Below are 55,910 nucleotides of genomic sequence, written 5' to 3' on the forward strand. Positions count from 1 at the left end.
GCTGCCTCTACGTGCAGTATTTCCTCTACGTCGATGCGGGCGTCGCCTACGGCACCTGGATCTCCGTCGAGGCGCTGCTCGCCCCGATCGTCGGGGGCATCGGCACCGCCTTCGGGCCGCTCATCGGCGCCCTCGCCCTCCAGGGTCTCGGCGAGGCGACCAAGGGGATCGCGGGTGGCGTGCCGGGCGTCGATCTCGTGGCCTTCGGGGCCTGCCTCGTCGCGGTCATCGCCTTCGCGCCGCAGGGGCTGATCGGGCTGGCGCGGCGGCGCCCCGCCCGGAAGCGGGCGACGAAGCCGGCGGGAGCCTGACGATGCTCGCGGTCGAGGCCGTCACCAAGCGCTTCTCCGGGCTCGTCGCCGTGCGCGAGGCCTCCCTGTCCGTCCCCGCCGGGACGATCACCGGGCTGATCGGCCCCAACGGTGCCGGCAAGACGACGCTCTTCGCGATGATCTCCGGCTTCCAGGCGCCGAGCGCCGGCCGGATCCTGTTCGAGGGCACCGACATCACGGGCGAGGCGCCGGACCGGCGGGCGCGCCGCGGCATCGCGCGCACCTTCCAGATCGTGCAGCCCTTCGCGGGCCTCACCGTCTGCGAGAACATCGCGGTCGGCGCCTATCTGCGGCATCCGCGCCGCGCCGAGGCCCTCGCCCGGGCGCGGGCGGTCGGGACCCGGGTCGGCCTCGGCGACTGGCTCGACGCGCCGGCCGCGACCCTCACGGTGGCCGGGCGCAAGCGCCTGGAGGTCGCCCGCGCGCTCGCCACCGAGCCGCGGCTCCTCCTGCTCGACGAGGTGCTGGCCGGCCTCAACCCGTCGGAGATCCGCGACATCCTGCCGGTGATCCGCGCCATCCGCGACGAGGGCGTCACCATCCTGATGATCGAGCACATCATGCAGGCGGTGATGAGCCTGTGCGAGACCGTGCACGTCCTCGCCGAGGGCCGCATCGTCGCGGCCGGGGCGCCCCAGGCGGTCTGCCGCGACCCGCGCGTGATCGAGGCCTATCTCGGCAAGGGCGCGGCGGCCCGGATGCAGGAGGCCGCCGATGCTTGAGGTGCGCGGCCTTCGCGCCGGCTACGGGGGCACCGAGGTGCTGCGCGGCGTCGACCTCGACGTCGGCCCCGGCGAGATCGTGGCGGTGCTCGGCGCCAACGGCGTCGGCAAGACCACCCTCAACAAGGCCCTGTCGGGGATCGTCCCCCCGGCGGCGGGCGAGATCCGCTTCGAGGGCCGGCCGATCACCGCGGCCGCACCCGACGCCATCGTGGCGGCCGGCCTGATCCACGTGCCGGAGGGCCGCAAGATCTTCCCGAACCTCAGCGTGCACGAGAACCTCGTGCTCGGCAGCTACCGGCGCGGCCGGGCGCGGCGGGCGGCGAACCTGGAGCGGGTCTTCTCCACCTTCCCGCGCCTCAGGGAGCGCCGCGCGCAGGGGGCGGGCACGCTCTCGGGCGGCGAGCAGCAGATGCTCGCCATCGGCCGCGGGCTGATGGCGGAGCCGCGCCTCCTCATCCTCGACGAGCCCTCGCTCGGCCTCTCGCCGCTCCTCGTCGAGGAGATGTTCGGCCTCATCCAGCGCCTCAACCGGGAGGGACTGCCGATCATGCTGGTGGAGCAGAACGTGGTGCAGTCGCTCGACCTCGCGACCCGCGCCTACATCCTGGAGAACGGCAGCGTCGCCCTCTCGGGCGAGGCCCGCCGCCTCGCCGCCGACCCGGCCCTGCGCCGGGCCTATCTGGGGCTGTGAGGATGTCCTCTCCCGCGAAGGAGCCCCCCGCTTTTCGCCGGCCGGCCCCGACGAGGCCGGGCCCGATTCAGACAGGTTTCGCGTCATGTCCCTGAAAACCCGCCTCGCCGAGGACCGCGTCCTCGTCGCCCCGGGCGTCTTCGACGCCCTCACGGCCTCGATCGCGACCGATGCGGGCTTCGAGGCCCTGTATCTGTCGGGGGCCGCCATCGCCTATACGCGGCTCGGCCGGCCCGATATCGGCCTCGTCTCGATGAGCGAGGTCGCCGAGACGATCGCGCTGGTGCGCGACCGGGTGGCGACACCCCTCGTGGTCGATGCCGACAACGGCTACGGCAACGCCCTCAACGTCCAGCGCACCGTGCGGCTGTTCGAGCGGGCGGGCGCCGCGGCGATCCAGCTCGAGGACCAGAGCTACCCGAAGCGCTGCGGCCACCTGCAGGACAAGGCGCTGATCGGCGCGCAGGCGATGGCGGGCAAGATCCGCGCCGCCCTCGACGCGCGCCGCAGCCCCGACACGCTGATCATCGCCCGCACCGACGCGGTCGCCGTGGAGGGGTTCGAGCGGGCCCTCGACCGGGCGCGGCTCTACGCCGAGGCCGGGGCCGACCTGCTGTTCGTCGAGGCGCCGCGCTCCCGCGACCAGCTCGCCGCCGTCACCCGGGCGCTCGGGGCCACGCGCCCCCTGATGGCCAACATGGTCGAGGGCGGCGACACCCCGCTCGCCGAGGCGGACGATCTCGGCCGCCTCGGCTTCCGGCTCGTCATCTTCCCGGGCGGCATCGTGCGGGCCCTCGCGCGCACCGCGCAGGCCTACTACGCCTCGCTGCGCGCGGCCGGCACCACGGCGCCCTTCCGCGACCGGATGTTCGACTTCACCGAACTCAACGCCCTCATCGGAACGCCCGAGATGCTGGCACGCGGCCAAGCCTACGCCGCCGACGGGGAGGATGCCGCGTGAGCCCGATCGACCCCGTCACCCTCGCGGTCCTCAAGGGCCGCCTGGAGCAGATCGCGGACGAGATGGACGCGACGCTCTACCGCTCGGCCTTCAACCCGATCATCGCGGAGGCGCGGGACGCCTGCCACGGCCTCTACCACGCCGAGACCGGCGACACCCTGGTGCAGGGCACCAAGGGCCTGCCGATCTTCGTCGGCGCCATGGCCTTCGCGGTGAAGGCCGTGATCGCCAAGGTCGCGCGGGAGGGCGGCCTCGATCCGGGCGACGTGTTCCTGTTCAACGACCCCTATGACGGCGGCACGCATCTCAACGATTTCCGGCTGGTGCGCCCGGTCTTCCGCCAGGGGCGCCTGTTCTGCTGGCTCGCCTCGGTGGGCCACTGGCTCGACATCGGCGGCAACGTGCCGGGGGGCTACAACCCCAAGGCCACGGAGAGCTTCCAGGAGGGCGTGCGGATCCCGCCCGTGAAGCTCGTCGTGGCGGGCCGCCTCAACCAGGACCTGATCGACATCCTCTCCGCCAATTCGCGGGTGCCGGCCTCGAACTGGGGCGACCTCAACGGGCAGCTCAACGCCCTCGATCTCGGCCAGCGCCGCTTCGAGGCGCTGCTCGACGAGGTCGGCGAGGCGACCGTGGCGGCGGCCTTCGAGGCCTTCTCGGACCGGGCCGAGGCGCTGATGCGCGCCGCCATCCGCGCCCTGCCGGACGGGCGCTACGCCTTCGCGGACGTGCTCGACAACGACGGCATCGTCGACGAGCCGCTGACCATCGCCCTCGATCTCACGATCGAGGGCGACCGCATGAGCCTCGACTTCTCGCGCTCCTCGGCCCCGGCGCGCGGGCCGGTCAACATCGCGCGGGCGACCACGGTCGCGGCCTGCTACGTGGCGCTCAAGCACGTCTTCACCGACGTGCCGGCCAATGCGGGCTGCCTGCGGCCGATCGCCTTCACCATCCCCGACACCACGCTGCTGGGCGCCACGGCGCCCAAGCCCGTGGCGGGCTACACCGAGACCATCCTGCGCCTGATCGGCGTGGTGTTCGCCGCCCTGGCCGAGGCCGATCCGGACCGCGCCACCGCGGGGCCCTTCGGCACCATCAACGCCCTCTCGCTCGCCGGCCACCGGCCGGACGGCAGCCGCTTCGTGATGTTCTCCTTCTTCGGCGGCGGCCTTGGCGGCAGCCCGGCCTCGGACGGCCTGAGCCACGCCAACAACCCGATCTCCACCGCGACGATCCCGCCGGTGGAGATCCTGGAGGCGGCCTATCCGGTCCTGTTCACCCAATGGGCCCTGCGCCCCGACAGCGCCGGGGCCGGGCGGCACCGGGGCGGGCTCGGGGCGGTCTACGAGATCGAGGCGCTGACGGAGACGGACGTGTTCCTGCTCGGCGAGCGCGGCAAGGCCGCGCCCTTCGGCGTCGCGGGCGGAGGCCCCGCCGCCCTCAACCGCTTCGCATGGCAGACGGAAACCGGCTGGGAGAGCCCGCCCATGGTCTCGAAGGTCACCGACGTCCGGCTGAGGCCCGGCCAGAGGCTGCGCCTGGAGACGCCCGGCGGGGGTGGCTGGGGCCCCCCGGCCGAGCGCGATCCCGAGGCGCTGCGGCGGGACCTGCGCCTCGGCTACGTCACGGAGGCGGGATGGCGCGACGGCGTCGCACGGCAGACGGAGCCGCGCGATGCCGTCATCGCGCCGGAGGCCTCCCGATGAGCGGGCATCCCCGCGCCGTCGTCGGCGTCGATGTCGGCGGCACCTTCACGGACCTGTTCCTGTACGACGAGGCGGCGCGCCGCTTCCGCACCGCCAAGGTGCCGTCGAACCGGGGCGACGAGGCGGTGGGCTTCCTCGCCGGCCTGCGGGGCTTCGGCCCGGTGGCGGATCTCGCCTCGGTGGTGCACGGCACCACGGTCGGCACCAACGCGCTCCTGGAGCGGAAGGGGGCCCGCGTCGGCCTCATCACCACGAGGGGCTTCCGCGACGTGCTGGAGATGCGCCGCCGCGACCGGCGCCACACCTGGGGCCTGTGGGGCGATTTCGTGCCCGTGGTCGAGCGCGACCTGCGCGCCGAGGTGGACGAGCGCACCCTCGCGGACGGGAGCATCCGCACGCCCGTCGATCCGGACGAGGTGGCGGCGGTCGCCCGCGCCCTCCTGGACCAGGGCGCCGAGGCCCTCGCGATCTGCTTCGTCAACGCCTACGCCAACCCGCGGAACGAGCGCGCCGCCCTGGCCGCCGCCGCCGCGATCTGGCCGAACGGGGACCTCGCCTGCTCGTCGGGCATCCTGCCGGAGATCCGCGAGTTCGAGCGCACCTCCACCACGGTGCTCAACGCCTACCTGCAACCCGTGGTCGGCCGCTATCTGGAGAAGCTCGACGCGGCCCTCGCCGCGGACGGCTTTGCCGGCCGCTTCCACATCGTGCAGTCGAACGGCGGGGTGATGTCCACCGACACCGCCCGCCGCCTGCCGGTGCGCACCGCCCTGTCGGGACCGGCGGCGGGCGTGATCGCCGCCGCGGCCATCGCCGGGGCGGCGGGCTTCCCGAACGTGATCACGGGCGATCTCGGCGGCACCTCCTTCGACGTCTCCCTCGTGGTCGCGGGCGAGACCGCGCTCGCGGCCCAGACCACGATCGATTTCGGCCTCGTGATCCGCACGCCGATGATCGAGATCTCGACCATCGGGGCGGGGGGCGGCTCGATCGCCGCGGTCGATGCGGGCGGCCTGCTGCAGGTGGGACCCGAGAGTGCGGGCTCGCGGCCCGGCCCGGTCTGCTACGGCCAGGGCAACACCCGCCCGACCCTCACCGACGCCAACGTCGTGCTCGGCCGCATCAACGCGCGGCAGCCGATCGGCGGCGCGCTCAAGGCCCTCGACGTGGAGGCGGCCCGGGCGGCGATCCGGCGCCACGTGGGCGAGCCCCTCGGCCTCGACGTGATGGCGGCGGCCGAGGCGATCGTGCGGGTCGCGGACGCAAGGATGGCGGGCGCCATCCGCCTCGTCTCGATCGAGCGCGGGCACGACCCCTCGCACTTCGCCGCGGTGCCGTTCGGCGGCGGCGGGGCCCTGCATGTGGGCGCGCTCATCAAGGATGTCGGGCTCAAGGGCGCCCTGGTGCCGCGCTTCCCCGGCGTGACCTCGGCCCTCGGCTGCGTCATCGCCGATATCCGGCACGATCAGGTGCAGACGCTCAACCTCGCCCTCGACGGGCTCGACGCCGAGGCCCTCGACCGGCGCATGGTGGCGGAGGCGGAGGCCGCCCGCGCGGTGGTCGAGGAGGCCGGCCTCACGGTGGAGCGCATCGACGTGCTGTTCGAACTCGACATGCACTATGTCGGCCAGACCCACACGGTGGCGGTGCCGCTCTCCGTGGCGGTGCGCGACGGGGGCACCGGCGTCACGGCGGCGCTCATCGCCGAGGCCTTCGAGGCCGCCTACCGCACCTCCTTCAGCCGGCTGCTACCGGGGGTGCCGGCCCGGATCGTCAACCTGCGCACCGCCGCGATCGGGCGCCGGCCGCCTTTCGACCTCGCCGCCCTCGCGCCCGGCCCCGAGGCCTCCCTGGAGGCGGCCCGGCTCGGCACGCGCCCGGTCTGGTTCGCCGGAGGCTGGCACGAGGCCGCGATCCATGCCCGCCTGCTCCTGCCGGTCGGGGCCGAGATCCCGGGCCCGGCGGTGCTGGAGCAGCCGGACGCCACCACCGTGATCGACCCCGACCTCGTCGCGCGGGTCGACCGCCTCGGCAACGTGATCGTGCAGCGGAGGGACGCGGCATGACGGCTTCCATCCCGGTCGCGCGCACCGCGCTGCTGATCTGCGACCTGCAGAACGACTTCCTGCACCCGGACGGCGCCTATGGCCGCGCCGGCCGGGCCGCCCCGGAGATCGCGGCGATCCCCGAACGGGTGAAGCCCCTCGCCGACCTGCTGCGGGCCAAGGGCGGCTGGATCGTCTCGACCCACTTCACCCTGGTGCCGGGCAAGGGCGGCGAGCCGATCATCGCGCCGCATCTGCGGGAATTGCGGCCCTTCCTCGCCCGCGGGGACTTCCTGCCGGGGACCTGGGGCCACGCCCTGGTGGACGCGTTGCAGCCCGCCGACCTCTCGGTCGAGAAGGTCGCCTACTCGGCCTTCTACATGACCCGGCTCGAATGGGTGCTGCGCAAGGCCGGGATCGAGCGGCTCCTCGTCGCCGGCATCGTGACGAATGGCGGCGTCGCCTCGACGGTGCGCGACGCCCATGTGCGCGAGTTCTCCGTGACGCTGATCGAGGATGCCTGCGCGGCCTTCTCTCCCGAGGTCCACGCCACCGCCGTCGCGGCGCTCCGGCCGGTCTGCCGGGTGGTCCGGGTGGCGGATCTGCTGACCGAGCTCGGCCGGTGAGGATCGCCCCGCCCGAGGCGGCGCGCTTCGGCGCCGCGGTGCCGGTGGCGGTGATCGGCGCGGGCGCGGCGGGCCTCGTCGCCGCCCTCTCCGCGCAGGAGGCGGGCGCCGAGGTGCTGGTGATCGAGCGCGACCCCGTCCCGCGCGGCTCGACGGCCCTGTCGGCGGGGCTGATCCCGGCGCCTGGCACCTGCTGGCAGCGCGAGGCCGGCATCGCCGACACGCCCGGGGCCTTCGCGGCCGACATCCTCGCCAAGGCCGGGGGCGAGCCGGATCCCGACCTCGTGCGCCTCCTTGCCGGCTGCATCGGCCCGACGCTGGCGTGGCTCGCCGAGGCGCACGGCCTGCCCTTCTCGCTCGTCACCGATTTCCGCTATCCGGGCCATTCGGCGAACCGGATGCACGGCCTGCCCTCCCGCTCCGGCGAGGAACTGATCGACCGCCTGCGCGGGGCCGCCGAGGGCGCCGGCATCCCGATCCTGTGCGAGGCCCGGGCCGACACGTTGTTCGCGGAGGCGGACGGGACCGTGCGCGGCCTCGGCTTGACCCGGCCGGACGGCAGCCGCGAGGAGGTCGCCTGCGATGCCCTCGTGCTCGCCTGCAACGGCTATGGCGGCAACCGGGCGCTCGTCGCCGCGCACGTGCCGGACCTCGCCGGGGCCTTGTATTTCGGGCATCCGGGCAATCAGGGCGACGCGCTCCTCTGGGGCGAGGCGCTCGGGGCCGCGACGCGCCATCTCGGCGGCCACCAGGGGCACGGCTCGGTGGCCCATCCGCACGGGATCCTGATCACCTGGGCCACCATCACGGAGGGCGGGTTCCAGGTGAGCCTCGAGGGCCGGCGCTTCTCCGACGAGAGCCGCGGCTATTCCGAGCAGGCCGCCGCGGTGCTGCGCCAGCCGGACGGGGTGGCCTGGACGGTGTTCGACGCCCGCATCGCCGGCATCGCCCGCCAGTTCGAGGATTTCCGGCGGGCCGAGGCGGCCGGCGCGATCGTGGCGGCCGAGAGCGTGGCGGATCTCGCCGGGCGCCTGCGCGTGCCGGAGGCGGCGCTCGCCGCGACGCTCGCCGAGGTCGAGGCGCTGAAGCGGCTGGGCGGCACCGACGCCGTGGGGCGCTCGTTCTCGGGCGTCGCGCCCCTGACCGCGCCCTACCGGGCGGTGCGGGTCACGGGCGCGCTGTTCCACACCCAGGGCGGCCTCGTCGTCGACGGCGAGGGCCGGGTCCGGCGGCGCGGCGGCGGCGCCTTCCCGAACCTGTTCGCGGCGGGGGGCGCGGCCTGCGGCGTGTCGGGATCGGGGGCGGCGGGCTATCTTTCCGGCAACGGCCTCCTCGCCGCCTTCGGCCTCGGGCGCATCGCCGGCATTGCGGCGGGCGCGCAGGCCGCCGGCTGAGCGAACCCCATCTCCACGAGGATAGGCCCGAGGACGGATCCATGACGCCATCCCCCCGTACCCTCTTCGACAAGGTCTGGGACGCGCACGTCATGGCGACCCGGTCGGACGGGCAGGCCCTGCTCGCCATCGACCGGCACCTCCTGCACGAGGGCTCGTTCCACGCCTTCGGGATGATCGACCATGCGGGGCGCCGCGTGCGCCGGCCCGACCTCACCGTCGCGATCGCCGACCATTACGTGCCCTCGCGCGGGCGCGACCGGCCGATCCCCGACCCGGAGATCGCCGCGATGGTCTCCGGCCTCGCCGAGAACGCGCGCCGCCACGGCATCCGGCATTTCGGCCTCGACGACCCGGGCCAGGGCATCGTCCACGTCCTCGCCCCCGAGCAGGGGCTGACGCTGCCGGGCCTCACCGTCGTGTGCGGCGATTCCCACACCTCGACGCACGGCGCCTTCGGAGCGCTCGGCTTCGGCATCGGCGCGACCGAGGTCGCCCACGTGCTCGCCACCCAGGCCCTCTGGCAGCGCCGCCCGAAGACGCTGCGGGTGGGCATCGACGGGCGGCTCGGCCCCCACGTCGCCGCCAAGGACGTGATCCTCGCCATCATCGGGCGGATCGGGGCGGGGGGCGCGGTCGGCCACGTGCTCGAATATGCCGGCAGCGCGATCCGCGGCCTCTCGATGGAGGGCCGGCTGACGATCTGCAACATGTCGATCGAGGCGGGCGCCCGCGCCGGCATGATCGCGCCCGACGAGACCACCTTCGCCTTCCTCGAAGGCCGCCCCTTCGCGCCGAAGGGCGATCTTTTCGCCCGCGCCGTCGCCGCCTGGCGGACCCTGCCGAGCGATCCGGGCGCGCGCTTCGACCGCGAGGAGATCCTCGACGCGCAGGCCATCGCCCCGGCCGTGACCTGGGGCACCAGCCCCGAGACGGCGGTGCCGGTCACCGCCCGGGTGCCCGATCCCGCCGGGGAGCCCGAGGCGGGCCGCGCCGCGCAGATGCGCGCGATGCTCGACTACATGGGGCTCTCCCCCGGCACGCCCCTCGAGGCGGTGGCGATCGACCGGGTGTTCATCGGCTCCTGCACCAATTCGCGCATCGAGGATCTGCGGGCGGCGGCCGGCGTGCTGCGGGGCCGGCGCGCCGCCGTGCCGGGCCTCGTGGTGCCGGGATCCGGCCCGGTGCGCCGCCAGGCCGAGGCCGAGGGGCTCGACGCGGTGTTCCGGGCGGCGGGCCTCGAATGGGGCGAGCCGGGCTGCTCGATGTGCGTCGGCATCAACGGCGACCTCGTGCCGCCGGGCGAGCGCTGCGCCTCGACCACCAACCGCAACTTCCCGGGCCGCCAGGGGCCCAATGCCCGCACCCATCTGATGAGCCCGGCCATGGTGGCGGCCGCCGCCGTCGCCGGCCGCCTGACCGACGTGCGCCGCTTCGGGGAGCCCTGAGATGCAGCCCTTCACCACGGTGACCGCCGTCGCGGTGCCCCTGTCCGCCGCCAATATCGACACCGACCAGATCCTGCCCGCGCGCTTCCTCAAGAAGCCGCGCAGCGCCGGCTATGGCGGCTTCCTGTTCCACGACGAGCGCCGCCGGAGCGCCGCCTTCCCGCTCGACGCGCCGGCCTCCCGGGGGGCCGGGATCCTGGTGGCCGACCGCAATTTCGGCTGCGGCTCCTCGCGGGAAGGGGCGGTCTACGCCCTGGTCGATGGCGGGATCCGCTGCGTGATCGCTCCGAGCTTCGGCGACATCTTCGCGTCGAACGCGGCCAAGAACGGGCTCCTCACGGTCACGCTGCCGGAGGCGATCGTGGCGGCGCTGCGGGCCAGCCTCGCCGCCGCGCCGGGGACCGCCCTCACGGTCGATCTGCCGGCCGAGACCGTGACCGGCCCGGATGGCGGCGTCATCCGCTTCGCCATCGATCCGTTCCGCAAGCGCTGCCTCGTCGAGGGCCTGGACGACATCGACCTCACCCTCGAACACGCGGAGGCGATCGCCGCCTACGAGGCGAGGGCCGAGCGCGAGACGCCCTGGCGGCAGCCGGCGGCGTGACGCCCCGCCGCGGCCGCGGCCGTTCCTCGCGGCTCGCTACGCACCAGCCGCCGCCGTAATCCCCTCAGGGACGATCGGCCGCGCTTCGCCGGGCGGGGTTCGGGCGTTGATGCCCGCCGGGGCGGCCGGAAGCGGCCGCGTCAGCCGGCAGCGATCGGACGAAGGCTCATGATGGGTGCGAACGGGAACCTGGACCGGGATGCGCGCAAGGCGGTGCTGGAGCGGCAGCGGACCCTCAAGATGGCGAAATCGGCCCACGCCTATGTCCGCGGCAACACCCTGAAGTTCTACGAGTGGCTGGACGGCCTCGCGCGCGGCTCCCTGCCCGAGGGGCCGCCGGTCTGGATCTGCGGCGACTGTCATCTCGGCAATCTCGGCCCCCTCGCCGATGCGGACGGGCGGGTCGACATCCAGATCCGGGATCTCGACCAGACGGTCGTGGGCAACCCGACGCACGACCTCGTTCGCCTCGGGCTCTCCCTCGCGAGTGCCGCGCGCGGCTCAAACCTGCCCGGCGTCGTCACCGCCCGGATGCTGGAGGAGATGCTGCGCGGCTACGCTCTCGGCCTCGGCGTGCCGGAGGCGAACGAGCCCCCGCCGGAGCCGGACGTGGTCCGCACCATCCGCCGCCGGGCCCTCGGCCGGCATTGGAAGCACCTCGCCCGCGAGCGCCTGAACGACATCGAGCCGTCGATCCCCCTCGGCCGCCGGTTCTGGGCGCTCGACGACGAGGAGCGCGCCGCTATCGGCCGCCTGTTCGAGGAGGAGGGCGTGCGCAGCCTCGTGCTGGCGCTCAACGGCCGCGGCGAGCGGGCCGCGGCGCGTCTCGTCGATGCCGCCTACTGGATGAAGGGGTGCAGTTCGCTGGGCTTCCTGCGCTACGCGGCGCTCCTGCGCATTACCGAGCCCGACCGCAAGGGCCGCTTGGCGCTCGTCGACCTCAAGGAGGCGGTGGCGGCCGCGGCCCCCGCCGCGCCGGGCGCGGCGATGCCCGCGGACCCGGCCGAGCGGGTCGTCGCCGGCGCCCGGGCCCTCTCGCCGAATCTCGGCGAGCGCATGCTGCCGGTGCGCCTCCTCGGCAAGCCGGTGGTCATGCGCGAGCTGCTCCCGCAGGACCTCAAGCTCGACGTCGACCAGTTCAGCCGCCAGGAGGCGGTCCAGGCGGCGCATTACCTCGCCTTCGTGGTCGGCCAGGCGCATGGGCGGCAGATGGACGAGCCGTCGCGCGCGGCGTGGCGGCGCGAGGTCACGCGGCGGGACCGGCACGGCGCCGAGGGCGCTCCCTCCTGGCTCTGGTCGAGCGTCGTCCACCTCGCCGGCTGGCACGAGGTCGGCTACCTGGAGCATTGCCGCCTCTACGCGGATACCGAGGCCGCCTGACCGGCCCTCATACGGTTTCCGGAAGATCACTTTCGGAAACCGTATCACGAGCCCGCGCGGCGCCTGAGCGAGGCCGGTTTCCGCATCGCGAAGCGATCATCCGGAAACCGTATCAGAGGTGCCGGAGCCCGAAATCCTCGAGGAGCGGCAGCAGGGCGTCGCGGGCGCGGATGCGATGCTGGCGCGCGTGATGGTGCGCGCCCGCCGGATCGGCGTCGCGGATCGCCGCGATGATGCTCTTGTGCTCCGCCACCGAGGCGTCGAGCTCCCGCCTGAGCTTGAGGGTCAGCATCCGGGCCCGGTGCGACTGGTCGTTGATGGTCTGCATGATCCGGATCATGCGGCGGTTGCCGGCCTGCTCCACGAGGATGCGGTGGAAGACCTCGTCCGCCCTGCCCCAGGCCGGGAGATCGCCGCGCTCCTGCGCCTGGGCCATCGCGTCGGTCTCCGCCGCGAGGAGCGCCGCGACGCGCCCCCGCTCGGCCTCCGGCAGCGCGGCCAGGATCTCGGCCGCGCGGCCCTCGATCGCGACGATCACGTCGTAGATCTCGCGCAGGTCCCCGGGCGCGATGGCGCAGATCAGGATGCCGCGCCGGGGCAGCACCCGCACGAGGCCGTCCTCCTGCAGGCGGATGGCCGCCTCGTGCACGGGGGTGCGGCTCATGCCGAGCCGCAGGGCGATCTCCTGCTCCGACGCCTGGTAGCCCGGGGCGAATTCGGAGTTCCGGATCGCCTCCTTCATGGCCGCGTAGGCGTCGTCGACCAGCGAGGGCCGCCGCTCGCCGTCCTGGTCCCGCACCGGCTTCGTCCGCGTCATCGCTCCCGCCTCCCCGGACAGGCTTACGCGATCGCGCATCTTGCATGCAAGCTGAGATGGATGGGTTGACAGCCTCCTCCCGCCGCGCGTAAGCAATACCAACTTGCATGGAAGCTGGCGCGAAAGCTGGCGCATCTGCAGGCGGTTCACGGAGGAAACGATGGACGGCTCGCTCGAGCAGGCCACCATGCGCCGCGTCGCGTGGCGCCTGGTCCCCTTTATCTGCCTTCTCTACTTCATCGCCTTCATCGACCGCGTGAACATCGGCTTCGCGGCCCTGACGATGAACAAGGATCTCGGCTTCTCGTCGGCCGTGTTCGGTTTCGGGGCCGGGGTGTTCTTCTTCGGTTACTTCCTGTTCGAGGTGCCCTCGAACATCATCCTCGAGAAGGTCGGCGCGCGTCTCTGGATCGCCCGCGTGATGATCACCTGGGGCATCATCTCGGGCGCCTTCGCCTTCATCACGGGTGAGACGAGCTTCTACATCCTGCGGTTCCTGCTCGGCGCGGCGGAGGCGGGGTTCTTTCCCGGCATCATTCTCTACCTGAGCTACTGGTTCCCGGCCCGCTACCGCGCCGGTGTCGTCTCGCTGTTCATGGCGGCGGCGCCGATCTCGGTGGTGCTCGGCTCGCCGATCTCCAGTGCCCTGCTCGAGATGGACGGGATCCTGGGCCTCAAGGGCTGGCAGTGGATGTTCATCATCGAAGCCATCCCGGCGGTCGTGCTCGGCGTCGTCGTGCTGTTCTACATGACCGACCGCCCCGAGAAGGCGAAGTGGCTGCCGGACGACCAGCGGGACTGGCTCGTCGCGCAGATGAGCGAGGAGCGCGCCCTCAAGCAGCCGACCGCCAAGCACGGCCTCGTGAGCGGGCTCGCCGACATCCGCGTGCTGGCGCTCGCGCTCGTCTATTTCGGCACCTCGGCCGGCCTCTACACGCTCGGCATCTGGGCGCCGCAGATCATCAAGAGCTTCGGCCTGTCCACGATGACGGTCGGCCTCCTCAACGCCGTGCCGCCGACCATCGCGGTGATCGCGATGATCTGGTGGGCGCGCCATTCCGACAGGACGGGCGAACGCACCTGGCACGTGGTCATCGCCTGTCTCGCCGCCGCCGTGGGGCTGGTGCTGGCCGGCGGCGCGTCCTCGGTCGCTGCGGTGATCGCCGCGCTCAGCCTCGTCAATGTCGGGATCAGCGCGGCCAAGCCGCCGCTCTGGGCCATGCCGACGATGTTCCTGTCCGGCTCGGCCGCGGCGGTGGGCATCGCCACGATCAACTCGGTCGGCAATCTCGGCGGCTTCGTCGGCCCCTGGATGATCGGCTGGATCAAGGACCGCACGGGCGGCTTCACCGGCGGCCTGATCGTCGTGGCCGCGCTGCTCGTCCTGTCCGCCGTCGTCAGCCTCGTCGTCGCCCGCTCGGGGCGGCGCGCCGAGGATGGACGCGCCGTCGCGCGCTGAACCACCGCCCTCGTTCTCACGGAGACCCGTCATGAAGACCTACACCATCGCCGCCATCCCGGGCGACGGCATCGGCAAGGAAGTCATCGCCGCCGGCATCGAGGTGCTGAACGTCCTCGCCGAGCGGGACGGCCGCTTCCGCTTCGCCTTCGATCACTTCGATTGGGGCTCGGACTACTACAAGCAGCACGGCGTGATGATGCCGGAGGACGGGCGCGATCAGATCAGGAACCACGACGCGATCTACTTCGGCGCCGTGGGCGCGCCCGACGTGCCCGACCACATCACCCTGTGGGGCCTGCGGCTCGCGATCTGTCAGCCCTTCGACCAATACGCCAACGTGCGCCCGACCCGGGTTCTGCCCGGCATCACCAGCCCGCTGCGCCACGTCTCGGGCCCGGAACTGGACTGGGTGATCGTGCGCGAGAACTCGGAGGGCGAGTATGCGGGCGTCGGCGGCCGGGTCCATCGCGGGCTGCCCGAGGAGGTGGCCACCGACGTCTCGATGATGACGCGCACGGGCGTCGCGCGGATCATCCGCTACGCCTTCCAGCTGGCGCAGTCGCGTCCGCGCAAGCTGCTCACGGTGGTCACCAAGTCCAACGCCCAGCGCCACGCCATGGTGATGTGGGACGAGATCGCCGCCGAGGTCGCGGCCGAATTCCCCGACGTGACCTGGGACAAGATGCTGGTCGACGCCATGACCATGCGCATGGTGATGAAGCCGGCCACGCTCGACACCATCGTCGCCACCAACCTGCATGCCGACATCCTGTCGGATCTCGCCGCGGCGCTCGCCGGCTCGCTCGGCATCGCGCCGACCGCGAACATCAACCCGGAGCGCCGATTCCCCTCGATGTTCGAGCCGATCCACGGCTCGGCCTTCGACATCACCGGCATGGGCATCGCCAACCCGGTCGCGACCTTCTGGACCGCCTGCCAGATGCTGGAGCACCTCGGCGAGCCGGCCGCGGCCGAGCGCCTGATGCGGGCGGTCGAGCGGGTCACCGCCGATCCGAACCTGCACACGCCGGATCTCGGCGGGACCGCGACGACCCGGCAGGTCACCGACGCCGTCATCGCGGCGATCCGGGGCGACAACGCGTGAGGCCGCGCCCACGCGGCGGATATCCTCACGGTTTTTGCGCTGCGAGGGCTTGCGTTGTGCGGCGCAGCATGCGAAAACGTTTTCAGTGCCGGCGCGATGGCGTCGCGGCGGTGCTTGCCCTCTTTGGGCGTTTCCTCCCTAGACTTCGGGCCGCTCGCAAGAGCGGCCTTTTTCTTGGCCCCGTCCGCGGCCGCCCCCGGGGCGCGAGCGCGTCGGAAGCGGCCGCCCGCAGGCGGGCGCTGGCCTCCGCGATCGCACAGTTTTGCTCAAGTATCATTGCAGTATAATTAAGTTGACCTAATGCGCGATGGCCTTAACGTTGGCGGCGACCACGCGGCGTCTGCGTCCGGTTCCCAGGACGGACGGTGATGTCGTCGCAGGATCGCCGCCCGTGTCCGAGGGCCGGATAAGTCACCCTGCCGCCCATCGCGCGGCCGCAGCGATGGAAGTGGTCCAGTCCGGACGGATCGAAGAAGGGATCTCATGTCCATCCTCCACGACGGATACTTCACGCAGGGCCTCGACGCCGATCCCGAACTCGCGGCGGCGATCCGCGGCGAACTCGCCCGGCAGCAGGACGGCATCGAGCTGATCGCTTCCGAGAACATCGTCTCGAAGCTCGTGCTCGAGGCGCAGGGCTCGGTGATGACCAACAAGACCGTCGAGGGCTTCGCCTATGCCCGCTACTACGGCGGCGCGCAGTTCGCGGACGCGGTCGAGGCGCTCGCCATCGCGCGCGCCAAGGCGCTGTTCGGCTGCCGCTTCGTCAACGTGCAGGCCCATTCCGGATCGAACGCGAATAACGGCGTCTTCCTCGGCCTGCTGAAGCCCGGCGACACCATCCTGTCGATGAAGACCGCCGCGGGCGGGCACATCAGCCACGGCCACCCGGCGACGCTGACGGGGCGCGACTACGCCATCGTCCATTACGGCGTCAGCCGCGAGACCGAGCGGGTCGATCTCGACGAGGTCCGCGCCCTCGCCCGCGCGCACCGGCCGCGGATGATCGTCGCGGGCGGCTCGGCCTATGCCTGGACGCTCGATTTCGCCGGATTCCGGGCCGTCGCCGACGAGGTGGGCGCCTACCTCATGGTCGACATGGCGCATTTCGCCGGCCTGGTGGCGGCGGGCCTCTACCCGCACCCGTTCCCGCATGCCCACGTGGTGACGACGACGACGAACAAGTCGCTGCGCGGCGCGCGCGGCGCGATGGCCCTGTGGAACGACGAGGCTTTGAGCGACGGCATCAACTACGGCATCTTCCCGGGCGTGCAGGGCTCCGTGATGCTGCACATCGTGGCCGCCAAGGCGGCCTGCTTCGGCGAGGCCCTGAAGCCGGAATTCAAGGCCTACAACGCGGCCGCGCTCGAGAACGCGCAGGCCCTTGCCGAGACCCTCGCCGGGCGGGGCATGCGGCTGGTGGCCGGAGGGACGAATACCAGCCTGATGCTGGTCGACCTCGTGAACCAGGGCGTGACGGGCGACATCGCCGCGACGGCCCTGGAGGCGGCCGGGATCGCCGTCAACAAGAACCTGATCCCGTTCGACACCTGCCCGCCCGAGGCGCCCTCGGGCCTGCGGCTCTCCAGCAGCGCGGGCACCACGCGGGGCTTCGGCCCGGCCGAGTTCCGCCAGGTCGGCGACTGGATCGTCCGCGCCATCGCGGCGCGCGACGACGCGGCGGCGCTCGCCGCGATCCACGACGACGTCCGGGCGCTGTGCCGCCGCTTCCCGATCTACGACGCCGCCTGACGCATCCCCGTCGATCGACGGCCGGGAATCGGACGGCTCCCGGCCGGCGCAACCCCTCCGGTCGGAGCGACGGGCGTCGGCACGCTCACGCAGGCCCTCCGATCGCGCCCGCCCGCGCCGTCAGGTCGCTCACGAAGGCCCGGATGGCGGGGTTTCTCCCCTCCCCGGCCCGATACGCCACCGAGATGCTGCGCCGGATGGTTGGCCGGATCGCCTTGAAGACCAGGCCGTCGGCGCCGTTGCGCAGGTGCAGGCCCGGCTGGATCGAGATCGAGCACCCCGCGACGATCAGGGCCCGCACCACCTCGAAGCCGTGGCACTTGCCGTTGATGATCGGCTCGAAGCCCGCCTGCCGGCAGGCCCGCACGATCACGCCCGAGTAATCGTCGATGCTGGTATCGAGCGCGAAGCGCTGGTCGCTCAGTTCCGGCAGGGTGACGAAGGGGCGCTCCGCCAGCGGATGCGACGGCGGCATCAGCACGTAGAGGGTGTCGTCGAGGAGATGCACCATCTCGACGCTCGGCCCCGGCGGCATGGTCTCGGTGGTGAGATCGTCCACGATGGCGAGATCCGTCTGCCACGCCCGCAGGGCCGCCAGCCCCTCGGCGGGTTCGAGTTCGACGAAGGTGGTCCGCAAAGCCGGGTAGGCCGCGGCCATCGACACGATCGTCGGGGGGATCAGCGAGGCCGCCGCCGAGGGGAAGGCCGCGACCCGCAGCTCTCCGGCCACGATCCGCTTGAGTTCGGCGAGGTCCGTCTTCGCCTCCTCGACGATCGCGATGATGCGGCTGGCATGCTCGACGAGGCGCTCGCCGGCCGGCGTCAGCGAGACCCCGCGCCCCCTGCGCTCGACCAGCTCGATCCCGACCTCGGCTTCGAGGAGGGCGATCTGCTGCGACACCGCCGAGGGCGAGATCAGCAGCGCGTCGGCGACGGATGCCATCGTTTTCCGCAGTGACAGCTCACGCAAGGTGCGAAGACGCGCGAAATCCAAGGCCCGGCCCCCGTCTCTCTGCCCCTGTTGCCACGGCCATGCCGCGACACGGCGTTCTCGCGAATTCCGCCTCCGCTGCCGATGCCGAGCGCGCAGGTCTCGGGCGGCCCATCGGGCAGACCGGCGGCGAGGCCATGCGCGAGGGGTGCTCAGCCGGAGGCCGGCCATGCCCAGGCGTGGCCGTCCGCGCCCGTATGGGTGGCGAGCCAGAGGACGTGGCGGCGGCGGCCCGCACCGTCGACCGGGACCCGGACCTCCTCCACCGCGAAGCCGGCATTGCGCAAGCGCGCCTTGAACCGCCGATCCGGCCCGCCGGACCACACGCCCAGGATGCCGCCGGGGCGCAGGGCGTAGCGCGCGCGCTTCAGGCCCCAGCGGTCGTAGAGCCGGTCGTTCTCGCCCCGGGTCAGCCCCGCCGGCCCGTTGTCGACGTCGAGCAGGATGGCGTCGTAGCCGGACGGCGCCTGCTGGATGACGCGCTTCACGTCGGCCTCCCGCACCTCGACGCGGGGATCGTCGAGGATGCCGGCGAACAGGTGAGCCAGCGGCCCGCGCGCCCAGGCCACGACCGCGGGCACCAGCTCCGCCACCACGATCCGCGCATCCGGTCCGAGCGCCGCCAGCGCGGCGCGCAGGGTGAAGCCCATGCCGAGCCCGCCGATCAGGACCCTCGGCTGCGGGCGGTCCCGCAACCGGGCGCAGGCGAGGTCGGCGAGCGCCGCTTCCGAGACGCAGGAGCCGCTGTTCATCAGCTCGAGCGGGCCGACGCAGATCGTGAACGCCTCGCCCTGTTGCATCAGGCGCATCGGCTCGCGCTCGCCGGGGATGACGGCGGCGGCAACTTCCATCCATTGCGTCACGGAATCGGGGTCTCCAGGGGTCGTGCCGGGTGGCTGGCGGGCCGCGCGACGCGGCGGTCGGCCCGAGCCCACCATAGCGGGCCGCCCGAAGGGGGAAACCCGCCTCGCCGTCCATCGCGCGGGAGCGGCATTGGCCAGGGCGGCCGATCGTGCGATATGCTTCGCCCAATGAGCGACGACAACCTGCACCCTTACACGATCGAAGTTGCACCGCTTGCCAAGCCGAAAGGCTTCTTCGGCTGGTCGGTGCGCAAGCACGGCAAGCTGCTGGAGCGGTCGGACCGGCCGCACGAGAGCGAGGCCAAGGCCCATACCAGCGCGCTCGCCGCGGTGGAGCGGGCCTTCCGCGCCGGGACCGAGACGCGGCGGCGCTGAGCCGCCGGAGGGCGGGACGCGCCCTCGACCCCCGGACCCTCACCCCGCCGCGAGGCGCTCGCGGCGGCTCAATGCGCGGACGGGCGGCGTCGGCGCGGGGATTTCGGCGGCTCGGGCTCCAGCTCGGTGAAGGGCACCGTGAACAGCAGGCGGTGCGCCGCATCGGTGACCGAGAACCGGTAGCGGGCGAGCTGCGGATTGCGGGCGCAATCCTCATGGGACGTGAACCCGGCGCCGTGCTTGGCGACCGCCAGCGCCGCGGTGTCGTCCCGGCACTCCAGCCCCTGGAAATCCGCGCAGATCAGGCCTGATCCGGACTGCACGTCGAAGAAGTATCGTGGCATCGCGCGCTCCGCGTTTGCCTCCCCGCGATCCGCGGTCGTCGGGCGCCCCGGATCCCCCCTACCCTGCCCGCCTCGCACGCCCTTGTCACGCGGCAACCTGCGGTCCGCGCTCCTTCCGGGGACGATGGCCGGGCCTTCGCGACCCAGCACGCCGCGATGAGCTGGGCCGAGGCGCGGACGCGGCCGGCCCGATCACCCCGCCGCCGCCGCCCTGCGGTGGCGCGGGCCTGGGACCGGTGCGCTTCCTCTGCCGCATCTGCGGGGATGCGGCGCACGGCTTTCGCGGGCCGGGCGTCTGCGTGCTCAGGCTCGAGCGCCGCGGCCTGCGGGCCGCCTGCCGCTCCGGGGCTCGCCTGGATTCGGCGACGCTCTGCCCGGGCCTGCGCGGCCACCTCTCGCGGTCGATCGTCCCCACGCGCCTGCCGGACGACCCTCATCTCCCGCCTTTCGGATGCATCGGGCTGGCGGATCCCGACGCTTGAGAGCGCGAGGAGTGCCGAGCCCCCTGTGATACGGTTTCCGGAAGATCACTTTCGGAAACCGTATCACGAGCCCGCGCGGCGCCTGAGCGAGGCCGGTTTCCGCATCGCGAAGCGATCATCCGGAAACCGTATGATCCCCATCCGGCCCCCGGCGTGCCGCGATCTTCACGAGACACTTATGCGATCGGCTCGGCTCTCGCCTCGAACCCTTATGCGAAAGGGCACAGATTTCGGGCGCGGTCCTGCGAGGACCGTGCGAACCCCTCGACATCCCATGTCACCCTCCCTTCCCGTGTCACCCTCCCTTCAGCCGGCCGTCATCCACTCCGAGGCGCCGGCCGCCAGCCTCCCCCGCTTCATCATCGGCCAGGACCATCTCGGCCGCTGGGTCGCCATCGAGACGCACGGGCTCGCCGGCGGCCTGTTCCGCAGCCGGAAGGACGCCGTCCACTACGCCGCCGAGGTGACCGGCGGCCGGCCCGGCGCCGTCGCCTTCCCGGCAGAGCGGATCGAATTCCGGGTGTAGGATGCAGGGTGACCGGCGGAGCGGCCCCGGCGGCCGCCCCGCCGGTGCGCGGGGCCGGAGCCGTCATCCGCGCGCCGAGCCATCAGGCCCCGAGCCATGAGGCCCCGAACCATGAGGGATCCGATGCCGCTCGCGCCTTCCGAGACGGAGATGCTGGGCCTCGCTCTGGCGGAGGCCCGCCGCACCGGGCAGGTCAGCGCCCTGCCCGAGCTGGGGCGCCTGTCCGACCCCGACGACGCCGACGCCGTGCTGGCGGCGGCCCTGCGCCATCATGGCGGCGGCCTCGCCGGCTACGCGCTCGCCGCGACGAGCCCGCTCAGCGCCAGGCTCCTGTGCAGCGAGCAGCCCGTTGCCGCCCCGCTCCTGCGGGAGGCGCTCCTGGAGGACGGCGCGACCCTGCGCCTGCCCCAGGGCGTCATCGGCGTCGGCGCCGGCTTCCTGATGCGGCTCGGGCGGCCCTTCCCGGAGGATGGCGAGGCGATCACCGGGGAGCACGCCGCCTCGGCCTGCGTCTCCTGCCACCTCGACCTGCACCTCCTCGGCCGGCGGGTTCCGAACGGCACGCCGCTCAACGCCTGGGCCGCCGTCGCCGATTTCGGCCTCGACGTGGCGCATGTCCGCGGTCCCCGCGTCACCGCCTGGGACGAGGGCCTCCTGCGCGAGGCGGCCGTGTCGCTGCGCGTCGACGGCCACGAACTCGCCCGCGGGCGCGGCTGCGACACTCTCGGATCGCCGCTCGCTGCCGTGGCGTGGCTCGCCCGCCGCCTCGCCGAGCGGGATCTCGGCCTCGATGCCGGGGACGTCGTCGCCACCGGCACCTGCACGGGTCTCACCCAGGTCCTGCCCGGCCAGACGGTTTCGGCCGAGTACGGGCCGCTGGGCCGCGTCGCGCTCACGCTCGCGTGAGGGCCCCGGCCGCGCAGGCCACGGCGTAGAGACCCTGCGCGTCGCGGCAGGCGCGCAGGGCGTTCGCCACCTGCGGGTCGCGCAGCCGGCGGGCGGCGCAGGCCAGGGCGTTCCGATGCGCGCCCTGCGCCTCCGTGGGGAGCAGCAGCAGGCAGACGAGGTCGACCGGCCCGTCATCCACCGCCTCGTAGTCGATGGGCGCCCGCAGGGTCGCGAGCAGGCCGAAGGGCCGTGCGAGCCCGGCGAAGCGGGCATGCGGCAGCGCGACGCCGGCCCCGACCCCGGTCGAGCCCAGGGCCTCCCGCTTCACCAGCGCCGACAGGATCGCGGCGCCCCCGAGCCCGGCGGCGGAGGCGGCGCGCCGGGCCAGCTCCGCCAGCAGGGCGTGCTTGCGACGGGCGCGCAGGCCCGCCACCACGCGGTCGGGGGACAGGAGGTCGTCGAGCATCATGGCAGGCGGCCGGGGCGGGCGCTGGGAAGGCGGGGCACGACCGTCACTCCGGGCCGGTGCCGGCCCGCCGCGCGAGGGGGCCGGGATCGTCGTCGGCCACCCGCAGGCGGTAGCCCACGCCGGTCTCGGTGAGCAGGATGCGCGGCCGCTCGGGATCGGCCTCGAGCTTCTGGCGCAGCTGGCGCATGTAGACCCGCAGGTATTGCGGATCGGACGAGACGCAGACCTCGCTCATGAGCTGGGCATGGGTCATCGCCTTGCCGGCATGCTGCACCAGCACGCGGAGGAAGTCGTATTCCCGGCCGGTCAGCTTCACCTCGACCCCGTTGACCCGCACGATCCGGCGGACGAGGTCGACGCTGAGGCCGTCCACCACGAACACGGCCCGCTCGCCGCGCTGGGCGAGCTGATGGCGCAGGGCCGTGCGGATGCGCGCGAGCAGCTCGCCCATGCCGAAGGGCTTGGTGACGTAGTCGTCCGCCCCGAGATCGAGGGCCTCGACCTTGCCGGTCTCGTCCGTACGGCTCGACAGGACCACCACCGGCAGGTCGCGGTGGCTCTCGCGGATGCGGCGCAGGAGGTCGTGGCCGCGCATGTCCGGCAGGCCGAGATCGAGGAGGACGAGGGCGACGCGCTCCCGATCGAGCCCATCGAGGGCGGCGCGGCCGTTCGGCGCTTCCAGCACCGCGTAGCCCTGGGTCTCGAGGCCCGTGCGCAGCAGCTTGCGGATCGGCGGCTCGTCGTCGACGACGAGGATCTGGATGCTCATGCGGCGATGTCCGATGCGCCGCGGTCCGGGGCCGGCACCGGCAGCGACAGGGTGAAGACGGCGCCCATGCGATCGGTGCGGTTGGCGGCCGTGAGCGTGCCGCCCATCGCCTCGATGAAACCGCGGGCGATGGACAGCCCGAGCCCCGTTCCGGCCCGGACCCGGTCGCCCTTGCGGACGCGGTGGAACTTGTCGAAGACCCGCTCCACCTCGTCCTCGGGCAGTCCCTCGCCCTCGTCGAGCACCTGCAGCCGGACGCGGCGGCCCTCCCGCCGTCCGCGGATGGTCACGGTCGATCCCGCGGGGGCGTATTTCGCGGCGTTGTCGAGGAGGTTGACCAGCACCTGCTCGAACAGGACGGGGTCGAGGCGGAGCAGCGGCAGGTCGTCCGGCAGGTCGAGCACGGTGCGATGGCCGGACAGGACCGTCTCGGTGCGGCGCAGGGCGGTGCCGACCGTCTCGCCGACATCCTGCGGCGCGAGGTTCGGCACCACCGCGCCGGCCTCCAGCCGCGTCATGTCGAGCAGGTTGGCGATGAAGCGGTTGAGCCGCTCGGATTCCTCGATGATGGTGGCCAGGAGCTCGCCCTTGGCCGGCGGCGTCAGGGCCTGGTCGAGGTCGCGCAGGGTCGTGGCGGCGCCGAGCACCGAGGCGAGCGGCGTGCGCAGGTCGTGGCTGATCGAGGTGAGGAGCGCCTGGCGCAGGCGGTCGGTCTCGGCGGCGCGCTCGGCCCGGTCGAGATCCTCCACGAGGCGCACGCGCTCGATGGCGAGGGCCCCCATGTCGGCGAGGGCGTCGAGGAGCCGCCGCCCTTCGGGGGTGAGGATCGGGCCTTTGCCGTCCGCGTCGAGCCCGATCACCCCGATCGTGCCGCGGCCGGTGCGCATCGGCAGGAACAGCCGGCGCGCGCCCGGCAGGGTGTCGGCTCCCCGGCCGGCCGCCCGGTCGTTGTCGAAGGCCCATTTGGCGGCGGCCACGTCGGCCTCGTCGAGCCTGTCCTCCGGCGGGTAGCCGGCCTGCACGCCGAGACCCTCCCGGTCCGGCAGGAGCAGCACGACGCGCACCCGCAGCATGGCCGCCACCTGGGCGCAGGTCGCCCAGAGCACGTCGTCCAGGGTGCCGCAGCCGGCGAGCTTGCGCGAGAAGCCGTAGAGGCGCTCGGTGGAGCGGGCGCGGGCCTGCGACACGGCGGCCACCTGCTGGGCGCGGGCGGCGAGGTTCGACACCAGCACCGCCACCAGGGTGAACAGCACGAAGGCCGCCACGTTGGTCGGATCGGCGATGGTGAGGGTGTAGACCGGCGGCAGGAAGAAGAAGTTGTAGGAGAGCGAGGCGGCGACGACCGCGAGCAGCGAGGGGCCGAGTCCGGCGCGCACCGCCACCGCGACCACCGAGGAGAGCAGGAACAGGTCGGCGTTCTCGATGCCGAAGTAAGGCTGTCCCACGAGCGCCACCCCGAGGGATGCCGCCACCGCGAGCAGGGCGGCGAGGTAGGCCCGCGGGCTCCAGGCCGGCGTGGCCGGCGCCGTGGCCGTGGTCTTGCGCGGCACGGCGGCCGTCTCGACGGCCTCCCCCGCCACCACGTGCACGCTGATGGGCCCGCTGCGACGCAGGAGGTCGTGCACCACCGAGCCGTGCATCAGCTCGAACAGCCGCGAGCGCTGCGACTTGCCGAGGACGATGTGGTTGACGTTGGCCGAGCGGGCATAGGCCAGGACGTCGTCGGCGATCCGCCGCCCGCCCGGGATGGTGACGGCGTCGCCCCCGAGCCGGTCGGCGAGCCGCAGCGTGTCGGCGATGCGGTCGCGCTCGGCCTCGCTCAGGGACAGGCTGCGCGGCCCCTCGACGGCGAGCGCGGTCCAGGGCGCGTGCAGCCGGTCGGCGAGGCGCTTGGCGGTGCGCACGAGCCCGGCGGAGCGCGGATCCTCGCTCACGCAGACCAGCACGCGCTCGCCCGCGCCCCAGGGCCCCGCGATGGCGTTCGCCCGCATGTGGCTGAGGAGTTCGTCGTCGACCCGGTCGGCGGTGCGGCGGAGCGCCAGCTCGCGCAGGGCCGTCAGGTTGCCGCGCGAGAAGTAGTGCCGCAGCGCCCGCTCGGCATTGTGCGGCACGTAGACCTTGCCGTCCTTGAGCCGCTGGATCAGGTCGTCCGGGTTGAGATCCACCACCTCGATGTCGTCGGCTTGGTCGAGGACCGAATCCGGCACCGTCTCCCGCACCCGGATGCGGGTGATCGAGGCCACCACGTCGTTGAGGCTCTCGACGTGCTGGATGTTGAGGGTGGTGAGCACGTCGATGCCGGCATCGAGCAGCTCCTCCACGTCCTGGTAGCGCTTCGGGTGGCGCGAGCCCGGCGCGTTGGTGTGGGCGAGTTCGTCGACGAGCGCCACGGCCGGCTTCCGGGCGAGGAGAGCGTCGAGGTCCATCTCCTCGAGAACGGTGCCGTGATACGGCACGCGGCGGCGCGGGATCGCCGCGAAGCCGTCGAGCAGGGCCTCCGTCTCGGCGCGGCCATGGGTCTCGACCACCCCCACCACCACGTCCGCGCCCGCCCGCTGCCGGGCGCGGCCGATGGTGAGCATCTCGTAGGTCTTGCCGACCCCGGGCGCCGCCCCGAGGAAGACCTTGAGCCGCCCGCGCCGGCCTTCCTCCCGGCGGGCGGCGGCGAGCAGCGCGTCGGGCGAGGGACGGGGCGGGTCGCGGGTCGGCTCCGGCATGACGACGGCTTAGCGGACGGCCGGTTTGCCGGCGAGGCCGTCGAGGGCGAGATTGAGGGCGAGCACGTTCACCCGCGGCTCGCCGAGGAGGCCGAGGGTGCGGCCCTGGACCTGCGCGGCGACGAGGTCGCGCAGCCGCGCCTCCGGCAGGGCGCGCGCCCTGGCGACGCGGGGCACCTGGAACAGGGCGGCCTCGGGCGAGATGTCGGGGTCGAGCCCCGAGCCGCTCGTGGTGACGAGGTCGACCGGCACCGGCGCCCCCGGATTCTCGGCCCTGAGCCGCTCGACATCGGCCTTGACCCGCTCGGCCAGGGCCGCGCTGGTCGGCCCGAGGTTGGAGCCGCCGGAACCGGCGGCGTTGTAGGGCGCCGCGACGGTCTTCGTGGCATCGGCCGGATCCGGCGCCGTGGTGGCCGAGGGCCGGCCCCGGAAGTAGCCGGCGCCGGCGAAGCTCTGGCCGATCAGGCGCGAGCCGATCACGACGCCGTCGCGCTCGATCAGGCTGCCGGCGGCCTGGGCCGGGAAGAGCAGGCCGGCCATGCCGGTCATGGCGAGCGGATAGGCGAGGCCCGTGACCAGGGTCAGGACGGCCCCGAGGACCAGGGTGGGACGGAGATGGTTCCACATGACAGGTCTCGTTCGGTTGAGGCTCAGGCGAGGTGCAGGGCGCTGACCGCGAGGTCGATGAGCTTGATGCCCGCGAAGGGCACCAGGACGCCGCCGAGCCCGTAGATCAGCAGGTTGCGGCGCAGGAGCGAGGCCGCACCCACCGCCCGGTAGCGCACGCCCTTGAGCGCGAGCGGGATCAGCGCCACGATGATCAGCGCGTTGAAGATGATCGCCGAGAGGATCGCGCTCTGCGGCGAGGCCAGCCCCATCACGTTGAGGGCCTGGAGCTGCGGGTAGAGGGTGACGAACATCGCCGGGATGATGGCGAAGTACTTCGCCACGTCGTTGGCGATGGAGAAGGTGGTGAGCGCGCCGCGGGTCATCAGCAGCTGCTTGCCGATCCCGACGATCTCGATGAGCTTGGTCGGGTCGGAATCGAGGTCGACCATGTTGCCGGCCTCGCGGGCCGCCACCGTGCCGGTGTTCATGGCGACGCCCACATCCGCCTGGGCGAGGGCCGGCGCGTCGTTGGTGCCGTCGCCGCACATGGCGACGAGCTTGCCCTCGGCCTGCTCCCTGCGGATGAGCGCGAGCTTGTCCTCCGGCGTGGCCTGGGCGAGGAAGTCGTCGACGCCCGCCTCCGCGGCGATCGCCGCCGCGGTCATCGGGTTGTCGCCCGTGATCATCACCGTGCGGATGCCCATGCGGCGCAATTCCGCGAACCGCTCCCGGATGCCGCCCTTCACGATGTCCTTGAGGGCGATCACCCCGAGGAGGCGCCCGTCGCGGGCGACGGCGAGCGGCGTGCCGCCGGCCTTGGCGATCTCCTCGGCGATGGCGCGGATCTCGGCGACCGTCTCGCCGCCGGGCTCCGCCTGGTCGGCGAGCGCCGCGTTGGAGCCCCGGACCGCCGCCGGCTGCATCGTGACCGAGGCGATGACGGCCTCAACCGCGCCCTTGCGGATGGTCGAGCCGTCGAGATCGACGCCGCTCATCCGCGACTGCGCCGTGAAGGGCACGAAGCTGGCGTTGAGGCTCGCCATGTCGCGGGCGCGGATGCCGACCTTCTCCTTGGCCAGCACCACGATGGAGCGGCCCTCCGGCGTCTCGTCGGCGAGGGAGGCGAGCTGGGCGGCGTCCGCGAGGTCCTGCTCGCTCACGCCGTGCACCGGGCGGAACTCCGTGGCCTGCCGGTTGCCGAGGGTGATGGTGCCGGTCTTGTCGAGGAGCAGCGTGTCGACGTCGCCCGCCGCCTCGACGGCGCGGCCGGACATGGCGAGCACGTTGAAGCGCACCAGCCGGTCCATGCCCGCGATGCCGATGGCCGAGAGGAGCGCCCCGATGGTGGTCGGGATCAGCGTGACGAAGAGGGCGACGAGGACGATGAGCGGGATGGCGCCGCCCGCGTAGGAGGCGAAGCTCGGGATCGAGGCCACCGCGAAGACGAAGATGATGGTGAGGCCGGCGAGCAGGATGTTGAGCGCGATCTCGTTCGGCGTCTTCTGGCGCGCCGCGCCCTCGACCAGGGCGATCATCCGGTCGACGAAGGTGGAGCCGGCCGCGGCGGTGATGCGCACGCGGATCCAGTCCGAGAGCACCTGCGTGCCGCCGGTCACCGCCGAGCGGTCGCCGCCGGATTCGCGGATGACCGGGGCGGATTCGCCGGTGATCGCGGCCTCGTTGACCGAGGCGACGCCCTCGATCACCTCGCCGTCGGAGGGGATGAGGTCGCCGGCCTCGACCAGCACCACATCGCCGACCTTCAGGCTCGTGCCGGGTACCACCCGGTGGGCGGTGCGCGGGCCGCCCACCGCCGCGGCGGGGCCGGTGAGGAGCTTGGCGGTCATCTCCGTGCGGGTGCGCCGCAGGGAATCGGCCTGCGCCTTGCCGCGGCCCTCCGCGATGGCCTCGGCGAAGTTGGCGAACAGGACGGTGAACCACAGCCAGAGGATGATCTGGCCCGAGAAGGCGAGGTTCTCGCCGCCGACGGCGACGTCGCGCAGGAACAGCATTGTGGTGAGGGCGGCGACCACCTCGACCACGAACATCACGGGATTCCTGACGAGGATGCGCGGGTCGAGCTTGCGCACCGCGCCGACGAGCGCGGGCCCGGCGAGGGCGGCGCTGAGCAGGGAGGAAGACTGGCGAGCCATGGAAGGGTGTCCGCGAGGGTGGACGATTGCGGGGCCGGCGCGGCGCGCCGGTCCCGGATGGGGGCGTGAGCGGGTTCAGTGCTGCGCGAGGCCGCGGCCGATGAGGTCGATGCCGGCCATGAGCGCGAAGCCCCCCAGAAGGGTCACGCCCACGAGGGCGAGGACGAGGTCGGAGGCTCTCCAGCCGCCCCGCGGGGCCATCCGGCTCCAGGCCGGCGGGCGGGGACGGTGAAGGGAGAGCCCCCGGCGCAGGGCCGCGCGCCGCTGCGCGGCCTTGAACGAGGCGGATTCGCGCATCTCAGCCCCCCGTCGCGAAGGTCTGGCCGGCCGCGCCGGCGAGGTGCTCGACCACCGGCCCGAGCGCGAGCGCCGGGAAGAAGGTCAGGCCGCCGATGATGATGATCACCCCGACGAGCAGGCCGACGAACAGGCCGCCATGGGTCGGGAAGGTGCCGGCGGAGGCCGGCACGGTCTTCTTGGCGGCGAGCGAGCCGGCGATGGCGAGCGCCGGGATCTTCACGAAGAAGCGCCCGACCAGCATGCCGACCGCCAGGGTCGAGTTGTAGAACAGGGTGTTGGCCGAGAGTCCCCCGAAGGCCGAGCCGTTGTTGGCCGCCGCCGAGGTGTAGGCGTAGAGGATCTCCGAGAAGCCGTGCGGCCCCGCATTGGCGATCCCGGCGAGCCCGGCGGGCAGCACGGTGGCCAGCGCCGTGAGGCCCAGCATCATCAGGGGCAGGCAGAGGATGCCGAGCATCGCCATCTTCACCTCCTTGGCCTCGATCTTCTTGCCGAGGTATTCGGGGGTGCGCCCGACCATCAGGCCGGCGACGAAGATCGCCACCACGACGAAGATCAGCATGCCGTAGAGGCCGGCCCCGACGCCACCGATGATGATCTCGCCGAGCTGCATGTTGATCAGCGGGATCATGCCGCCGAGCGCCGTGAAGCTGTCGTGCATGGCGTTGACCGCCCCGCAGGAGGCCGCCGTGGTGACGACCGCGAACAGCGCCGAGGCGGCGATGCCGAAGCGGACCTCCTTGCCCTCCATGTTGCCGCCGGACAGGCCGAGGGTGGTGAGGACGGAACTGCCGCTCGCCTCGGCCCAGTAGGTCACGAGGACGCCCGCCAGGAACAGGACGCCCATGGCCGCGAGGATCGCCCAGCCCTGGCGCTCGTCGCCGACCATGCGGCCGAAGACGTTGGTGAACGCCGCGCCGATGGCGAAGATCGAGACCATCTGCACGACGTTCGACAGGGCGGTCGGGTTCTCGAAGGGATGGGCCGCGTTGGCGTTGAAGAAGCCGCCGCCGTTGGTGCCCAGCATCTTGATGGCGATCTGGCTCGCCACCGGGCCGAGCGCGATGGTTTGCTTGCCCCCCTCCAGGGTGGTGGCCTCGACGGAGGCGCCGAGCGTCTGCGGGATGCCCTGCCAGACCAGGAACAGCGTGGCGGCGACGCAGATCGGCAGGAGGACGTAGAGGGTGGCCCGGGTGAGATCGACCCAGAACGAGCCGAGGGTGTGCGTCGAGGCGCGGGCGAAGCCGCGGATCAGCGCCACCGCCACCGCCATGCCGGCGGCGGCCGAGAGGAAGTTCTGGTGCGTCAGGCCCAGCATCTGCGACAGGTACGAGAGCGTGGTCTCGCCGCCGTAGGATTGCCAGTTGGTGTTGGTGAGGAAGCTCGTCGTCGTGTTGAAGGCGAGGTCCGGTGCCACCGCCGCCTGATCGGCCGGGTTGAGGGGCAGGACGGCCTGCAGGCGCAGGATGCCGTAGAGCACCAGGAAGCCGAAGACGTGGAAGACGATCAGCGCGCCCGCATAGCCGAGCCAGGTCTGCTCCTGGCGCGCGTCGAGCCCGGCCGCGCGGTAGAGCCCGCGCTCGACGGGGGCGAGCACGGGCGAGAGGACGGTTCGTTCGCCGTTGAAGACGCGCGTCATGTAGCCGCCGAGCGGCCGGACGAGCGCCAGCACGACCGCGCCGTAGAGCGCGATCTGCAGCCAGCCATTGAGTGTCATGGGTTTCGGGTCCTTCAGAACCGCTCGGGGCGGACGAGGGCGTAAGTGAGGTAGACGAGGAGCCCCGCGGTCACGAGGGCGCCGAGGGTGAGATCGAGGGTGAGATCGAGGGTCATGGGGCGGCGTCCCTCACAGCCGATCGCACAGGACGATGTAGCCGACCGAGGCGGCGAAGAACGCCACGCCTGCGGCGATGAAGACGGTGTCGAGCATGGTTGGTCCGATCAGTCCGGGCAGGACACCGGCGGAATTCAAGTCTCCGCAGGGTGCTGCCGGGGGTCAGGATGCTCGGGAACGGCGTTAGGAATCGAGATGGACCGCGGGTTCATCTTATAAAGAAGGCATAAGGATTCGGGCCGGCCCGATCCCCAGGGCGTCGCGACGGCGCGGATGGTCCTGCCAGCCCCGGGCATCCCCGGCCTCGGCCTGCTCCTGCCGGCCGGCATGCCGCTGCCGGCTCGCCGGGCTTCCCGGCTGTCGCGACGATGCCCGCCGGGGCCGCCGCCTGGCGGGGCCTTCCGATCCGCCGGTTCGGAGCCTGGCTGACCGGTATTGCCGTCATCCCACCCTCAGGATGAGGGTGATACGGTTTCCGGACGATCACTTTCGGAAACCGTATCACGAGCCCGCGCGGCGCCTGAGCGAGGCCGGTTTCCGCATCGCGAAGCGATCATCCGGAAACCGTATGAGACCAGGACACAGGGTTTTCCGAAGGCGGTCGCCGAGAACCGTCGAACGGGCTCTCAGCCCGCCGTGCGGGTCACCCCGCTCACCGCATGCCCGCCCTCCGCATGGCGGAGGCCCGCGATGCCGAGCCAGCCGGTGTAGAGGCCGACGAGCACGATCAGCACCGCCGAGGCATAGGGGGCCCGCCGCGCCACCGTGCCGAAGCCCGGCCAGCGGGTCGCGACGTGCCGGACGCTCAGCGCGGCGAGGATTCCGGCCGAGACCAGCGTGAGCGCCAGGCCGATGCTGAAGCAGACGACGAGGGCGAAGCCGAGGCTGAACTGCTTGAGCTGGATGCACAGGAGCAGGACCGTGATCGCCGCCGGGCACGGGATCAGGCCGCCGGTGAGGCCGAACAGGACGATCTGGCCGGTCGTGACGCTGCGCCCGGAGAAGCGGCGCCGGATGTCCTCGGCATGCGCCCGGGCATGGGCGTCCTCCGCCTCGCCCGCGTGCGGGAAGGCGTGGTCGTGCTCCGCGCAGACGACCGCGTGCGTCTCCGTGCCGTCGCGGCGCCTGAGGTGGAGGCGGGCCGTGAAGGCGTGCGGCTCGGGGATCGCGTCCAGGCTCTCCAGGTAGCCGGGGCGGGCGGCGAACCGGAAGTCCTGCCGGGCGCCGTCCGGCCGCACCGTCTCCACCGTCACGGCCTCCGCCGCCGGGAGGGGGCAGCTCTCGGCGCTCACGCGCCAGCGCGGCGGCCCGCCGTCCTCGAACACGGCGAGTGCCAGCCGTCCGTCCGCCGTGGCGACCGAATGCTGCTCGTCGTGATGGTGATGATGGCGGTGGCCGTGCTGCTCGCGCCAGGTGCGCCACGCCATCCAGAGGGCGATGCCCACGATGAGCGCCGCGGAGGCGAGCTGGAAATACGGCTCGCTCGCCTCGCCGCCCCATTCGCGGCCGAGCGCCTGCCCGCCGAGCGCGATGATCCACACCACCGCCGTGTGCGACAGCGTGGCCGCCAGCCCCAGCAGCACCGCCTGGGTCACCGTGCCGCGCACGGCGATGATGAAGGCGGCCATCATGGTCTTCGAATGGCCGGGTTCGAGCCCGTGCAGGGCGCCGAGCAGGATCGCGCTCGGCACGAACAGCCACGCATGCGCGGCACCCTGCTGAAGCAGGTCGGGCAGGGAGGTCATGGGCGATGCCTTCCGTTACTTGAGGTAGGTGCGCACGACGTCGATCAGCTCGGCCGCGCCCTTGGCGCGGTCGGCATCCGGCTCGCTGTCGGGGTTCACGACGTGATGGCGGATGTGATCCTCCATCAGCTCGGCGGTGAGGCCGTTGATGGCGCCCCGCATCGAGGCGACCAGCATCAGCACGTCGGTGCAGCCGATCTCCGCCTCCAGGGCGCGCTCCACCGCCTCCGCCTGTCCTTTGATCCGCCGGATGCGTCCGAGCAGCTTCGCCTTGTCCTTGACCGTGTGCGACACCGGCACCTCCCTCCGATAAGATAGGGGGATACCCTATAGTACCGGCGAGGCGCCTGCGACCCTCCGCCGCCGGAGGCCGGGCCGCGCCTCAGGGCAGCGTGAGGGTCGCGCAGAGGCCGCCGCCCTCGCGGTTGCGCAGCGTCAGCGTCGCGCCGATCGCCCCCGCGAGCTGGTGGGCGATGGCGAGGCCGAGCCCGGTGCCGCCGGTCTCGCGGTTGCGCGACGGTTCCAGGCGGACGAAAGGCAGCAGGACGGCGTCGAGCCGGTCGGGCGGGATGCCCGGTCCGCGGTCGAGGATCGCGATCGCGGTCCGCCCTCCGGACGCCTCCACGGCGACCTCGGCCCGGCCGGCGAACTTGAGGGCGTTGTCGATCAGGTTGGTGAGGATGCGGCGCAGGGCCTGCGGGCGCGTCACCACGGTCGCCCGCGCCAGCCCCAAGGGCGCGACGTTCCGGCCGGTATCCTGGTAGTCGAACACGAGGCTTTCGACGAAGGCGCGCAGATCGAGGCGGGCCGGCGCCTCCGCGTCGCCGTGGACGCTGCGCGCATAGGCGATGCCCTCGCGGACCAGCGCCCCGATCGCGTCGAGGTCGCGCAGCAGGTGCTGCCGCGCCGGGCTCTCGTCCTGCGTCTCGGCGCGCAGGCGCAGGCGCGTCAGCGGCGTCTGGAGATCGTGCGAGATCGCGGCCAGGATCTCGACCCGCTCGTCGCTATGGCGGGCGATCCGGTCCTGCATGGCGTTGAAGGCCCGGGCCGCATGGACCACCTCGGCGGGGCCGCGCTCGGGGAAGCGCGCCGGGCGCCGGGCCGGATCGTAGGCGTTCGCCGCGTCGGCGAGCTGCGCCACCGGCCGGATCGCGAGCCGCACCGCGAGCCAGATGCAGACGAGCAGCAGGACGAGCTGCGCGAGCAGCACGGCGGGAAGCCAGGAGGCGAGCGGCATCGGCGACGGCGTGACCGTGATCGTCACCGGCGCGCCGTCGCCGAGGACGACATGGGCCTGGAGCCGCTCCGGCGTCCCCGGAACGGCGTCGATCCGCACGCCCCGCCCCCCGATGGCTTGGCGGATCTCCCCGGCGATGGCCTCGCCGCGGGCGGAGAGGTCCGGGCGGCCGGGGCGGCCGGGACCGAGGCCGTAGCGGTAGGTCCGCCGGTCGAGGAGCGGGATCCAGTCGGGGCGCTCGGCGGCCGGCAGCCGGTCGAGGAGCGCGACGCCGACCGCGACGTCGCGCTGCAACGTGGTCAGCATCACCGCGCGGGCCGAGAGGTCGCGCTCCAGGAAGAGAACCGCGAAGGAGAGGGCCTGCGCCACGACGAGGCCGGCGAGCAGGATCAGGAACAGCCGGGCGCGCAGGCTCCGCGCCCAGGTCGCAAGGGATCGGGCCATCCCCAGGGTCCTCATGCGCGCGCCGTCACGATCGTGACCGGCACGGCGAGGACGTAGCCCTCGCTGCGCACCGTCTTGATGCAGGTCGGCTCGCGCGCGTCGTCCTTCAGCCGCTGGCGCAGGCGGCTGACCAGGAGGTCGATGGAGCGGTCGAACAGGTCGGCCTCGCGGCCCTGCGTCAGGTTGAGGAGCTGGTCGCGCGACAGGACCCGCTGGGGATGGTCGAGGAAGACCCGCAGCAGCCGGTACTCCGCGCCGCTGAGCGCGACGACCGTCCCCGTCTCGTCGATCAGGTGCCGGGCGGTGGTGTCGAGCCGCCACGCCCCGAAGGCCAAGAGCTGGCCGACCTCGGTGACCTGAAGATTCGGCGGCAGCATCCGGGTGCGGCGCAGGACGGCCTTGATGCGGGCGAGCAGCTCGCGCGCCGCGAAGGGCTTCACGAGGTAGTCGTCCGCGCCCATCTCCAGCCCGACGATCCGGTCCGTCTCGTCGCCGCGCGCCGTCAGCATCAGGATCGGCGTCGCCCTGTGTTTGCCCACGCGCAGCTCCCGGCAGAGCACGAGGCCGTCGTCCCCCGGCATCATCACGTCGAGGACGATGAGGTCGACGCGGTCGGCCTCGAGGAAGGCCCGCATCTGGCGCCCGTCCGCGGCGACGCTCACGCGCAGGCCGTTCTTCCTCAGATAGGCCGAGAGCAGATCGCGGATCTCGCGGTCGTCGTCGACGATCAGGACATGGTCGATCTCGGTCATCGGAACGGGTCTCGGCGTCGCGTGTCCGGACACGGTACACGACGGCGTGGGGGCCGTGCTGAACCGGCGGATCGGCCGTCGCCAGCTCCTCCCCCTTTCCCGGACGACTGAAGCGCCAGCGGAAGGAGGTCCGGGAAGGGGGCTGACGATGCACGATCGGCTTGTTCAGGACGGCCGCCCCGCCCCGCCGCGTCGCGTGATGCCCAGATGGCGGCGCGGCCTGCGGACCGGTGCGGGACGGGATATTTCGTATCGCAGTGTAACCGGCCGGCCGGCACGCGAAGGAGGGGCCGACAGAGCGATACAGAGCGGCGCGGTCCGGAAAACACGGCGGATACGTCCGGCGGGCTCTCAAGGACCCGCATCCACGGGCAGCCCGAGGCCGCCATGACCCTGTTCCTCCTCGCCTACCTCGCCGGCGGGCTGACGATCCTCAGCCCCTGCATCCTTCCCGTCCTGCCGGTCGTCCTCGCCCGCGCGGGGCGGCCGTTCTCCGGGAGCACGCTGCCGGTCCTCGCCGGGCTCGTCGCGGCCTTCGCCGGGGTCGCGACGCTCGCCGCCATCGGGGGCGGCTGGGCAGTCCGCCTCAACGAGGCCGGCCGGGCCGCCGCCCTGGCGCTCCTCGCCCTGTTCGCCGTGACGCTGCTGTCGCGGCGGGCCGCCGCCCGCCTCCACGCGCCCCTGGTGCGGCTCGGCGGCGCCCTGTCGGACCGGGCCCGCGCGCGCGATCCGGCGGGCGTGCCGGCCGGGCTGGCGCTCGGCTTCGCCACCGGGCTCCTCTGGTCCCCCTGCGCGGGGCCGATCCTCGGCCTCGTCCTGACCGGCGCGGCCCTGAACGGTCCCTCGCTGCACACGACGCTCCTGCTCGCCACCTACGCGGCGGGTGCCGCCACCGCGCTGGCCGGAGCCGCCCTCGTTGGCCGCCCGCTCCTTGCCGCGGCGAGGCGCCGGCCCGGCCTCGGCGAGCGCCTGCGCCAGGGACTCGGTGCGGCCATCCTGGCCCTCGTCGCGACGAGCGCGCTCGGCCTCGAATCCGGCTCCCTCGCGGGCCTGTCCGATCCGGGCACCGCCGCCCTCGAACGCGCCCTCGTCGCGGGCCTTCGGGGAGAGGGCACCTCCGGCGCCGAGCCCGCGGCGCCCCGGAGCCGCCTGCCGGTCGAGGGCCACCTCCCGTCCCTCGACGGCGCCGCGCCGTGGCTGAACGGCGAGCCGGTCACCGCTGCGCAGCTCCGCGGCAAGGTGGTCCTCGTCCATGTCTGGACCTATTCCTGCATCAACTGCATCCGCACCATCCCGTATGTCCGGGCCTGGGCGGCGCGCTACCGGGACCAGGGCCTCGCCGTGATCGGCGTCCACGCGCCCGAATTCGCCTTCGAGCGCGACGCCGGCAACGTGGCGCGGGCGGTCCGGCGGCTCGGGCTGACCTATCCGGTCGCGCTCGACAACGACTTCACGCTCTGGCGCGCGCTGCGCAACAGCGTCTGGCCCGCCCTGTACATCGCCGATGCGGAGGGCCGGATCCGGCATCACCAGTTCGGCGAGGGCGGCTATGCGCGCGCGGAGGCCGCCATCCGCGACCTCCTCGCCGAGGGCGCGGGACGGCGGGAGGCCGGGGCGCTCCCGACCGTGCCCGACGCGACGGGTCCCGAGGTCGCGCCCGACCTGCGGCATCTTGCATCCGGCGAGGCCTATCTCGGATCCACGAAGGCCGAGGGTTTCGTCTCGCCGGAAGGTCTCGGGGCGGGGGCCGCGCGGGACTACACGCCGGGACGGCCGCGGCTCAACCAATGGGGGCTTGCCGGCAACTGGACCATCCTGCCCGAACAGGCGCGGCTCAACCGCGCGGGCGGGGCGATCACCTGTCGCTTCCGGGCGCGGGACCTTCACCTCGTGCTCGGTCCCGGGCCCGGCGGCCGGCCGATCCGCTTCGCGGTGACGCTGGACGGGGCGGCGCCGGGCGCGGACCACGGGGCGGATACCGATGCCGGCGGTGAGGGCACCGTCACGGAGACGCGGCTCTACCAGCTCGTGCGCCAAGCGGGTGCGGTCGGCGAGCGCACCTTCGAGATCCGCTTCCTCGATCCCGGGCCCGAGGCCTTCGCCTTCACCTTCGGCTGAGCACCGCCCCCGGCAGCCGCCCTGCGGACGTCTTGGACCCGGACGTCTTGGACGAGACCGCGGTGACGGGCCCGCGATCGGGACAAGCCGGCCCGGCTCCGTCGATGCACCATCGAGACGACAGGAGAACCTCCCATGAGCGAAACGATCGATCTTCACCGCCGCCGGCTGGTCGGGGCCGGGGCCGCCATCCTGGCGGCGGCGCCGCTCGGGCTCGCGAGCCCGGCCGTCGCGCAAACCCGCGACGGCGCCCCCGCGAGCCCGCCCGACCCGATCCGCGGCACGCAGCCCGGGTTCGGCCCCCTGAAGCAGGTGGCGGCCGGCGACCTCGATATCGGCTATGCCGAACTCGGCCCGGCGGGCGGGACGCCGGTGCTCCTGCTCCACGGCTGGCCCTACGACATCCACAGCTACGTCGACGTCGCCCCGGCGCTCGCGCGCGCGGGCTACCGCGTACTCGTCCCGTCTCTGCGCGGCTACGGCAGCACGCGCTTCCTGTCCGCCGCGACGCCGCGGAACGGCCAGCAGGCGGCGCTCGCCGTCGACGCGCTGCGCTTCCTCGACGCGCTCGGGATCGCCCGGACCATCGTCGCGGGCTACGATTGGGGGGCGCGGACCGCCGACATCCTGGCGGCGCTCTGGCCCGAGCGCTGCAAGGCCCTGGTCTCGGTGAGCGGCTACCTGATCGGCAGCCAGGCCCTCAACGCCAAGCCCCTGCCGCCCCGGGCCGAGCTCCAGTGGTGGTATCAGTTCTACTTCGCGACCGAGCGCGGCCGGGAAGGCTACGCCCGCAACACCCGCGACTTCGTCCGGCTGATCTGGGAGCTGGCCTCGCCGCAATGGCGCTTCGACGACGCCACCTTCGACCGCTCGGCCCCCGCCTTCGACAATCCGGACCACGTCGCCATCACGATCCACAATTACCGCTGGCGGCTCGGCCTCGCGGAGGGCGAGGCGCGCTATGCCGAGCTGGAGACGCGGCTCGCCGCCCTCCCCCCCATCGCCGTGCCGACGATCACGCTCGAGGGCGATGCCAACGGGGCGCCGCATCCGGATCCGGCCGTCTACGCGAAGAAGTTCACGGGCCGCTACGCGCACCGGCTCATCACCGGCGGCATCGGCCACAACCTTCCCCAGGAGGCCCCGCAGGCCTTCGTCCAGGCGGTGGTCGACGTCGATGGCTTCTGATCGCTGCTCTCGCATCCGCCGGCGCGCGCCCTGGCTCGTGGCCGTCCCGGTCCTGCTGGCCGCGGCCTCCGGCGCCGGCACGGAGGCGGTCCCGGCGGCCTCGCCGATCTTCGGCGTGACCATTCCGGCGGGCTACCGCGACTGGCCGCTCGTCGCCCCGGCCCTGGAGGGCGAGCCGCTGAACGAGCTGCGGGCGGTGCTGGGAAACGAGACCGCCCTGCGGGCCTACCGGGCGGGGACGCTGCCCTTCCCGGACGGCATGATCCTCGTGAAGCTCGCTTGGCGCCACGTCCCCTCGCCCGAGTTCGAGCCGGCGACGATCCCCGGCGCCGCCACCACCGTGCAGGTGATGGTGAAGGATGCCGCGCGCTACCCGGAGACGGGCGGCTGGGGCTTCGGGCGCTTCGTCGACGGCAAGCCCGTGGACGCGGCGCAGCACCAGACCTGCTTTGCCTGCCACGCGGCGCGGGTGAGCGAGCGCGACTTCGTCTTCACCCGGTACGCGCGGTGAATCACGGCGGCGCGGTGCATGAACCGGCCGGCGGGGTGGTGTATCAGGGGGCGATGCGATCGTTCCGGCCCGACGTCTGGATCGCCGCGCCCGTCGTGGGGGCGCTGGCGGGTCTCCTCTACGCCGCCATCTTCGATGTCGGCCTCCTGCGGGACTCGGCCGTGCGGGGCGCCTTCATCGGCTCGCCCATCCTGTTCTACGAGCGCGGCCTGCTGATGCCGGACTGGCGCGACCGGATCCGCCGGGCCGCCACGCCCCTCTTCGCCGCGGCGACGGTCGCGACCTACGTGGCCCTGATCGTCCTCGGCAACGCGGCCGCCGGAACCCTGCTGCACCACCTGTTCGGCTCGATGCCGAATGCCCGCGCGGCGATGATGATGTCGGAATCGGGCTTCCTCTACGCGCTCGGGATCTCGGCGGCGATCGCCTTCGTGTTCCGGGTGCGGGACCTGATCGGGCCGCGCGTCTTCACCAACCTGCTGCTCGGCCGCTACCACCGGCCGATCAGCGAGGAGCGCATCTTCCTGTTCCTCGACGTCGCCGGCTCGACGCGCTTCGCCGAGCAGCACGGCGACCTCGCGGCCCAGCAATATCTCGGCGAGGTGTTCAGCGCCCTCGCCCTGCCGGTGCACCGCTCGGGCGGCTCGATCGACGATTACGTCGGCGACATGGCGCTGGTGAGCTGGACCATCGCCCGGGGCACCCGGAACGCCGCCTGCCTGCGCTGCGTGTTCGACTTCGCCGCCACGCTCCAGGCGGAGGCCGCCACCTGGGAGGCCCGGTTCGGGCAGGTGCCGGGCTTTCGCGCGGCCCTGCATTGCGGCTCGGTCGTCACCGCCGAGATCGGGCTCGAACGCCACAAGATCGCGTATTTCGGCGACACCGTGAACACCACGAGCCGCCTCGAATCCCTCGCCAAGGACCTGGGGGCTTCGGTGCTGGTCTCCGCCGATCTCCTCGGCCGCCTCGGGGACCTGCCGCCCGATCTGGCGGCCGAGGATCTGGGATCGCACGCCATCCGCGGCCGCAACGAGCCGCTCCGGATCGCGGCGATCCGCCGGCGGACCGAGCCGGCTGCCTCCGCGCGCGCGTGACTCACCGCGCGCGCGTGAGTTCCGCGGGCCGCGGCGCCCCTCACCGCGTGCGCCACGCCGGAGGATTGTGCGAGAAGGAATCGTCCAGGAACCTCAGGAAGACCTGGATGCGCTGGCTGAGGTGCCGCCGGCTCCGGTAGAGCGCGTAGATCGGATCCTCCGCCCCGGTATGGTGGTCCGGCAGCACCTCGACCAGCCGGCCCGAGCGCAGATCGTCCGCGATGTGGAACTCGGCCAGCCGCACGATGCCCGCGCCGGCCCGGGCCATGGCCAGGAGCATCTGGCCCGTATTGGCCGCCACGTGGCCGTTCGGCTTGAGCCGCTGGCGGGCGCCCGCCTCGTCGCGCAGGCTCCACAGGCTCCAGGGCGCGGTCGAGGGGAAGTTCAGGCATTCATGCGCGGCGAGGTCCGCCGGGCATCGCGGCGTGCCGCGCTCGGCGAGGTAGGCGGGGGCCGCGCAGATGATCCAGCGGGTGCTGGCGAAGCGGCGCGCCACCAGCGAGGAATCGGCGAGTTCGCCGACATGGATCGCCACGTCGATGCCCCCGTCGAGCAGGTTGCCCGGCTCCATGCTGAGCACGAAATCGAGCCGCAGGGCCGGGTGCAGGCGGCGGAAGACCGGGATCAGCGGCGCGAGCTGATGGGTCGCGAAGGTCGGCATCGAGCGGATGCGCAGCGTGCCCTGCGCCGCCCGGCCGCCGAACACCGAGGCCTCCGCCTCCTCCACCGCCTCGATCGCCCGCAGGGCCGAGGTGTAGAACGCCTCGCCCTCGGCCGTCAGCGTGACGGTGCGGGCGGCCCGGTTGAACAGCGCCACGCCGAGCCGGTTCTCCAGGCGCCCGATCAGCTTGCTCACCGCCGAGGGCGTCATGGTCAGGCTGCGCCCGGCGGCGGAGAAGCCGCCATCCTCCACCGCCCTCACGAAGACGAGCATTTCCCCGAAGCGGTTCACGACCGATCCTGTGAATGTTTTTCACATGTGGTTCGCAGTATGGGAAATGGATGCCGCCCCGGCAACGCGTTAGCCTCCCTCATCGTCGGTGCCGAACACGGCCCGCAAGCCGCAGCGGTCACGCCATGATCCGCGGCGAGACGAGCCGGTGCGCCCGCACGGGTGGACCGCGCCACGCGAGAACGAGACGGACCGCGCATCCGCCGGATGCGACGCGTCCGACCAGGGAGAGAGGACGCCATGGGGAATCCGCGCGCGGAGACCATCGAGGCCGGGTCCGTTCGTCGCTACGACGCGATCGTCGTCGGTGCCGGCTTCTCGGGCCTGTACCAGCTCCACCTCCTGCGCGATCGGCTCGGGTTGTCGGTGCGGGTGCTGGAGGCGGCCGACGGGATCGGCGGCACGTGGTACTGGAACCGCTATCCGGGCGCGCGCTGCGATTCCGAGAGCTACTACTATTCCTACTCGTTCTCGCGTGAGCTGGAGGAGGAGTGGGAGTGGACCGAGCGCTACCCCGAGCACGGCGAGATCCGGCGCTACCTCGACCACGTCGCCGACCGCTTCGACCTGCGGCGCGACATCCAGCTCGAAACCCGCGTGACCGGGGCGAGCTACGACGCGGCGGCGAACCGCTGGACCATCGAGACCCGGAGCGGCGAGCGCTTCGAGGCGCAATTCCTGATCACCGCCGTCGGTTGCCTCTCCACCGCCAACGTCCCCGCCATCCCGGGCCTCGAGAGCTTCGCGGGGCAGTGGTACCACACCGGGCGCTGGCCGCATGAGGGTGTCGACTTCACGGGCAAGCGGGTCGGGCTGATCGGCACCGGCTCGACCGGCATCCAGGCGGCCCCGGTCATCGCCGAGCAGGCGGCCCATCTCACGGTCTTCCAGCGCACCGCCAATTACAGCGTGCCGGCCCGCAACGGCCCGATGGATGCGCAGTTCAAGGCCTGGGTCCGGGAGAACGCGGCCGACTTGCGCCGCAAGGCCCGCGAGGCCACGAACGGCCATCCGTTCGACGTCTCCGAGCGCTCCGCCCTCGACGTCTCGCCGCAGGAGCGGGAGGCGATCTACGAGGCCGCCTGGGAGCGGGGGGGCCTGCGCTTCCGCGCCGCCTTCCGGGACATCCTCCTCGACCGGAACGCCAACGAGACGGCCTCCGACTTCATCCGCGCCAAGATCCGCAGCATCGTCAAGGATCCGGCGGTGGCCGAGGCGCTCACCCCCCGCGACCACCTCTTCGCCACCAAGCGCCCGCCGATCGACACCAACTACTTCGAGACGTTCAACCGCGACAACGTCCGGCTGGTCGATCTCAAGGCGGCGCCGATCGAGGCGATCACGCCGGAGGGTGTGCGCACCCGCGACGCCACCTATCCCCTCGACATCATCGTGTTCGCCACGGGCTTCGACGCGCTGACCGGCCCGCTCCTCGCGCTCAACATCCGCGGCCGCGACGGGCTTCCCCTCCAGGAGACCTGGGCGGCCGGACCGCGCAGCTATCTGGGCCTGCAGATTCCGGGCTTCCCGAACCTCTTCACCATCACCGGGCCGGGCAGCCCCTCGGTGCTGACCAACATGCCGGTCGCCATCGAGCAGCACGCGGAATGGATCGCGCGGTGCATCGCGCATCTGCGCGAGCACGGGCTCGACCGGATCGAGGCGACGCCGGAGGCGACGGAGGCCTGGGTCGCGCATGTCAACGAGGCCGCCTCGGCCACGCTGCTGCCGATGGCGAGCAGCTCCTGGTATCTGGGCGCCAACGTGCCGGGCAAGCCGCGGGTGTTCATGCCCTACGCGGGCGGCATGGCCCATTACCGGAGCATCTGCGACCGGGTCGCAGCGCAGGGCTACGACGGCTTCGTCCTGCGCTGAGCGCGGCATCGGGGTCTCTTGAGAGGGAGAGCGGGATGCCGGCGATGCACCCGGACGTCGTGGCCCTGGTGCGGGCGATCCGGGAATCGGGCCGCCCGCCCTTCGAGGCGCTGGCGCCGGAGGCGGCGCGCGAGGCCTACAGCGCCGGGCGCGCGGCGCTCCAGCCGCCCCCCGATCCGGTGGCGGAGATCCGCGACCTCGCGGCGCACGGCGAGGCCGGCCCGATCCCGCTGCGGCTCTACCGCGGCGCCGGCACGGAACGGGACGCGGTGCTGCCCTGCCTCCTCTACCTGCACGGGGGCGGCTGGATGCTCGGCGATCTCACCTCCCATGACGGGATCTGCCGGCGGCTCGCCAACGGGGCGCGGGCCTGCGTGATCGCGGTCGATTACCGGCTCGCCCCCGAGCATCCCTTTCCGGCGGCTCTGCGCGACGCGGCCGCCGCCCTCGCCTACGTGGCGGCCGAGGCGCAGGCCCTGCGCATCGATCCCGCCCGCCTCGCGGTCGGCGGCGACAGCGCGGGCGGCAACCTCGCGGCCGTCCTCGCCCTGATGGGCCGCGACGGGGACCTGCCGCGCAGCGTCTTCCAGGTCCTGCTCTATCCCGTCACCGACCTCGCCATGACCGGCGAGAGCTACGCGCGCGTCACCGCCGGGGTGCCGATCACGGCCGCGACCATGCGCTACTTCGTCGACCACTACGCCCCCGACCCGGATACCCGCACCCACTGGCACGCCTCGCCGGCCCGGGCGCCGAGCCTCGCAGGGGCGCCGCCCGCCCTGGTGCTCACCTGCACCCACGACCCGCTCTGCGACGAGGGCCGCGACTACGCGCAGCGCCTCGAGGCGGCGGGCGTGCCGGTGACGGCGCTGCATCTCGGTGACCAGATGCACGGCATCCTGACGATGGGACGGGCGATCGGGGCCACCGCGCCGGTCCTCGACTTCACCGCCGCGGCCCTGCGCGAGGCGTGGCGGAGCGCGGCGGGCGAACCGGTGCCGTGAGCACCGCCATCCATTGACTCTCTCCTGGCCTTGCCGGAGGATCGACAGGTCTAACAGCAAGAAAATACAGCACAACCGACGCGAGCCCAGGGCGAAAACGCTCGGGACACAAGACTAGGGACGGAAAACAGATGGGCACGAAGACGCAGAGCCGCCGCGCGCCATCGCGCCGGCAGGTGTTGGGCGGGTTGGCGGCGGGCGCCGCGATCACGGGCTTCCCGCACATCGCGGGCGCCCAGGCGAAGACCATCCGGATCGGCATGCCGACGATCCTGTCCGGGCGCGTCGCGATCCTCGGCACGTCGAGCCGGGCCGCGGTGCAGCTCGCCTTCCGGCAGATCAACGAGGCCGGCGGCATCGGCGGGCGCACCCTGGAGCTGATCGACCGCGATTCCAAGGGCCGGCCCGACGAGGCCGCCAAGGTCACCCGCGACCTCATCAACAACGACGGCTGCGAGATCATCATCGACGGCGAGGCCTCCTCCGGCGCCTTCGCGGTGCACGAGGTGATCCGCGACCTGCCCGTCCTGTGCCTGCACACCTGCTCGGAGACGTCCTCGCTCTCCGCCGACCCGAAGCTGCACGTCAAGACCGCCTTCCGCTGCGCCCGCCAGGGCATCCACGACGCGGTGGCGGGCGGCACCTACGCGGCGCGCATCGCCAAGGAGAAGGGGCTGAAGCGCTGGATGACGTGCTCGCCCGACTACGCCTACGGCCGCGACAACACCGCCGAGTTCCTCGAATTCGCGAAGATGTTCGAGCCCTCGATCGAGACCGTCGATCAAGTCTGGCCGAAGCTGTTCGCCCCGGACTACACCGAGAGCATCACCAAGATCCTGCAGACGAAGCCGCAGGCGGTCTATTCGGCGCTGTGGGGCGGCGACCTCGTGGCCTTCATCGAGCAGAGCAACCTCTACCGGCTGTTCGGCACCATCGCGATGTTCTCGAGCAGCCTCGGCGATCCGCCGGTGCTGACTGCGATCAAGCAGCTGCCGCCGGGCCTCAACACCGCCTATCGCTACAACCGCAACTATCCGGCGAAGCCCGTCAACGTCGCCTTCGCGGACGCGTTCGCCAAGGTCGCCGGCCACGAGCCCACCAACTGGGCGTGGCAGACCTATCTCGGCTGCCTGTTCATCGGCGAGGCGCTCAAGCGCACGAACGGCCGCACCGAGGGCGCCAAGCTCGCCTCCGAGCTGAAGGGCATGGCGGTCGCCGCCCCCTTCGCGGTGGGCGACACGATCACCATGCGCGACAGCGACCACACGATCATCGGCTACCCGGTCGCCTGGGGCCGCACCGTGCCGAAGGCGCCGTTCGTCGAGAACTTCTCCGACGTCGACTGGGCCAGGATCGTCGAACTCGAGACGCAGTGGAAGAAGGGCAAGGGCTACGCCTGACACCCGCCGCGGCGGGGGCGCCCCGCTCCCGCCGCCCCGCCCTCATCTCCGAGGAGAACGGCCTTGAACCTCGAGGCTCTCGTCGACTGCCTGTCGTCGGCATCCTGCGCGGTCACCCAGGTCTCGACCGGGCTGATCGTCGGGATGCTCCTGTTCCTCGTCACCTCGGGCCTGTCCCTGATCTTCGGGGTGCTCGGCATCATCAACTTCACCCACGGCGCCTTCTACATGCTGGGCGCCTACTTCGCCTTCACGGCCTACGCGCTCACCGGGAGCTTCCTCGCCGCGATGGCGGCGGGCGCGGTCGGGGTCGGGCTGTTCGGAATGCTGTTCGAGCGGCTGATCATGAGCCGCGTCTACGGGCGGGACATCCTGATGCAGCTCCTCGTCTGCTACGCGATGATCCTGATCCTCGACGACGGGGTGAAGCTCCTCTACGGCGGCGAGTACCGCATGATGGGCATGCCCGACCTCTTCGCGCTGCCCCCGGTCGAGATCGCCGGCGGCTTCGTGCCGGGCTACTACCTGTTCATGGTGGGCATCGCGCTCGCGGCGGGCCTCGTCCTCTGGCTCGGCATCAACCGCACGCGGCTCGGCAAGATCGTGCGGGCGCTCGCCATCAACCCGCAGATGGTCGGCGCGCTCGGCATCAACACCACGCTCCTCTACGCGGGCGTGTTCGGCCTCGGCAGCCTGCTCGCCGGCCTCGCCGGGGCGCTCGCGGCGCCGATCCGCACGCTCACCCCGGGCATGGGCCTGTCGATCCTGATCGAGAGCTTCATCGTCACGGTGATCGGCGGCATGGGCTCCATCGCCGGGGCCTTCCTGGCCGCCCTGCTCATCGGCTTCACGCGCGCCTTCGGGGCGATCGGCTTCCCGCTCTTCGTCGACGGGATGATGTTCGCCCTAATGGCCCTGGTGCTCATCGTCAAGCCGAGCGGCCTGCTCGGCCGGGAGGCTGCCTGACATGCGTGCCGGTCTCGTCCGCGATCTCGCCGTCGCCTTCGGCGGCCTCGGCCTGCTCCTGGCCCTGCCGATGGCCTTTCCCCAGCCGGCCCTGCGCGACTTCCTGATCTATTTCTTCGCCTACGGCCTGCTCGCGATGTCGCTGAACCTGCTCGTCGGGCTCACCGGCCTCGTGTCCTTCGGGCACGCCGCCTACTTCGCCTCCGGCGCCTACGCGTTCGGGCTGCTCATGCAATCCGGCCGGGTCTCGATCCCGGTGGCGGTGCTGGCCGCGGTCGGCGGCACGGCGCTCATCGCGCTGATCATCGGGGCGATCTGCGTGCGGCTGAAGGAGATCTACTTCTCCTTCATCACGCTGGCCTTCCAGATGTTCATCCACAGCGTCATCGTGACCTGGGTGAGCCTGACCGGCGGCGACCAGGGCCTGCGCGGCGGCATCCCGCGCCCGCCCATCCTCGGCCTCGACCTCAACGACGCCCGGGTGCTCTACGGCGCCTGCGCGGTGGTGTTCGTGCTCTGCATCCTCGCCATGCGGCAGGTGTCGCAATCGCCCTTCGGCTACACGCTGCGGATGATCCGCGACAACCCGGCGAGGGCGAACTTCCTCGGCGTCGACGTGACGGCGATGAAGCTCGGCATCTTCGTCTTCGCGGCGGCGATGGCGAGCGTCGGCGGCCTGATCCTGGCGCTGTTCGTCTCGGGCGCCTACCCGGAATTCGCCTTCTGGACGACCTCGGGCGAGGCGATCTTCATGATCATGCTGGGCGGCATGAAGCTGTTCCTCGGCCCCCTGGTCGGCACGCTGCTGCTCCAGACCCTCAACCACTACGTGACGATCTACACCGAGTATCACGGCCTCGTGCTGGGGACCGTCATCCTCGTCATCGTGCTCGGGCTGCGCCGCGGTCTCGCCGACTTCCTGCACGACGGACTGCAGGCCCGCCGCGCCCGCCGGGCCGCCTCCATCGCCGCGGCGAAGCCGGCGCCCGGGACCTCCGAGGCCGCCCCCTTCGCCCAGGGTTCCTTGACCCAGGGACGCTTCGTCAAGAGCAGGACGGTGTGATGCTGCGCGTCGAGCACCTCTCGAAGTCCTTCGGCGGCGTGCGCGCCACGCGGGACGTCTCGATCGACTTCCCCACGGGCTCGCTGACGGCGATCATCGGGCCGAACGGCGCCGGCAAGACCACCTTCTTCAACCTGATCTCCGGCCATGTCCGGCCGGACGAGGGCCGGGTGCTGTTCGACGGCGCCGACATCGTCGGGCTCTCCAGCCTGGAGGTGGTGCGGCGCGGCATGGCCCGGGCCTTCCAGGTCGCCTCGCTGTTCCCGAGCCTCACCGTCCGCGAGGCGCTCACCGCGGCGGTCGTCTCGCATCAGCGCGGCTCGGGCCGCGTGCTCTCGCGCTTTCCCGTGGCCACGGCCGGCCGCCGGGCGGACGAGATCATGGACCTCCTCGGGCTCGGCCCCAAGGCGGAGATCCTCTCGGCCAACCTCTCGCACGGCGACCAGAAGCTCCTCGACATCGGGCTCGCCCTCGCGATGGACCCGAAGGTGCTCCTTCTCGACGAGCCCACCGCCGGCATGGGCCCCGAGGAGCGCTGGCGGATGATCGGCAAGGTCCACACGCTGTGGGAGGTCACGGGCATGACCGTGCTGTTCATCGAGCACGACATGGGCATCGTCTTCAAGATCGCGCAGACGATCCACGTCCTGAAATACGGCGCCGTCCTGGCGCAGGGCAGCCCGGACGAGATCCGGCGCAATCAGGAGGTGATCGACGCCTATCTGGGCACCGATCACCGCCTCTCCGAGACGGTCGGGGAGGCCTGAGCATGACCGTCCCGATGCTCGAAATGCGCGGCGCCGACGTCTATTACGGCACCAGCCAGATCCTGTTCAACCTCGACCTCAGCGTCGAGAAGGGCCAGACGATGGCGCTGCTCGGCCGCAACGGTGCCGGCAAGAGCACCACCTTCAAGGCCATCGCGGGCATCGCCCCGCCCCGGCGGGGCGAGGTGGTGCTCTCGGGCGAGACCGTCTCGGGCCGGGCACCCTACCGCATCGCCCGGGCCGGCATCGGCTACGTGCCGGAGGACCGCCAGGTCTTTCCCGAGCACAGCGTCGAGGACAACCTGATCGTCGGCGCCAAGCGCGGGCGGCGGGGCGAGGCGCATTGGACGCTGACGCGCATCTACGAGGTCTTCCCGATCCTCGCCGGCATGCGCACGCGGATGGCCGGGCGCCTCTCGGGCGGCGAGCAGCAGATGCTGACCATCGCCCGCGCGCTGATGGGCAATCCCGACGTGCTGCTCCTCGACGAGCCGAGCGAGGGGCTGGCGCCGATCATCGTCCAGGCGATCGGCGGCCTGATCCGGACCCTGCGCGACATGGGCGTCACCATCCTGCTCGCCGAGCAGAACATGCATTTCTGCCTCGACATCGCCACCCACGCGACGGTGGTGGACAAGGGGCAGGTCGTCTACCGCGCGCCGATCGCGGAGCTGCGCGGCAACACCGCGATCACGCAGCGCTACCTCGCGGTGTAGGGCGCCGTCCTCCGTGCCGGCTCGCGACGGTCCGATGCCGCCGTCTGAACGCAGGCCTCGCGGTGAAGCGCGCCGCCCTGAGAACCGTGGTGCAGGTGAAGACGATCAGCCGGCGCTCTTCGAGAGAGACCAATCAACACCATAGACGACACGACAGGAGACGCAGATGGAGCGGGACGAGGGACGCGGCCGGGTTGCCCTGGTGACGGGCGGTGCGAGCGGGATCGGGCTCGCCATCGCCGGCGTGCTGGCGGAGCGCGGCTGGCGCACCGTCATCTCGGACATCGACGCGACGCGCGCCCGGGAGGTGGCCGGATCGATCGGCGCCGAGGCGGTGCCCTTCGACGTGGTGGACGAGGCGGCGACGGACGCGGCCTTCGCGGAAATCGAGGAGCGGATCGGGCCGGTCGAGGCGCTGATCGCCAATGCCGGCCTGATCCAGCCGGGGGGCCGGCCCGAGGATCAGCCGCTCGCCGAGTTCGACCGCATCATCGCGGTCAACCTGCGCGGCGTCTACGTGTCGTGCCTCGCGGCCGGCACCCGCATGGCCAAGCGCGGCCGCGGCGGCATCGTGATCACCGGCTCGGTCACCGCGTGGCGCACGGCGCCGCTCCACGCCTACGCGCCCTCGAAGGCGGCGGTGGTGCACATGGCGGCCTGCCTCGCCGCCGAATGGGGCCGCTCGGGAGTGCGGGTCAACGCCGTCTCGCCGGGCTACGTCGCCACCCCGCCGCTCCAGGCCGCCATCGACCGCGGCCAGCGGGATCCCCGCCTGCTCACCGAGGCGGCCGCCCTCGGCCGCCTCGTCGAGCCCGCCGAGATCGGGCGCGGGGTCGCCTTCCTGCTCTCGGACGATGCCGCGGCCGTCACCGGCATCAACCTGCCGGTGGATGCGGGCTGGCTCGCGGGGGCGCATCTCACGACCTATGGCGGCCTGCGCCCGGCCCGCTGACGCCCCTGACGGGAGGGCCCACGCATCATGACGTCTCCGGAGACCTCACCCTTCGACCTCACGGACCGGCGCATCGTGATCTCGGGGGCCGCCGGCGGGATCGGCAGCGCGACGGCGCGGCTCTGCGCCCGGCAGGGCGCGCGCCTCGTCCTGATCGACCGCGTGCCGGCCGGGGAGATCCGCGACCGCGTCGGCGCCGCGGTCGCGGATTCCGCCGCGATCCACAGCCTCGACACCGGCTGCCGGCGGGCGGTCACCGCGATGGCGGAGGCGGTCGGCCCGGTCTACGGGCTCGTCGACACCGCCGCCATCGCGCCCTTCGACGACTGGATGGCCGAGGATTGGGACGAGGCGCTCGATCAGGTCATCCGGGCCAACATCAAGGGGCCGATCAACCTCGCCCGGGCTTTCCTGCCCGGGATGACGGCGCGGGGGGAGGGCCGCATCGTCCTGTGCGGCTCCGTGGCCGGCTGGATGGGGGGCATCCGCTCGGGGCCGCATTACGCCTTCTCGAAGGGCGGGCTTCACGCCTTCGTGCGCTGGCTGTCGCGCCAGGGCGCCCCGCACAACGTGCTGGTGAACGGCATCGCCCCGGGCCCGGTCGAGACCGGGATGACGGCCGGCAAGGGCTATGATCCGCAGCTCTATCCCCTGCGGCGCATGGCCAAGCCCGAGGAGATCGCCGCGACGGCGGCGTTCCTGTGCGGCGCAGGGGCGGGCTACGCCTCCGGGGCGATCTTCGACATCAACGGCGGGACGCACTTCCACTGACGGGGTGTGGCGCCCGTCAGGCTGGCGCCTCAGCAGAACTGCACCGAGCAATTCTGCTGGGGTCCTTGTTCCCGCATCCTCTTCGCCGCCGAACCGGTGACCGCTTCGGCGCATGATGCCTGGAGCGGTGTCCGACGGAGTGGATACCGGTTCGTCGCAGACAGTGCTCTAAAATCAAGGACCCAGAGCAGCGCCCGATTGCAGCGTGACCGGGCGCTGCTCTAGCCTCGTCAGGCGGGCAGCTCCGAGCGCTTCATCTCCTCCTCGAGCCACCGCACCAGACATTTCAGGTCGTGGCGCGATTGCAGGTGCTCGGCGATCCACAGTTCCAGGCGATGGGGGCCGGGCGTGAAGCCGAACGGCGCCACCAGATGCCCGCTGCGGATCTCGCTCTCGACCAGCAGGCGCGGCGCCAGGGCGAGGCCGAGCCCGCAGGCCGCCGCCTGGATGACGAGGTAGAAGTGGCCGTAGCTCTCGTGCGGGACGATGCCGAGGTCCCGCCACCCGATCGCCGCGGCCCATTCGCTCCAGGCGTTCGGCCGCGTCGCCGTCGCCAGGATCCGCGCCCGCTCCAGATCCGTGGGGGATCGCAGGTCCAGCCGGGCCGCGTAATCCGGGTGGCAGACGGGGCCGATCTCCTCGGTGATCAGCCGCCTCGCCCGCGCCGTCGCGGGCGGGCGATACATGCTGTTGCGGATCGCCACGCTGATCTCGTCGCGGATGAAGTCCACCTCGCCGTAGCTGATGTTGAGCCGCAGCTCGATCGCCGGGTTGGCCTGCTTGAACGTCTCCAGGCGCGGGATCAGCCAGTACATCATGATGGTGGCCGAGCACGACAGGGTGAGCGGCCCGGGCTGGACCCGCGAGACCGCGAGATGGATCTGGTCGAAGGCCTCCGCGAGGCTGGCGGCGAGCTGCGCGCCCTCCTGGGTCGGCGCCACCGCGCGCGGCTGGCGCTCCAGCAGCGGCAGGCCGAACTGGGCTTCGAGCGCCTTGATGTGGCGGCTCACCGCCCCATGCGTGACGCCGAGTTCGGCAGCCGCGGCGCTCATGCTGCCGAGGCGGGCGGTGACCTCGAAGGCGCGAAGCGCGTTCAGCGGCAGGCGGGACAGCGGCACGGCGGAGCCCTTTCGGTGGGAGCCGGCAGCGGGGCGCCGGTCGGCGGGAGCTGTGAGCTTTCATCACGGATCGGTGCGCCGAAGTCGAGTTTCCGCGGGGCGCGACTCGTGTAACCTGTACCCAGAACCAAAACGGTCAGGGCAGGAAACCAGCGAGGGCATCACGGCGCGCGGCGGCCTTGCATCCGCAACCGCATCGCCCGGATCGCATCCTCATTGCCATCGGCAGCACCGCTCCGCAGGTGCGGCGGCGACCCGGCCCGGGCGCCTCCCACGGCGGCGCGGGAATCCGCTCCCTGATCATCGATCCGCGCCCTCCAAGGGCGTGGACGTGATGAACAGGGAGGTGCGCAATGTCTGCGATGGCATCCGCGAGCGAGCCGAGCGCGTCCGTGGCCGACCGATCGCCCAGCGCCGCCGGGCGCTGGCTCGGGCTGCTGGACCGGGGGATCGGCCTTCTCGTCGAGGGGCCGGCGGCCGTTCTCGTCGCGGTCGAGGTCGTGGTGCTGCTCGTCGGCGTCTGCTCCCGCTACGTGTTCCACAGCCCGGTCGTCTGGTCGGACGAACTCGCCTCGATCCTGTTCCTGTGGCTCGCGATGCTGGGCTCCGTCGTCGCCTACCGGCGCGCCGAGCACATGCGCATGACCGCCCTCGTGGCCATGGTGCGCCCGGGCTTGCGCCCCTATTTCGACGCCCTCGCCATCGCGGTCAGCCTCGCCTTCCTCGGCCTCACCATCGAGCCCGCCCTCGAATTCGCCCTCGAGGAGCAGTTCATCACCACCCCGGCGCTCGAGATCTCGAATGCCTGGCGCGCCGCCGCCCTGCCGGTCGGGATCGGCCTGATGCTCGTGATCGGGCTGCTGCGGCTCCTGGCGAGCCGCGACCGCAAGGCCGCCGTGGCGGCCGTCGCGACGGTGCTGGTGCTTGGGGGCCTCCTCGTCCTCGCCGGGCCCCTGTTCCGCCCGCTCGGCAACCTCAACCTGCTGCTGTTCTTCGTCGGCCTCGTGGGGGCGCTGGTCTTCGCGGGCGTGCCGATCGCCTTCACCTTCGGCACCGCGACCTTCGCCTATCTGGCCCTCGCGACGCGGCTGCCGACGCTCGTGCTGATCGGACGGATGGACGAGGGCATGAGCCACCTCATCCTGCTCGCCGTGCCGCTCTTCGTGTTCCTCGGTCTCCTCATCGAGGCGACCGGCATGGCGCGCGCCATGGTGGGCTTCCTCGCCTCCCTTCTCGGCCACGTGCGCGGCGGCCTCTCCTACGTGCTGGTCGGCGCCATGTACCTCGTGTCCGGCATCTCGGGCTCGAAGGCCGCCGACATGGCGGCGGTGGCCCCGGTGCTGTTCCCCGAGATGAAGGCGCGGGGTGCCAAGGAGGGCGACCTCGTGGCGCTGCTCGCCGCCACCGGCGCGCAGACCGAGACCATCCCGCCCTCGATCGTGCTGATCACCATCGGCTCGGTCACCGGCGTGTCGATCTCGGCCCTGTTCACCGGCGGCCTGCTGCCCGGCCTCGTCCTCGGCATCACGCTCTGCGCCCTGGTCTGGTGGCGCTACCGCGGCGAGGATCTGAGCGCCGTGTCCCGGCCCTCCGGCCGCGCCATCGGCCGCGCCCTCGTCATCGCGATCCCGGCCCTGGCGCTGCCCTTCGTGATCCGGGCGGCGGTGGTGGAGGGCGTGGCGACGGCCACCGAGGTCTCGACCATCGGCATCGTCTACGCGGGGCTCGCCGGCCTGCTGATCTACCGCCAGTTCCCGCTGCGCCGGCTCTACCCGATGCTGGTGACCACGGCCTCGCTGTCGGGGGCGATCCTGCTGATCATCGGGGCGGCCACCGGCATGGCCTGGGCGCTCACCCAGTCCGGCTTCTCCGGCACCCTCGCGACGCTGATGAAGGCCCTGCCGGGCGGCGCGCCGGTCTTCCTCATCGTCTCGGCCCTGGCCTTCATCGTGCTGGGCTCGGTGCTGGAGGGCATCCCCGCCATCGTGCTGTTCGGCCCGCTGATGTTCCCGATCGCCCGCCAGGTCGGCGTACACGAGGTGCACTACGCGATGGTGGTGATCCTCGCCATGGGCATCGGCCTGTTCGCCCCGCCCTTCGGCGTCGGCTACTACGCGGCCTGCGCCATCAGCCGGATCCACCCCGACGCCGGCATGCGGCCGATCGTCGGCTACATCGCCGCCCTCGTGATCGGCCTCGCCGTCGTGATCGCCGTCCCGTGGATCTCGATCGGCTTCCTCTGATCGCCTCAGCCCCACGCCACCGGGAGGTGTCGCCATGTCCCGCCTGACCCGCCGCAGCCTGATCGCCGCCGGGGCGGCCGGCCTCGCCGCGCCGTTCGTCGCCCGGGCCGCCGAGCCGGATTTCCGGCTCAAGTTCGGCAACATCGTCTCGGGCGACCATCCGCTCAACATCGCCATGGGCCGGGTCCGCGACCGGGTCGCCCGCGAGACCGACGGACGGGTGCTGATCGAGCTGTTCCCGAAGAACCAGCTCGGCTCGGACGCGGACATGCTGAGCCAGCTGCGCTCCGGCGCCCTCGAACTCTTCGCCCAGACCGGCGTGCTGATGTCGACCCTGGTGCCGGTCGCCTCGATCAGCGGCATCGGCTTCGCCTTCCCGAGCTACGACAAGGTCTGGGAGGCCCTCGACGGGCCGCTCGGCCAGCACATCCGGGCCGCCTTCGAGAAGGCCAACCTTGTCTGCATGGAGAAGTCCTACAACCACGGCTTCCGGCAGACGACCTCCGCGACGCGGCCGATCCGCACCCCCGACGACTTCAACGGCTTCAAGATCCGGGTGCCGCCCTCGCCGCTCTGGACCTCGATGTTCAAGGCGTTCGGTGCCGCCCCGGTCTCGATCCCCTGGGCCGAGACCTACTCGGCGATGCAGACCCGGATCGCGGACGGGCTGGAGCAGCCGCTCATCGGGCTCCTCGTCGACAAGATGTACGAGGTGCAGAAGTCCTGCTCGCTCACCAACCACATGTGGGACGGCTTCTGGGTGCTGGCCAACCGCCGGTTCTGGGACCGCATGCCCGCGCCGCTGCGCGACATCGTCCAGCGCAACATCAACCAGGAAGCCCTGGTTCAGCGCGGCGAGGTCGAGCACATGAACGCGACGCTGCAGCAGAAGCTGCAATCGCTCGGCCTCCAGTTCTACGAGGTCAACAACGCCGACTTCCGGCAGCGGCTCGTGACCTCCGGCTTCTACCAGGATTGGCAGAAGCGCTACGGCGACGAGGCCTGGGCGCTGCTCGAATCGACCACCGGCAAGCTCGGTTGAGCCGGCCTTCCTCCCCCCGCGACAAACTCGGATCTCTCTCATGCGTCTTCAGGACAAGGTTGCGCTCGTCTTCGGTGCCGGCTCGGTCGGCCCCGGCTGGGGCAACGGCAAGGCCACCGCCGCCCTGTTCGCCCGCAACGGCGCGCACGTCGTCTGCATCGACATCAACCGCGAGGCCGCCGAGGAGACGGTGGGGATCATCGCCGGCGAGGGCGGCCGCGCCACCGCCGCGACCTGCGACGTCACCGATTCCGCCTCCATCAAGGCGGTGGTGGACGCGGTGATCGAGCGGCACGGCCGCATCGACATCCTGCACAACAACGTCGGCTACGCGACGATGGGCGGGCCGATCGAACTCGACGAGGCGGGTTGGCACCGCACCCTCGACCTCAACGTCACGAGCTGCTTCCTCACCTGCAAGCATGTGCTGCCGCACATGCTGGCCCGGAAGTCCGGCGCCATCGTCAACGTCTCGTCGATCGCGGCGGTGCGCTATACCGGCTACCCTTACGCCGCCTACTACGCGGCGAAGGCCGCGGTGAACAACTTCACCATGGGGCTCGCGCTGCAATACGCCCGCGACGGAATCCGGGTGAACGCGATCATGCCCGGCCTGATGAACACGCCGCTGATCTTCCAGCAGATCTCCGGCCAGTACGCGGATGCCGAGGCCATGGTGAAGGCCCGCGACGCCGCCTGCCCCACCGGCCGGATGGGCACCGCCTGGGACATCGCCAAGGCGGCCCTGTTCCTCGCCTCGGACGACGCCGCCTACATCACCGGCGTGAGCCTGCCGGTCGATGGCGGCCTCTCCTGCCGGGCCGCGTGAGAGCCGCCATGCAGCACCCGATTCCCCCCGTGCCGCTGCGGATCGAGGCCGATTACCTGCTGGAGACCGTGATCGACCCGCGCCGCGCCGCCGAGATCATGGCGGGCGAGCAGTCGAGCGGCACCTTCGTGCCCGTGCCCGGCGAGACGCCCGAGCTGAAGGAGCGCTCGGCGGCCCGCGTCGAGCGCCTCGACCTCCTCGACGAGGCGGCCGGTGCGCCGAGCCTGCCCTCGGCCGGGATCGACCCCGCGGCGACGGCGCGGCGCGCCCGCGTCACCCTGTCCTGGCCCCTCGACAATCTCGGCCCCTCGCTGCCGAACCTGCTCGCCACGGTGGCCGGCAACCTGTTCGAGCTGAAGCCGGTCACGGGCCTGCGCCTCCTCGACATCCGCCTGCCGGCGGCCTTCGCGCAGGCCTATCCGGGCCCGCGCTTCGGCATCGCCGGGACCCGCCGCCTCGCCGGCGTCGAGGGCCGGCCCCTGATCGGGACGATCATCAAGCCGAGCGTCGGCTTCGGGCCCCAGGAGACGGCCGCCCTCGTCGCCGATCTCTGCGCGGGCGGCATCGACTTCATCAAGGACGACGAGTTGCAGGCGGACGGGCCGCACTGCCCCTTCGACGGGCGCGTGCGCGCCGTGATGCGGGTGGTGAACGCCCACGCGGACCGCACCGGCAAGAAGGTGATGGTCGCCTTCAACCTCACCGGCGACCTCGACCAGATGCGCCGCCGCCACGACCTTCTCGTCCAGGAGGGC

At 72.3% G+C, this 55,910-nt stretch carries 53 protein-coding genes (2 of these 53 cut by a window edge); 34 read left to right on the top strand and 19 right to left on the bottom strand.

Annotated features, from left to right (window positions below; translation table 11 throughout):
• The 11 genes from ACE101_RS10355 to ACE101_RS10405 form a co-directional block, all read left to right on the top strand.
• On the top strand, positions 1-311 hold the end of the coding sequence (locus ACE101_RS10355) for a branched-chain amino acid ABC transporter permease (RefSeq protein ID WP_379128790.1). The gene continues 664 nt to the left of window position 1, outside the view; the window shows 311 of its 975 coding nt (coding positions 665-975); its start codon lies beyond the left edge, outside the window; the stop codon is at positions 309-311.
• 2 nt (positions 312-313) lie between these two features.
• Positions 314-1,054: an ABC transporter ATP-binding protein gene (locus tag ACE101_RS10360; RefSeq protein ID WP_379128793.1), complete on the top strand. Its 741-nt coding sequence runs from the start codon at positions 314-316 to the stop codon at positions 1,052-1,054.
• A complete protein-coding gene (locus ACE101_RS10365) occupies positions 1,047-1,748 on the top strand; it encodes an ABC transporter ATP-binding protein (protein WP_379128795.1) in 702 nt (233 codons plus the stop codon). Before ACE101_RS10360 ends, ACE101_RS10365 begins: the two co-directional genes overlap by 8 nt.
• Positions 1,749-1,833: 85 nt before the next feature.
• Positions 1,834-2,709 carry an isocitrate lyase/PEP mutase family protein gene (locus ACE101_RS10370; protein ID WP_379128797.1) on the top strand — a complete coding sequence of 292 codons (876 nt, stop codon included), beginning with the start codon at positions 1,834-1,836 and terminating at the stop codon, positions 2,707-2,709.
• The gene (locus ACE101_RS10375; RefSeq protein ID WP_379128800.1) at positions 2,706-4,418 is read left to right on the top strand and encodes a hydantoinase B/oxoprolinase family protein; all 1,713 of its coding nucleotides are present in this window, start codon (positions 2,706-2,708) and stop codon (positions 4,416-4,418) included. The genes ACE101_RS10370 and ACE101_RS10375 overlap by 4 nt, the downstream gene beginning before the upstream one ends.
• Positions 4,415-6,484 (top strand): hydantoinase/oxoprolinase family protein, encoded by a 2,070-nt coding sequence (locus ACE101_RS10380; RefSeq protein ID WP_379128803.1) that lies wholly within the window; start codon positions 4,415-4,417, stop codon positions 6,482-6,484. Before ACE101_RS10375 ends, ACE101_RS10380 begins: the two co-directional genes overlap by 4 nt.
• A complete protein-coding gene (locus tag ACE101_RS10385) occupies positions 6,481-7,089 on the top strand; it encodes a cysteine hydrolase family protein (protein ID WP_379128805.1) in 609 nt (202 codons plus the stop codon). The genes ACE101_RS10380 and ACE101_RS10385 overlap by 4 nt, the downstream gene beginning before the upstream one ends.
• Positions 7,086-8,483, top strand: coding sequence for an FAD-dependent oxidoreductase (locus ACE101_RS10390; RefSeq protein ID WP_379128807.1), 1,398 nt, complete (start codon positions 7,086-7,088; stop codon positions 8,481-8,483). The genes ACE101_RS10385 and ACE101_RS10390 overlap by 4 nt, the downstream gene beginning before the upstream one ends.
• Before the next feature lie 41 nt (positions 8,484-8,524).
• Complete coding sequence (gene leuC, locus ACE101_RS10395) at positions 8,525-9,931, top strand: 3-isopropylmalate dehydratase large subunit (protein ID WP_379128809.1); 1,407 nt, start codon at positions 8,525-8,527, stop codon at positions 9,929-9,931.
• Between the two features lies 1 nt (position 9,932).
• Positions 9,933-10,535, top strand: coding sequence for a 3-isopropylmalate dehydratase small subunit (leuD, locus tag ACE101_RS10400; protein WP_379128811.1), 603 nt, complete (start codon positions 9,933-9,935; stop codon positions 10,533-10,535).
• Between the two features lie 171 nt (positions 10,536-10,706).
• A complete protein-coding gene (locus ACE101_RS10405) occupies positions 10,707-11,915 on the top strand; it encodes a DUF2252 family protein (RefSeq protein WP_379138586.1) in 1,209 nt (402 codons plus the stop codon).
• A 112-nt stretch (positions 11,916-12,027) separates the two neighbouring features.
• On the opposite strand, the gene ACE101_RS10410 is transcribed toward ACE101_RS10405, so the two are convergent.
• Entirely contained in the window at positions 12,028-12,732 is a 705-nt protein-coding gene (locus tag ACE101_RS10410) for a GntR family transcriptional regulator (protein ID WP_379128813.1), read from the bottom strand.
• Positions 12,733-12,892: 160 nt separating this feature from the next.
• On the opposite strand from ACE101_RS10410, the gene ACE101_RS10415 reads away from it, so the two are divergent.
• The 3 genes from ACE101_RS10415 to glyA all read left to right on the top strand — a co-directional run bounded on the left by ACE101_RS10415 (position 12,893) and on the right by glyA (position 17,051).
• On the top strand, positions 12,893-14,191 hold the full coding sequence (locus ACE101_RS10415; RefSeq protein ID WP_379128815.1) for an MFS transporter: 1,299 nt from the start codon (positions 12,893-12,895) through the stop codon (positions 14,189-14,191).
• Between the two features lie 31 nt (positions 14,192-14,222).
• Positions 14,223-15,299 carry a tartrate dehydrogenase gene (locus tag ACE101_RS10420; protein WP_379128818.1) on the top strand — a complete coding sequence of 359 codons (1,077 nt, stop codon included), beginning with the start codon at positions 14,223-14,225 and terminating at the stop codon, positions 15,297-15,299.
• Positions 15,300-15,782: 483 nt separating this feature from the next.
• Complete coding sequence (glyA, locus tag ACE101_RS10425; protein ID WP_379128821.1) at positions 15,783-17,051, top strand: serine hydroxymethyltransferase; 1,269 nt, start codon at positions 15,783-15,785, stop codon at positions 17,049-17,051.
• Positions 17,052-17,136: 85 nt separating this feature from the next.
• On the opposite strand, the gene ACE101_RS10430 is transcribed toward glyA, so the two are convergent.
• Positions 17,137-18,045, bottom strand: coding sequence for a LysR family transcriptional regulator (locus ACE101_RS10430; protein WP_379128823.1), 909 nt, complete (start codon positions 18,043-18,045; stop codon positions 17,137-17,139).
• Between the two features lie 149 nt (positions 18,046-18,194).
• Positions 18,195-18,893: a spermidine synthase gene (locus ACE101_RS10435; protein ID WP_379128826.1), complete on the bottom strand. Its 699-nt coding sequence runs from the start codon at positions 18,891-18,893 to the stop codon at positions 18,195-18,197.
• A gap of 180 nt (positions 18,894-19,073) precedes the next feature.
• Here ACE101_RS10435 and ACE101_RS10440 point away from each other — a divergent pair, with 180 nt between their 5' ends.
• On the top strand, positions 19,074-19,280 hold the full coding sequence (locus tag ACE101_RS10440; protein WP_379128828.1) for a hypothetical protein: 207 nt from the start codon (positions 19,074-19,076) through the stop codon (positions 19,278-19,280).
• Between the two features lie 68 nt (positions 19,281-19,348).
• Here the strand turns inward: ACE101_RS10440 and ACE101_RS10445 are convergent, their stop codons facing one another.
• Positions 19,349-19,624 carry a DUF6894 family protein gene (locus ACE101_RS10445; protein ID WP_379128830.1) on the bottom strand — a complete coding sequence of 92 codons (276 nt, stop codon included), beginning with the start codon at positions 19,622-19,624 and terminating at the stop codon, positions 19,349-19,351.
• 756 nt (positions 19,625-20,380) lie between these two features.
• Here ACE101_RS10445 and ACE101_RS10450 point away from each other — a divergent pair.
• Together ACE101_RS10450 and ACE101_RS10455 are read left to right on the top strand one after the other, a co-directional pair.
• Complete coding sequence (locus ACE101_RS10450; protein ID WP_379128833.1) at positions 20,381-20,632, top strand: hypothetical protein; 252 nt, start codon at positions 20,381-20,383, stop codon at positions 20,630-20,632.
• 123 nt (positions 20,633-20,755) lie between these two features.
• Positions 20,756-21,538, top strand: coding sequence for a 2-keto-4-pentenoate hydratase (locus ACE101_RS10455; RefSeq protein ID WP_379128835.1), 783 nt, complete (start codon positions 20,756-20,758; stop codon positions 21,536-21,538).
• Here the strand turns inward: ACE101_RS10455 and ACE101_RS10460 are convergent.
• The 13 genes from ACE101_RS10460 to ACE101_RS10520 all read right to left on the bottom strand — a co-directional run bounded on the left by ACE101_RS10460 (position 21,525) and on the right by ACE101_RS10520 (position 34,546).
• A complete protein-coding gene (locus ACE101_RS10460) occupies positions 21,525-21,989 on the bottom strand; it encodes a PTS sugar transporter subunit IIA (protein WP_379128837.1) in 465 nt (154 codons plus the stop codon). The genes ACE101_RS10455 and ACE101_RS10460 overlap by 14 nt on opposite strands.
• A 43-nt stretch (positions 21,990-22,032) precedes the next feature.
• On the bottom strand, positions 22,033-22,758 hold the full coding sequence (locus ACE101_RS10465; protein ID WP_379128840.1) for a response regulator transcription factor: 726 nt from the start codon (positions 22,756-22,758) through the stop codon (positions 22,033-22,035).
• Entirely contained in the window at positions 22,755-25,475 is a 2,721-nt protein-coding gene (locus tag ACE101_RS10470) for an ATP-binding protein (protein WP_379128842.1), read from the bottom strand. The genes ACE101_RS10465 and ACE101_RS10470 overlap by 4 nt, the downstream gene beginning before the upstream one ends.
• Positions 25,476-25,484: 9 nt before the next feature.
• On the bottom strand, positions 25,485-26,102 hold the full coding sequence (locus tag ACE101_RS10475) for a K(+)-transporting ATPase subunit C (RefSeq protein ID WP_379128844.1): 618 nt from the start codon (positions 26,100-26,102) through the stop codon (positions 25,485-25,487).
• Between the two features lie 23 nt (positions 26,103-26,125).
• The gene (gene kdpB / locus ACE101_RS10480) at positions 26,126-28,237 is read right to left on the bottom strand and encodes a potassium-transporting ATPase subunit KdpB (RefSeq protein ID WP_379128847.1); all 2,112 of its coding nucleotides are present in this window, start codon (positions 28,235-28,237) and stop codon (positions 26,126-26,128) included.
• A gap of 75 nt (positions 28,238-28,312) precedes the next feature.
• On the bottom strand, positions 28,313-28,534 hold the full coding sequence (locus tag ACE101_RS10485; protein WP_379128850.1) for a hypothetical protein: 222 nt from the start codon (positions 28,532-28,534) through the stop codon (positions 28,313-28,315).
• 1 nt (position 28,535) lies between these two features.
• Complete coding sequence (gene kdpA / locus ACE101_RS10490; RefSeq protein WP_379128853.1) at positions 28,536-30,251, bottom strand: potassium-transporting ATPase subunit KdpA; 1,716 nt, start codon at positions 30,249-30,251, stop codon at positions 28,536-28,538.
• A gap of 14 nt (positions 30,252-30,265) precedes the next feature.
• Complete coding sequence (locus ACE101_RS10495; protein ID WP_379128856.1) at positions 30,266-30,367, bottom strand: K(+)-transporting ATPase subunit F; 102 nt, start codon at positions 30,365-30,367, stop codon at positions 30,266-30,268.
• A gap of 13 nt (positions 30,368-30,380) precedes the next feature.
• Positions 30,381-30,506, bottom strand: a complete 126-nt coding sequence (locus ACE101_RS10500; RefSeq protein WP_379128859.1) for a hypothetical protein — start codon at positions 30,504-30,506, stop codon at positions 30,381-30,383.
• A 488-nt stretch (positions 30,507-30,994) separates the two neighbouring features.
• Positions 30,995-32,113 carry a nickel/cobalt efflux transporter gene (locus tag ACE101_RS10505; protein WP_379128861.1) on the bottom strand — a complete coding sequence of 373 codons (1,119 nt, stop codon included), beginning with the start codon at positions 32,111-32,113 and terminating at the stop codon, positions 30,995-30,997.
• A 15-nt stretch (positions 32,114-32,128) separates the two neighbouring features.
• Positions 32,129-32,407: a metal/formaldehyde-sensitive transcriptional repressor gene (locus ACE101_RS10510; RefSeq protein WP_379128864.1), complete on the bottom strand. Its 279-nt coding sequence runs from the start codon at positions 32,405-32,407 to the stop codon at positions 32,129-32,131.
• 88 nt (positions 32,408-32,495) lie between these two features.
• Complete coding sequence (locus tag ACE101_RS10515; protein WP_379128867.1) at positions 32,496-33,794, bottom strand: sensor histidine kinase; 1,299 nt, start codon at positions 33,792-33,794, stop codon at positions 32,496-32,498.
• Between the two features lie 11 nt (positions 33,795-33,805).
• Positions 33,806-34,546, bottom strand: a complete 741-nt coding sequence (locus tag ACE101_RS10520; protein WP_379128869.1) for a response regulator — start codon at positions 34,544-34,546, stop codon at positions 33,806-33,808.
• Between the two features lie 387 nt (positions 34,547-34,933).
• Here ACE101_RS10520 and ACE101_RS10525 point away from each other — a divergent pair, with 387 nt between their 5' ends.
• The 4 genes from ACE101_RS10525 (at position 34,934) to ACE101_RS10540 (ending at position 39,457) form a co-directional block, all read left to right on the top strand.
• Positions 34,934-36,664: a cytochrome c biogenesis protein DipZ gene (locus ACE101_RS10525; protein ID WP_379128871.1), complete on the top strand. Its 1,731-nt coding sequence runs from the start codon at positions 34,934-34,936 to the stop codon at positions 36,662-36,664.
• Positions 36,665-36,799: 135 nt separating this feature from the next.
• Positions 36,800-37,852, top strand: a complete 1,053-nt coding sequence (locus ACE101_RS10530; protein WP_379128874.1) for an alpha/beta fold hydrolase — start codon at positions 36,800-36,802, stop codon at positions 37,850-37,852.
• Positions 37,842-38,363 (top strand): cytochrome P460 family protein, encoded by a 522-nt coding sequence (locus ACE101_RS10535; RefSeq protein WP_379128877.1) that lies wholly within the window; start codon positions 37,842-37,844, stop codon positions 38,361-38,363. The genes ACE101_RS10530 and ACE101_RS10535 overlap by 11 nt, the downstream gene beginning before the upstream one ends.
• 53 nt (positions 38,364-38,416) lie before the next feature.
• Positions 38,417-39,457, top strand: a complete 1,041-nt coding sequence (locus tag ACE101_RS10540; RefSeq protein WP_379128879.1) for an adenylate/guanylate cyclase domain-containing protein — start codon at positions 38,417-38,419, stop codon at positions 39,455-39,457.
• 40 nt (positions 39,458-39,497) lie between these two features.
• Here ACE101_RS10540 and ACE101_RS10545 read toward each other — a convergent pair whose 3' ends face one another.
• The gene (locus tag ACE101_RS10545) at positions 39,498-40,409 is read right to left on the bottom strand and encodes a LysR family transcriptional regulator (protein ID WP_379128882.1); all 912 of its coding nucleotides are present in this window, start codon (positions 40,407-40,409) and stop codon (positions 39,498-39,500) included.
• A 240-nt stretch (positions 40,410-40,649) separates the two neighbouring features.
• Between ACE101_RS10545 and ACE101_RS10550 the strand changes: the two genes are divergently transcribed.
• The 9 genes from ACE101_RS10550 to ACE101_RS10590 all read left to right on the top strand — a co-directional run bounded on the left by ACE101_RS10550 (position 40,650) and on the right by ACE101_RS10590 (position 49,923).
• Positions 40,650-42,284, top strand: a complete 1,635-nt coding sequence (locus ACE101_RS10550; protein ID WP_379128885.1) for a flavin-containing monooxygenase — start codon at positions 40,650-40,652, stop codon at positions 42,282-42,284.
• Positions 42,285-42,319: 35 nt separating this feature from the next.
• Positions 42,320-43,288 (top strand): alpha/beta hydrolase, encoded by a 969-nt coding sequence (locus ACE101_RS10555; RefSeq protein WP_379128888.1) that lies wholly within the window; start codon positions 42,320-42,322, stop codon positions 43,286-43,288.
• Between the two features lie 131 nt (positions 43,289-43,419).
• Positions 43,420-44,688: an ABC transporter substrate-binding protein gene (locus ACE101_RS10560; protein WP_379128890.1), complete on the top strand. Its 1,269-nt coding sequence runs from the start codon at positions 43,420-43,422 to the stop codon at positions 44,686-44,688.
• A 63-nt stretch (positions 44,689-44,751) separates the two neighbouring features.
• Complete coding sequence (locus tag ACE101_RS10565) at positions 44,752-45,654, top strand: branched-chain amino acid ABC transporter permease (protein WP_379128892.1); 903 nt, start codon at positions 44,752-44,754, stop codon at positions 45,652-45,654.
• Position 45,655: 1 nt separating this feature from the next.
• The gene (locus ACE101_RS10570) at positions 45,656-46,717 is read left to right on the top strand and encodes a branched-chain amino acid ABC transporter permease (protein WP_379128895.1); all 1,062 of its coding nucleotides are present in this window, start codon (positions 45,656-45,658) and stop codon (positions 46,715-46,717) included.
• The gene (locus ACE101_RS10575; protein WP_379128898.1) at positions 46,717-47,484 is read left to right on the top strand and encodes an ABC transporter ATP-binding protein; all 768 of its coding nucleotides are present in this window, start codon (positions 46,717-46,719) and stop codon (positions 47,482-47,484) included. Before ACE101_RS10570 ends, ACE101_RS10575 begins: the two co-directional genes overlap by 1 nt.
• A 2-nt stretch (positions 47,485-47,486) precedes the next feature.
• Positions 47,487-48,200: an ABC transporter ATP-binding protein gene (locus ACE101_RS10580; protein ID WP_379128901.1), complete on the top strand. Its 714-nt coding sequence runs from the start codon at positions 47,487-47,489 to the stop codon at positions 48,198-48,200.
• 166 nt (positions 48,201-48,366) lie between these two features.
• Positions 48,367-49,152, top strand: a complete 786-nt coding sequence (locus ACE101_RS10585; RefSeq protein WP_379128904.1) for an SDR family NAD(P)-dependent oxidoreductase — start codon at positions 48,367-48,369, stop codon at positions 49,150-49,152.
• Positions 49,153-49,179: 27 nt separating this feature from the next.
• Complete coding sequence (locus tag ACE101_RS10590; RefSeq protein WP_379128907.1) at positions 49,180-49,923, top strand: SDR family NAD(P)-dependent oxidoreductase; 744 nt, start codon at positions 49,180-49,182, stop codon at positions 49,921-49,923.
• 230 nt (positions 49,924-50,153) lie between these two features.
• Here ACE101_RS10590 and ACE101_RS10595 read toward each other — a convergent pair whose 3' ends face one another.
• Positions 50,154-51,041, bottom strand: coding sequence for a LysR substrate-binding domain-containing protein (locus ACE101_RS10595; RefSeq protein WP_379128909.1), 888 nt, complete (start codon positions 51,039-51,041; stop codon positions 50,154-50,156).
• A 353-nt stretch (positions 51,042-51,394) separates the two neighbouring features.
• Here ACE101_RS10595 and ACE101_RS10600 point away from each other — a divergent pair, with 353 nt between their 5' ends.
• The 4 genes in view from ACE101_RS10600 to ACE101_RS10615 are tightly spaced (at most 40 nt apart) and all read left to right on the top strand, a layout consistent with a single transcriptional unit that may run on beyond the window.
• Positions 51,395-53,284 (top strand): TRAP transporter large permease, encoded by a 1,890-nt coding sequence (locus tag ACE101_RS10600; RefSeq protein ID WP_379128911.1) that lies wholly within the window; start codon positions 51,395-51,397, stop codon positions 53,282-53,284.
• Between the two features lie 34 nt (positions 53,285-53,318).
• Positions 53,319-54,326: a TRAP transporter substrate-binding protein gene (locus tag ACE101_RS10605; protein WP_379128914.1), complete on the top strand. Its 1,008-nt coding sequence runs from the start codon at positions 53,319-53,321 to the stop codon at positions 54,324-54,326.
• Positions 54,327-54,366: 40 nt separating this feature from the next.
• Positions 54,367-55,155, top strand: a complete 789-nt coding sequence (locus ACE101_RS10610) for an SDR family NAD(P)-dependent oxidoreductase (RefSeq protein ID WP_379128917.1) — start codon at positions 54,367-54,369, stop codon at positions 55,153-55,155.
• A gap of 8 nt (positions 55,156-55,163) precedes the next feature.
• On the top strand, positions 55,164-55,910 hold the 5' portion of the coding sequence (locus tag ACE101_RS10615) for a ribulose-bisphosphate carboxylase large subunit family protein (RefSeq protein WP_379128920.1). Its footprint extends 528 nt past the window's final position; the window shows 747 of its 1,275 coding nt (coding positions 1-747); its start codon is at positions 55,164-55,166; its stop codon lies beyond the right edge, outside the window.

This window comes from Methylobacterium carpenticola, from assembly GCF_042748905.1.
In the GTDB taxonomy this organism is placed as follows: domain Bacteria; phylum Pseudomonadota; class Alphaproteobacteria; order Rhizobiales; family Beijerinckiaceae; genus Methylobacterium; species Methylobacterium carpenticola.

Bases quoted from the DNA above. Each gene is read 5' to 3' on its own strand.
- ACE101_RS10560 (WP_379128890.1), top strand. From the start codon at position 43,420: ATGGGCACGAAGACGCAGAGCCGCCGCGCGCCATCGCGCCGGCAGGTG.
- ACE101_RS10460 (WP_379128837.1), bottom strand. From the start codon at position 21,989: ATGATGCTCGACGACCTCCTGTCCCCCGACCGCGTGGTGGCGGGCCTG.
- ACE101_RS10405 (WP_379138586.1), top strand. From the start codon at position 10,707: ATGGGTGCGAACGGGAACCTGGACCGGGATGCGCGCAAGGCGGTGCTG.
- ACE101_RS10555 (WP_379128888.1), top strand. From the start codon at position 42,320: ATGCCGGCGATGCACCCGGACGTCGTGGCCCTGGTGCGGGCGATCCGG.
- ACE101_RS10590 (WP_379128907.1), top strand. From the start codon at position 49,180: ATGACGTCTCCGGAGACCTCACCCTTCGACCTCACGGACCGGCGCATC.
- ACE101_RS10380 (WP_379128803.1), top strand. From the start codon at position 4,415: ATGAGCGGGCATCCCCGCGCCGTCGTCGGCGTCGATGTCGGCGGCACC.
- kdpA (WP_379128853.1), bottom strand. From the start codon at position 30,251: ATGACACTCAATGGCTGGCTGCAGATCGCGCTCTACGGCGCGGTCGTG.
- ACE101_RS10485 (WP_379128850.1), bottom strand. From the start codon at position 28,534: ATGCGCGAATCCGCCTCGTTCAAGGCCGCGCAGCGGCGCGCGGCCCTG.
- kdpB (WP_379128847.1), bottom strand. From the start codon at position 28,237: ATGGCTCGCCAGTCTTCCTCCCTGCTCAGCGCCGCCCTCGCCGGGCCC.
- ACE101_RS10550 (WP_379128885.1), top strand. From the start codon at position 40,650: ATGGGGAATCCGCGCGCGGAGACCATCGAGGCCGGGTCCGTTCGTCGC.
- ACE101_RS10435 (WP_379128826.1), bottom strand. From the start codon at position 18,893: ATGGAAGTTGCCGCCGCCGTCATCCCCGGCGAGCGCGAGCCGATGCGC.
- ACE101_RS10360 (WP_379128793.1), top strand. From the start codon at position 314: ATGCTCGCGGTCGAGGCCGTCACCAAGCGCTTCTCCGGGCTCGTCGCC.
- ACE101_RS10475 (WP_379128844.1), bottom strand. From the start codon at position 26,102: ATGTGGAACCATCTCCGTCCCACCCTGGTCCTCGGGGCCGTCCTGACC.
- ACE101_RS10415 (WP_379128815.1), top strand. From the start codon at position 12,893: ATGGACGGCTCGCTCGAGCAGGCCACCATGCGCCGCGTCGCGTGGCGC.
- ACE101_RS10465 (WP_379128840.1), bottom strand. From the start codon at position 22,758: ATGAGCATCCAGATCCTCGTCGTCGACGACGAGCCGCCGATCCGCAAG.
- ACE101_RS10575 (WP_379128898.1), top strand. From the start codon at position 46,717: ATGCTGCGCGTCGAGCACCTCTCGAAGTCCTTCGGCGGCGTGCGCGCC.
- ACE101_RS10600 (WP_379128911.1), top strand. From the start codon at position 51,395: ATGTCTGCGATGGCATCCGCGAGCGAGCCGAGCGCGTCCGTGGCCGAC.
- ACE101_RS10505 (WP_379128861.1), bottom strand. From the start codon at position 32,113: ATGACCTCCCTGCCCGACCTGCTTCAGCAGGGTGCCGCGCATGCGTGG.
- ACE101_RS10585 (WP_379128904.1), top strand. From the start codon at position 48,367: ATGGAGCGGGACGAGGGACGCGGCCGGGTTGCCCTGGTGACGGGCGGT.
- ACE101_RS10580 (WP_379128901.1), top strand. From the start codon at position 47,487: ATGACCGTCCCGATGCTCGAAATGCGCGGCGCCGACGTCTATTACGGC.
- ACE101_RS10535 (WP_379128877.1), top strand. From the start codon at position 37,842: ATGGCTTCTGATCGCTGCTCTCGCATCCGCCGGCGCGCGCCCTGGCTC.
- ACE101_RS10445 (WP_379128830.1), bottom strand. From the start codon at position 19,624: ATGCCACGATACTTCTTCGACGTGCAGTCCGGATCAGGCCTGATCTGC.
- ACE101_RS10495 (WP_379128856.1), bottom strand. From the start codon at position 30,367: ATGACCCTCGATCTCACCCTCGATCTCACCCTCGGCGCCCTCGTGACC.
- ACE101_RS10455 (WP_379128835.1), top strand. From the start codon at position 20,756: ATGCCGCTCGCGCCTTCCGAGACGGAGATGCTGGGCCTCGCTCTGGCG.
- ACE101_RS10450 (WP_379128833.1), top strand. From the start codon at position 20,381: ATGTCACCCTCCCTTCCCGTGTCACCCTCCCTTCAGCCGGCCGTCATC.
- ACE101_RS10470 (WP_379128842.1), bottom strand. From the start codon at position 25,475: ATGCCGGAGCCGACCCGCGACCCGCCCCGTCCCTCGCCCGACGCGCTG.
- ACE101_RS10420 (WP_379128818.1), top strand. From the start codon at position 14,223: ATGAAGACCTACACCATCGCCGCCATCCCGGGCGACGGCATCGGCAAG.
- ACE101_RS10570 (WP_379128895.1), top strand. From the start codon at position 45,656: ATGCGTGCCGGTCTCGTCCGCGATCTCGCCGTCGCCTTCGGCGGCCTC.
- ACE101_RS10370 (WP_379128797.1), top strand. From the start codon at position 1,834: ATGTCCCTGAAAACCCGCCTCGCCGAGGACCGCGTCCTCGTCGCCCCG.
- ACE101_RS10515 (WP_379128867.1), bottom strand. From the start codon at position 33,794: ATGGCCCGATCCCTTGCGACCTGGGCGCGGAGCCTGCGCGCCCGGCTG.
- ACE101_RS10365 (WP_379128795.1), top strand. From the start codon at position 1,047: ATGCTTGAGGTGCGCGGCCTTCGCGCCGGCTACGGGGGCACCGAGGTG.
- ACE101_RS10525 (WP_379128871.1), top strand. From the start codon at position 34,934: ATGACCCTGTTCCTCCTCGCCTACCTCGCCGGCGGGCTGACGATCCTC.
- ACE101_RS10385 (WP_379128805.1), top strand. From the start codon at position 6,481: ATGACGGCTTCCATCCCGGTCGCGCGCACCGCGCTGCTGATCTGCGAC.
- ACE101_RS10610 (WP_379128917.1), top strand. From the start codon at position 54,367: ATGCGTCTTCAGGACAAGGTTGCGCTCGTCTTCGGTGCCGGCTCGGTC.
- ACE101_RS10520 (WP_379128869.1), bottom strand. From the start codon at position 34,546: ATGACCGAGATCGACCATGTCCTGATCGTCGACGACGACCGCGAGATC.
- leuD (WP_379128811.1), top strand. From the start codon at position 9,933: ATGCAGCCCTTCACCACGGTGACCGCCGTCGCGGTGCCCCTGTCCGCC.
- ACE101_RS10540 (WP_379128879.1), top strand. From the start codon at position 38,417: ATGCGATCGTTCCGGCCCGACGTCTGGATCGCCGCGCCCGTCGTGGGG.
- ACE101_RS10530 (WP_379128874.1), top strand. From the start codon at position 36,800: ATGAGCGAAACGATCGATCTTCACCGCCGCCGGCTGGTCGGGGCCGGG.
- ACE101_RS10605 (WP_379128914.1), top strand. From the start codon at position 53,319: ATGTCCCGCCTGACCCGCCGCAGCCTGATCGCCGCCGGGGCGGCCGGC.
- glyA (WP_379128821.1), top strand. From the start codon at position 15,783: ATGTCCATCCTCCACGACGGATACTTCACGCAGGGCCTCGACGCCGAT.
- ACE101_RS10440 (WP_379128828.1), top strand. From the start codon at position 19,074: ATGAGCGACGACAACCTGCACCCTTACACGATCGAAGTTGCACCGCTT.
- ACE101_RS10410 (WP_379128813.1), bottom strand. From the start codon at position 12,732: ATGACGCGGACGAAGCCGGTGCGGGACCAGGACGGCGAGCGGCGGCCC.
- leuC (WP_379128809.1), top strand. From the start codon at position 8,525: ATGACGCCATCCCCCCGTACCCTCTTCGACAAGGTCTGGGACGCGCAC.